The organism is Thioclava sp. JE_KL1 (assembly GCF_009296265.1).
GTDB lineage: Bacteria > Pseudomonadota > Alphaproteobacteria > Rhodobacterales > Rhodobacteraceae > Thioclava.
Genome location: NZ_WBJS01000005.1, coordinates 1 through 55,899, shown reverse-complemented (window position 1 = coordinate 55,899; position 55,899 = coordinate 1). Strand labels below are relative to the sequence as shown.

Annotated in this window: 54 protein-coding genes and 1 riboswitch (1 of these 55 only partly in view); of the genes, 29 read left to right on the top strand and 25 right to left on the bottom strand. The window is 64.5% G+C overall.

Annotated elements, in window-relative coordinates; translation table 11 throughout:
• On the top strand, window positions 1-3,544 hold the 3' portion of the coding sequence (locus F8R15_RS10250) for a translocation/assembly module TamB domain-containing protein (RefSeq protein WP_152844517.1). It extends 368 nt beyond the left edge of the window; 3,544 of the gene's 3,912 nt are visible here — the last part of the coding sequence; its start codon lies off the left edge, out of view; its stop codon occupies window positions 3,542-3,544.
• A 44-nt stretch (window positions 3,545-3,588) separates the two neighbouring features.
• Here the strand turns inward: F8R15_RS10250 and F8R15_RS10245 are convergent, their stop codons facing one another.
• Window positions 3,589-4,482 carry a YihY/virulence factor BrkB family protein gene (locus F8R15_RS10245; protein ID WP_078522738.1) on the bottom strand — a complete coding sequence of 298 codons (894 nt, stop codon included), beginning with the start codon at window positions 4,480-4,482 and terminating at the stop codon, window positions 3,589-3,591.
• Window positions 4,483-4,800: 318 nt separating this feature from the next.
• Here F8R15_RS10245 and F8R15_RS10240 point away from each other — a divergent pair, with 318 nt between their 5' ends.
• From F8R15_RS10240 to F8R15_RS10225, 4 genes are all read left to right on the top strand, one after another.
• On the top strand, window positions 4,801-6,609 hold the full coding sequence (locus F8R15_RS10240) for a PhoX family phosphatase (protein ID WP_152844516.1): 1,809 nt from the start codon (window positions 4,801-4,803) through the stop codon (window positions 6,607-6,609).
• Between the two features lie 80 nt (window positions 6,610-6,689).
• The gene (locus F8R15_RS10235; RefSeq protein ID WP_152844515.1) at window positions 6,690-8,324 is read left to right on the top strand and encodes a hypothetical protein; all 1,635 of its coding nucleotides are present in this window, start codon (window positions 6,690-6,692) and stop codon (window positions 8,322-8,324) included.
• A gap of 89 nt (window positions 8,325-8,413) precedes the next feature.
• Window positions 8,414-9,193 carry a MipA/OmpV family protein gene (locus tag F8R15_RS10230; RefSeq protein ID WP_078522741.1) on the top strand — a complete coding sequence of 260 codons (780 nt, stop codon included), beginning with the start codon at window positions 8,414-8,416 and terminating at the stop codon, window positions 9,191-9,193.
• 123 nt (window positions 9,194-9,316) lie between these two features.
• A complete protein-coding gene (locus F8R15_RS10225) occupies window positions 9,317-9,979 on the top strand; it encodes a CerR family C-terminal domain-containing protein (RefSeq protein WP_172976207.1) in 663 nt (220 codons plus the stop codon).
• Between the two features lie 51 nt (window positions 9,980-10,030).
• Here F8R15_RS10225 and F8R15_RS10220 read toward each other — a convergent pair whose 3' ends face one another.
• Entirely contained in the window at window positions 10,031-10,204 is a 174-nt protein-coding gene (locus tag F8R15_RS10220) for a DUF1328 domain-containing protein (protein WP_075776656.1), read from the bottom strand.
• A 177-nt stretch (window positions 10,205-10,381) separates the two neighbouring features.
• Between F8R15_RS10220 and F8R15_RS10215 the strand changes: the two genes are divergently transcribed.
• The 3 genes from F8R15_RS10215 (at window position 10,382) to F8R15_RS10205 (ending at window position 12,297) form a co-directional block, all read left to right on the top strand.
• Window positions 10,382-10,576, top strand: coding sequence for a PLD nuclease N-terminal domain-containing protein (locus F8R15_RS10215; RefSeq protein ID WP_088719999.1), 195 nt, complete (start codon window positions 10,382-10,384; stop codon window positions 10,574-10,576).
• A gap of 108 nt (window positions 10,577-10,684) precedes the next feature.
• A complete protein-coding gene (locus F8R15_RS10210; protein WP_078541429.1) occupies window positions 10,685-11,104 on the top strand; it encodes a phage holin family protein in 420 nt (139 codons plus the stop codon).
• Window positions 11,101-12,297 (top strand): hypothetical protein, encoded by a 1,197-nt coding sequence (locus F8R15_RS10205; protein WP_152844513.1) that lies wholly within the window; start codon window positions 11,101-11,103, stop codon window positions 12,295-12,297. Before F8R15_RS10210 ends, F8R15_RS10205 begins: the two co-directional genes overlap by 4 nt.
• A gap of 170 nt (window positions 12,298-12,467) precedes the next feature.
• Here the strand turns inward: F8R15_RS10205 and F8R15_RS10200 are convergent, their stop codons facing one another.
• Window positions 12,468-12,665: a CsbD family protein gene (locus F8R15_RS10200; protein ID WP_078522745.1), complete on the bottom strand. Its 198-nt coding sequence runs from the start codon at window positions 12,663-12,665 to the stop codon at window positions 12,468-12,470.
• Between the two features lie 158 nt (window positions 12,666-12,823).
• Between F8R15_RS10200 and F8R15_RS10195 the strand changes: the two genes are divergently transcribed.
• Window positions 12,824-13,885, top strand: coding sequence for an AI-2E family transporter (locus F8R15_RS10195; RefSeq protein ID WP_083079370.1), 1,062 nt, complete (start codon window positions 12,824-12,826; stop codon window positions 13,883-13,885).
• Between the two features lie 55 nt (window positions 13,886-13,940).
• Here the strand turns inward: F8R15_RS10195 and F8R15_RS10190 are convergent, their stop codons facing one another.
• From F8R15_RS10190 to F8R15_RS10175, 4 genes are all read right to left on the bottom strand, one after another.
• Entirely contained in the window at window positions 13,941-15,512 is a 1,572-nt protein-coding gene (locus F8R15_RS10190) for a phospholipase D-like domain-containing protein (RefSeq protein WP_152844512.1), read from the bottom strand.
• 62 nt (window positions 15,513-15,574) lie between these two features.
• Window positions 15,575-17,425: a histidine kinase dimerization/phosphoacceptor domain -containing protein gene (locus F8R15_RS10185; RefSeq protein ID WP_152844511.1), complete on the bottom strand. Its 1,851-nt coding sequence runs from the start codon at window positions 17,423-17,425 to the stop codon at window positions 15,575-15,577.
• Window positions 17,422-18,012, bottom strand: coding sequence for an RNA polymerase sigma factor (locus tag F8R15_RS10180; RefSeq protein WP_078522749.1), 591 nt, complete (start codon window positions 18,010-18,012; stop codon window positions 17,422-17,424). The genes F8R15_RS10185 and F8R15_RS10180 overlap by 4 nt, the downstream gene beginning before the upstream one ends.
• The gene (locus F8R15_RS10175) at window positions 18,009-18,155 is read right to left on the bottom strand and encodes a NepR family anti-sigma factor (protein ID WP_078522790.1); all 147 of its coding nucleotides are present in this window, start codon (window positions 18,153-18,155) and stop codon (window positions 18,009-18,011) included. The genes F8R15_RS10180 and F8R15_RS10175 overlap by 4 nt, the downstream gene beginning before the upstream one ends.
• A 97-nt stretch (window positions 18,156-18,252) precedes the next feature.
• On the opposite strand from F8R15_RS10175, the gene F8R15_RS10170 reads away from it, so the two are divergent.
• Both F8R15_RS10170 and F8R15_RS10165 read left to right on the top strand, forming a co-directional pair.
• A complete protein-coding gene (locus F8R15_RS10170; RefSeq protein WP_078522750.1) occupies window positions 18,253-19,050 on the top strand; it encodes a response regulator in 798 nt (265 codons plus the stop codon).
• Window positions 19,051-19,228: 178 nt separating this feature from the next.
• On the top strand, window positions 19,229-20,233 hold the full coding sequence (locus F8R15_RS10165) for an SDR family oxidoreductase (protein WP_152844510.1): 1,005 nt from the start codon (window positions 19,229-19,231) through the stop codon (window positions 20,231-20,233).
• Between the two features lie 64 nt (window positions 20,234-20,297).
• Here F8R15_RS10165 and F8R15_RS10160 read toward each other — a convergent pair whose 3' ends face one another.
• Together F8R15_RS10160 and F8R15_RS10155 are read right to left on the bottom strand one after the other, a co-directional pair.
• Window positions 20,298-22,196, bottom strand: coding sequence for a glycoside hydrolase family 15 protein (locus tag F8R15_RS10160; protein WP_172976206.1), 1,899 nt, complete (start codon window positions 22,194-22,196; stop codon window positions 20,298-20,300).
• A 172-nt stretch (window positions 22,197-22,368) separates the two neighbouring features.
• A complete protein-coding gene (locus F8R15_RS10155; protein WP_152844508.1) occupies window positions 22,369-23,073 on the bottom strand; it encodes a GntR family transcriptional regulator in 705 nt (234 codons plus the stop codon).
• A gap of 400 nt (window positions 23,074-23,473) precedes the next feature.
• Here F8R15_RS10155 and ehuB point away from each other — a divergent pair, with 400 nt between their 5' ends.
• The 7 genes from ehuB (at window position 23,474) to F8R15_RS10120 (ending at window position 29,578) form a co-directional block, all read left to right on the top strand.
• Window positions 23,474-24,316, top strand: coding sequence for an ectoine/hydroxyectoine ABC transporter substrate-binding protein EhuB (gene ehuB, locus F8R15_RS10150; RefSeq protein ID WP_152844507.1), 843 nt, complete (start codon window positions 23,474-23,476; stop codon window positions 24,314-24,316).
• A 76-nt stretch (window positions 24,317-24,392) separates the two neighbouring features.
• The gene (gene ehuC / locus F8R15_RS10145) at window positions 24,393-25,058 is read left to right on the top strand and encodes an ectoine/hydroxyectoine ABC transporter permease subunit EhuC (protein ID WP_078551092.1); all 666 of its coding nucleotides are present in this window, start codon (window positions 24,393-24,395) and stop codon (window positions 25,056-25,058) included.
• Window positions 25,059-25,061: 3 nt separating this feature from the next.
• The gene (gene ehuD, locus F8R15_RS10140) at window positions 25,062-25,733 is read left to right on the top strand and encodes an ectoine/hydroxyectoine ABC transporter permease subunit EhuD (RefSeq protein WP_078602475.1); all 672 of its coding nucleotides are present in this window, start codon (window positions 25,062-25,064) and stop codon (window positions 25,731-25,733) included.
• Window positions 25,733-26,548 carry an ectoine/hydroxyectoine ABC transporter ATP-binding protein EhuA gene (gene ehuA, locus F8R15_RS10135; RefSeq protein WP_078522757.1) on the top strand — a complete coding sequence of 272 codons (816 nt, stop codon included), beginning with the start codon at window positions 25,733-25,735 and terminating at the stop codon, window positions 26,546-26,548. The genes ehuD and ehuA overlap by 1 nt, the downstream gene beginning before the upstream one ends.
• Window positions 26,549-26,650: 102 nt before the next feature.
• Entirely contained in the window at window positions 26,651-27,697 is a 1,047-nt protein-coding gene (locus tag F8R15_RS10130; RefSeq protein ID WP_152844506.1) for a pyridoxal-phosphate dependent enzyme, read from the top strand.
• On the top strand, window positions 27,690-28,865 hold the full coding sequence (locus tag F8R15_RS10125) for a Xaa-Pro peptidase family protein (RefSeq protein ID WP_152844505.1): 1,176 nt from the start codon (window positions 27,690-27,692) through the stop codon (window positions 28,863-28,865). The genes F8R15_RS10130 and F8R15_RS10125 overlap by 8 nt, the downstream gene beginning before the upstream one ends.
• Window positions 28,865-29,578 (top strand): aspartate/glutamate racemase family protein, encoded by a 714-nt coding sequence (locus tag F8R15_RS10120; RefSeq protein WP_152844504.1) that lies wholly within the window; start codon window positions 28,865-28,867, stop codon window positions 29,576-29,578. The genes F8R15_RS10125 and F8R15_RS10120 overlap by 1 nt, the downstream gene beginning before the upstream one ends.
• A 43-nt stretch (window positions 29,579-29,621) precedes the next feature.
• On the opposite strand, the gene F8R15_RS10115 is transcribed toward F8R15_RS10120, so the two are convergent.
• The 15 genes from F8R15_RS10115 to F8R15_RS10045 all read right to left on the bottom strand — a co-directional run bounded on the left by F8R15_RS10115 (window position 29,622) and on the right by F8R15_RS10045 (window position 44,184).
• A complete protein-coding gene (locus F8R15_RS10115) occupies window positions 29,622-29,786 on the bottom strand; it encodes a peptidase M23 (RefSeq protein WP_146684121.1) in 165 nt (54 codons plus the stop codon).
• Entirely contained in the window at window positions 29,783-30,271 is a 489-nt protein-coding gene (locus F8R15_RS10110; protein WP_078551097.1) for a hypothetical protein, read from the bottom strand. Before F8R15_RS10110 ends, F8R15_RS10115 begins: the two co-directional genes overlap by 4 nt.
• A 3-nt stretch (window positions 30,272-30,274) precedes the next feature.
• Window positions 30,275-31,549, bottom strand: a complete 1,275-nt coding sequence (locus tag F8R15_RS10105) for an agmatinase family protein (protein WP_146673635.1) — start codon at window positions 31,547-31,549, stop codon at window positions 30,275-30,277.
• Window positions 31,550-31,652: 103 nt separating this feature from the next.
• Entirely contained in the window at window positions 31,653-32,444 is a 792-nt protein-coding gene (locus tag F8R15_RS10100; RefSeq protein WP_152844503.1) for an ABC transporter ATP-binding protein, read from the bottom strand.
• On the bottom strand, window positions 32,441-33,253 hold the full coding sequence (locus F8R15_RS10095; RefSeq protein WP_152844502.1) for an ABC transporter permease: 813 nt from the start codon (window positions 33,251-33,253) through the stop codon (window positions 32,441-32,443). The genes F8R15_RS10100 and F8R15_RS10095 overlap by 4 nt, the downstream gene beginning before the upstream one ends.
• A 57-nt stretch (window positions 33,254-33,310) precedes the next feature.
• Window positions 33,311-34,378: a putative urea ABC transporter substrate-binding protein gene (locus F8R15_RS10090; protein WP_152844501.1), complete on the bottom strand. Its 1,068-nt coding sequence runs from the start codon at window positions 34,376-34,378 to the stop codon at window positions 33,311-33,313.
• A 96-nt stretch (window positions 34,379-34,474) separates the two neighbouring features.
• A riboswitch (guanidine-I (ykkC/yxkD leader) is annotated at window positions 34,475-34,583 on the bottom strand.
• 209 nt (window positions 34,584-34,792) lie between these two features.
• A complete protein-coding gene (locus F8R15_RS10085; RefSeq protein ID WP_368731031.1) occupies window positions 34,793-36,010 on the bottom strand; it encodes an efflux RND transporter periplasmic adaptor subunit in 1,218 nt (405 codons plus the stop codon).
• Between the two features lie 3 nt (window positions 36,011-36,013).
• A complete protein-coding gene (locus F8R15_RS10080; protein ID WP_172976205.1) occupies window positions 36,014-38,377 on the bottom strand; it encodes an ABC transporter permease in 2,364 nt (787 codons plus the stop codon).
• 4 nt (window positions 38,378-38,381) lie between these two features.
• Window positions 38,382-39,086 (bottom strand): ABC transporter ATP-binding protein, encoded by a 705-nt coding sequence (locus F8R15_RS10075; protein WP_078551102.1) that lies wholly within the window; start codon window positions 39,084-39,086, stop codon window positions 38,382-38,384.
• Window positions 39,087-39,225: 139 nt separating this feature from the next.
• Window positions 39,226-39,720 carry a hypothetical protein gene (locus F8R15_RS10070; RefSeq protein ID WP_152844498.1) on the bottom strand — a complete coding sequence of 165 codons (495 nt, stop codon included), beginning with the start codon at window positions 39,718-39,720 and terminating at the stop codon, window positions 39,226-39,228.
• A gap of 146 nt (window positions 39,721-39,866) precedes the next feature.
• The gene (locus F8R15_RS10065; RefSeq protein ID WP_152844497.1) at window positions 39,867-40,253 is read right to left on the bottom strand and encodes a DUF302 domain-containing protein; all 387 of its coding nucleotides are present in this window, start codon (window positions 40,251-40,253) and stop codon (window positions 39,867-39,869) included.
• A gap of 28 nt (window positions 40,254-40,281) precedes the next feature.
• On the bottom strand, window positions 40,282-41,667 hold the full coding sequence (locus F8R15_RS10060) for a rhodanese-like domain-containing protein (protein WP_152844496.1): 1,386 nt from the start codon (window positions 41,665-41,667) through the stop codon (window positions 40,282-40,284).
• A gap of 137 nt (window positions 41,668-41,804) precedes the next feature.
• A complete protein-coding gene (locus tag F8R15_RS10055) occupies window positions 41,805-43,169 on the bottom strand; it encodes a HAMP domain-containing sensor histidine kinase (RefSeq protein ID WP_152844495.1) in 1,365 nt (454 codons plus the stop codon).
• Window positions 43,169-43,834, bottom strand: a complete 666-nt coding sequence (locus F8R15_RS10050) for a response regulator transcription factor (protein WP_083079319.1) — start codon at window positions 43,832-43,834, stop codon at window positions 43,169-43,171. Before F8R15_RS10050 ends, F8R15_RS10055 begins: the two co-directional genes overlap by 1 nt.
• Window positions 43,834-44,184, bottom strand: a complete 351-nt coding sequence (locus tag F8R15_RS10045) for a PepSY domain-containing protein (RefSeq protein WP_253732517.1) — start codon at window positions 44,182-44,184, stop codon at window positions 43,834-43,836. The genes F8R15_RS10050 and F8R15_RS10045 overlap by 1 nt, the downstream gene beginning before the upstream one ends.
• 125 nt (window positions 44,185-44,309) lie before the next feature.
• Between F8R15_RS10045 and F8R15_RS10040 the strand changes: the two genes are divergently transcribed.
• The 8 genes from F8R15_RS10040 (at window position 44,310) to F8R15_RS10010 (ending at window position 50,016) form a co-directional block, all read left to right on the top strand.
• On the top strand, window positions 44,310-44,780 hold the full coding sequence (locus F8R15_RS10040; protein ID WP_078522774.1) for a PepSY domain-containing protein: 471 nt from the start codon (window positions 44,310-44,312) through the stop codon (window positions 44,778-44,780).
• A gap of 459 nt (window positions 44,781-45,239) precedes the next feature.
• On the top strand, window positions 45,240-45,707 hold the full coding sequence (locus tag F8R15_RS10035; protein ID WP_152844494.1) for an N-acetyltransferase: 468 nt from the start codon (window positions 45,240-45,242) through the stop codon (window positions 45,705-45,707).
• Between the two features lie 168 nt (window positions 45,708-45,875).
• Window positions 45,876-46,763 carry a LysR family transcriptional regulator gene (locus F8R15_RS10030; protein WP_152844493.1) on the top strand — a complete coding sequence of 296 codons (888 nt, stop codon included), beginning with the start codon at window positions 45,876-45,878 and terminating at the stop codon, window positions 46,761-46,763.
• Between the two features lie 106 nt (window positions 46,764-46,869).
• Window positions 46,870-47,493, top strand: a complete 624-nt coding sequence (gene wrbA, locus F8R15_RS10025) for an NAD(P)H:quinone oxidoreductase (protein WP_152844492.1) — start codon at window positions 46,870-46,872, stop codon at window positions 47,491-47,493.
• A complete protein-coding gene (locus F8R15_RS10020; protein ID WP_152844491.1) occupies window positions 47,493-48,131 on the top strand; it encodes a DsbA family protein in 639 nt (212 codons plus the stop codon). The genes wrbA and F8R15_RS10020 overlap by 1 nt, the downstream gene beginning before the upstream one ends.
• Before the next feature lie 12 nt (window positions 48,132-48,143).
• A complete protein-coding gene (locus F8R15_RS21455) occupies window positions 48,144-48,293 on the top strand; it encodes a hypothetical protein (protein ID WP_168173842.1) in 150 nt (49 codons plus the stop codon).
• Between the two features lie 105 nt (window positions 48,294-48,398).
• Entirely contained in the window at window positions 48,399-49,298 is a 900-nt protein-coding gene (locus F8R15_RS10015; protein ID WP_152844490.1) for an EamA family transporter, read from the top strand.
• Window positions 49,299-49,323: 25 nt separating this feature from the next.
• On the top strand, window positions 49,324-50,016 hold the full coding sequence (locus tag F8R15_RS10010; RefSeq protein WP_368731030.1) for a DUF4386 domain-containing protein: 693 nt from the start codon (window positions 49,324-49,326) through the stop codon (window positions 50,014-50,016).
• Window positions 50,017-50,097: 81 nt separating this feature from the next.
• Here the strand turns inward: F8R15_RS10010 and F8R15_RS10005 are convergent, their stop codons facing one another.
• Window positions 50,098-51,210 (bottom strand): zinc-binding dehydrogenase, encoded by a 1,113-nt coding sequence (locus F8R15_RS10005; RefSeq protein WP_152844489.1) that lies wholly within the window; start codon window positions 51,208-51,210, stop codon window positions 50,098-50,100.
• Window positions 51,211-51,538: 328 nt separating this feature from the next.
• On the opposite strand from F8R15_RS10005, the gene F8R15_RS10000 reads away from it, so the two are divergent.
• The 3 genes from F8R15_RS10000 to F8R15_RS09990 all read left to right on the top strand — a co-directional run bounded on the left by F8R15_RS10000 (window position 51,539) and on the right by F8R15_RS09990 (window position 55,421).
• Window positions 51,539-52,915, top strand: a complete 1,377-nt coding sequence (locus F8R15_RS10000; protein WP_152844488.1) for an NAD-dependent succinate-semialdehyde dehydrogenase — start codon at window positions 51,539-51,541, stop codon at window positions 52,913-52,915.
• A complete protein-coding gene (locus F8R15_RS09995) occupies window positions 52,912-53,526 on the top strand; it encodes a glutathione S-transferase family protein (protein ID WP_152844487.1) in 615 nt (204 codons plus the stop codon). Before F8R15_RS10000 ends, F8R15_RS09995 begins: the two co-directional genes overlap by 4 nt.
• A 251-nt stretch (window positions 53,527-53,777) precedes the next feature.
• Window positions 53,778-55,421, top strand: coding sequence for an NAD(P)/FAD-dependent oxidoreductase (locus tag F8R15_RS09990; RefSeq protein WP_152844486.1), 1,644 nt, complete (start codon window positions 53,778-53,780; stop codon window positions 55,419-55,421).
• The last annotated feature ends 478 nt before the right edge of the window (window positions 55,422-55,899 follow it).

The window sequence follows — 55,899 nt, the reverse complement described above, 5'->3', positions numbered from 1 at the left end:
GACCTCCGAAGGCGGCTCGACCGCCCCCAGCCCGGAGGCCAAGCCGTTCCAGCTTCCCGACCTGCCCGTCTCGGTGCAGATCGGCAAGATCGACGCGAAGAAGGTGATCCTCGGCGAGCCGATCCTCGGGCAAGAGGCGACGGTCAAAGTCTCTGGCTCGATGTCGCTCGCAGGGGGCGAGGGCAACGCCAAGCTCGACATCGCCCGGATCGACACCAAGAAGGGCCAGTTCTCCCTCACCGCATCCTACGAAAACGCCACGCGCGAACTGGGCCTCGATCTGCTGGTGGACGAGGGCAAGAACGGGATCATCGTCCAGAAGGTCGGCCTGCCGGGCAATCCGGCGATGACGCTCGCCGTTTCGGGCAAGGGCCCGCTCGACGATTTCACCGCCGATATCGTGCTGAGCACCGAAGGTCAGCAGCGTCTGGCGGGGCAGGTCTCGGTGGGTAGCAAACTGCCCGAGGGCGCACCCGAAGGCAGCGACAAGGTGACGACCTTCTCCGTCGCGCTGGGCGGCGATATCCGTCCGCTCCTGCCGCCCGACTACCACGAATTCTTCGGCAACGAGGTCGCGCTGGTCGCGGATGGCACGCGCACAGCCTCGGGACAGACGACGCTGAATACGCTCGATCTGAAATCGCGCGCGCTGCAGCTGAACGGCTCGGCGCAGACCGGCGCCAACAACATGCCGGTGAAATTCGACCTCACCGCCAAGCTCGGCCTCGGCGATGGCCAAGAGGTGCTGCTGCCGATCTCGGGGCCGAAAACCTATGTGCAGTCGGGTACGCTCGATCTCTCTTATGACAAGGCCGAAGGCGATGGCTGGAAGCTGACGGGCCGTCTGAACCAGCTGCGCCGCGAGGACGGCACCAAGATGCTGACCGCGAACCTCTCGGGTTCGGGCCGCATCCGGCAGGCTTCGCCGCCCTCTGCGGGCGGTACCGTGCTCTTGGGTATCAACGGGTTGGAGCTGTCCGATCCGAAGCTGAGCGCCGCCGCGGGCAGCGCCGTCACCCTGCGCACCGTGTTCTCGTGGCAGCAGGACAAGCCGCTGCGCCTGTCGCAACTGGCGCTGAAAGGCACCGGCTACAGCCTGAATTCCAACCTCACGATCGACAATATCAGCGAGGGCGTCACCATCGAGGGCGCGGCGCAGGTCGACCATTCGAACCTCTCGATGCTGTCGGGTCTCGCGGGGCGTGATCTCGGCGGCGCGGCGCGGATGACGGTCGCGGGGAAATACACAGTTCTCAGCGGCGCCTTCGACGCCAATCTCAACCTCGTCGGTCAGGACATCTCGATCGACCAGCCGCAGGCGGATCGCGCCTTGGCGGGCCGGTCGGAAATCGCGATCTCGGCCAAGCGCGACGAGACCGGGCTGACGCTGGATTCGCTTAACGTGCAGACAAGCGCGGGCACGCTTCAGGCGCAGGGCGATCTGGCAAGCGAAAACGGCAAACTGACCGCCACGCTCAATACCAATGACCTGTCGCTACTGGGCGATAAATATGGCGGAACGCTGTCTGCCGATGCGACTGTGACGCTGAATGGCGGCACCTATGGCGTGACGCTCAAAGGCACCGGCAATTCCCTCGCGATCGGTATCCCCGAGGTGGACCGCGCGTTGGCCGGACGGTCGGAGATTTCGGTCTCGGGCTCGCGCAGCGATACCAGCATGACGCTGGACTCGCTCGATGTGAAAACCGCAGCGGGAGAGCTACAGGCGCAGGGCAATCTCGACGGCGATAAGGGCAAGGTGACTGCCCATCTCGACACCAAGGATCTGTCGGTGCTGGGCGCGAAATATGGCGGTACGCTCGTGGCCGACGCGACGGCGACGATGGATGGCGCGACCTATGGGCTGACGCTCGACGGCACCGGCAAATCCCTCGCAATTGGTCAGCCCGAGGCGGACAAGTTGCTGGCGGGCACGACGAACCTCTCGCTGCAGGCCAAATATGCGAACGGCGCGGTCGAAGTGCAGAACCTCGACCTGAAGAACCCGCAGCTCGACGTTTCCGCCAAGGGGGCCGCGGGCGAGACCTCGCGCAAGGTCGACCTGAACGCCCGCCTCGCCAATGCCGCGCTGCTCGCGCCGGGCTTCCCGGGACCGGTGACAGTGTCGGGCACGGTCACCGAGGATGGGTCTGGCTATAATCTGAACCTCTCGGGCACCGGACCCGGCGGCTTGGACGCGAAGGTGTCTGGCCGCATGGCGACGAATTTCGCCGATGCTGATCTCTCGATCACGGGGCAGGCGCAGACCGCGCTCGCCAACAGCTTCATCGAGCCGCGCTCGGTCCAGGGTCCGCTCAGCTTCGATCTGCGGATGAACGGCAAGCCGGGATTGGCGGCGCTGTCGGGTACTGTGACGTCGAATGGTGCGAAACTCGTCGCGCCCAATCTCGGCATGGTGCTGGAAAACGTCGACACGCGCGTGCAGCTGTCAAATGGCAGTGCGCAGCTTGGCGTGACCGGGCGGCTGGGTACGGGCGGGCAGATCACCGTCAACGGCCCGATCAACCTGTCCGCGCCCTATAACGGCAATCTGACGATCCGCTTCGACCGCGCACGGCTGAAGGACCCCGAGCTTTATGACACCCGCGCTTCGGGCACGATCACGATGGACGGGCCGCTGACCGGCGGTGCGAAAATCGCCGGGCGCATCACGCTCAGCGATACCGAATTGCGGGTGCCCTCCTCGGGCGTCGGCGGCGGGGCTTCGGTCCCCGACGGGATCGAGCATGTCGGCGAAAGCGCGGCGGTGCGCGAGACGCTGAAGCGTGCGAGCCTGCTGAACAATGGCCAAAGCGATGCGAGCGGTGGTGCAAAGGCCTCCGGTCCGTCCTTCCCGCTAGATGTCACCATCGCCTCCGAGCGCGGCATCTTCGTGCGCGGCCGGGGTCTGGATGCAGAGCTTGGCGGCTCGCTGCGGATCACCGGCACCACCGCGAACGTGATCCCGATCGGGCAGTTCCAGCTCGTGCGCGGGCGGCTCGACATTCTGGGCCAGCGCTTCACGCTCGATCAGGGCCGGATCGCGCTGCAAGGCGCACTGGTGCCTTACATCGACTTCACCGCGACCACGACGCAGGACGATTACACGATCTCGATCAACATTCAGGGGCAGGCGAATGCGCCACTGGTGACCTTCGCGTCCTCGCCCGACCTGCCACAGGACGAGGTTCTCGCGCGGCTGATCTTCGGGCGCTCCATCGACAATCTCTCGCCCTTGCAGGCGGCGCAATTGGCCTCGGCCGTCGCGACGCTCGCGGGCAAGGGCGGCGAAGGGATTATCGGCAAGCTGCGGAAGAATTTCGGGCTGGATGATTTCGATGTCTCGACCGATGCGCAGGGCAATACCCAGCTCAAGGTCGGGAAATACCTGTCGGACAATATCTATACCGATGTCACGGTGGGCGGCGACGGCACCTCGCAGATCAACCTCAATCTGGATGTGACCAAGAGCCTCACCGCGCGCGGCACCGTGGGCTCCGACGGTAAGAGCGGCATCGGCCTCTATTTCGAGAAGAACTACTGATCCATAAGTTTCACTTCATTTCCGCGCCCGGAAATAAGTGAAACTTATGACGAGGATGCTTCCTTGGCCTTAGCCTCGTCGTCGCCCTCAATCGCGTCGCGAAGTTTCTCTTGCGCGCGACGCTTGCGGAAGGCGGCGAGCTCGGCGTTCAGCGCGGCCCCCATCAGCACCGAAAAGGCGCTGAGATAAAGCCAGACGAGAAGCGCGATCACCGCCCCGATAGAGCCGTAGATCTTGTTGTAATTGCCGAAATTCGACAGGTAGAAGGTCAGCCCGATCGAGCTGAGCCCCCAGAGCGCCGTCGCCAGCACCGCGCCGAGCGTCAGGATCGGATCGCGCTTGCCCTCGGTGTTGGGCCCGTAGCGATAGAGAATGCCGAGCGCAGTCAGCATCAGCAAAAGCATCGCCGCCCAAGGCAGACCCGAGAGCAGGATCTTGGAATATTCGTGGAAGGGCAGGAAGTTGATGACGACGGGCACGACGACGACCGTCGCCATCGCGGCCAGCATCACACCGACGAGCGCGATCGTCATCAGGTAGCCCATGATGAAGCTCCAGATCGTAGCCCGGGGCCGGGTGCCGTGGATCACGTTGAGGCTGAGCACCAGCGCCGCGACGCCCGCGCGGGCCGAGAACAGGGTCACGGCGGCAGAGAACATCACGCCAAGCCCGATAGTCGCGCGCGGTCCGATCAGCCAGTTCTGGATCTGGTCGTTGATCAGCGCATAGGCTTCGGGCGGAATGAAATCATCGGCCACGTTGAGATAGGTGCGGATCACCGTCGGATCGGCAAACGCGCTCCAGAGCGCGATGGTCGCGGAGATGCCGGGGAAGATCGCGAGCATGGAATAGAAGGCGACCCCCGCCGACACGAGGGTGATATTCGATTGGAACAGCCGCCCGAACAGGCTGACCGCGAATTTCGCCGTTTCTCTCACGCGCTACTCCTCGTTTCATTCACCATTGCTCAAGCCCTGCGTGATCGCAACGCGGGCTGCGCGCTTTGCTGAAAGCTGTTGCGTCTCAGGCGCTTGGCGTCGCGCGGGCCGGATCGTGCCTGTACCAGACAGGGCCGAAAACACGAAAACATGCTGGAATAGGGTCTATTTTGGCCAACGCACATGTCAGTGCGGGCCGAGCCACGCGCGCCCTCCGCCGCCGGTCGAGGCCAGGATCACGAAAGCGCCAGATTGTCACAAAAGGGAATCACTTCGCCGTTAGGAGCGTCGTGAACGCAACTAGCCAAGGGATCAGCCATGTCGCTTCGTACGACCCTCCTCCAAGCCACCGCTATCGCTGTGCTGCCGCTTGCGGCGCATGCCGGTGACATCTCTTTCTCGCCCGTTCCTTTCGCCAAGGACGACGCCGCCAAACGCCAGGCCATCGCCTCCGATACGGTCACCATCGACGGCAAGGATTACAAGATCGGCTATCACGTGATGGCGCGCTCGGGCGACAAGATCGGTGACAACACCTTCGCCCTGCTGACCGACAAGGACGGCAACCCGGTCAAGTCGGCCGACGGCTCCGAGCATATCTCGGACTCCGCCGATTTCACCTCGCTCCTCCGTCAGGGCGACAAGCTTTATTCGGTGACGCATTTTGAATCGCGCCCCGGTGCGATGTATCTCAGCGAAGTCAGCCAGGATGCGGATGGCAACCTGAAGCTCGTCTCCACCAAGCCGATCGACTTCTCCGAATATCACGGTCTCTGGGTGCCCTGCGCGGGTTCGGTGACGCCATGGGAGACGCATCTGGGTTCGGAAGAATACCCGGCGGATGCGCGCGCGATCGAAGCGGCGACCTCGCTCGACGAGATCGACGACTACGATTTCCCGATGGTGCGCTATGCGGGCGTGAACCCCGAGGGCATGAGCCTCGAGCAGTTCCGCGACGCGTATAAGCCCTATCGCTATGGCTACCCGACCGAGATCACCGTCTCGGAAGACGGTTCGGCCAAGGCTGACAAGCATTTCGCGATGGGCCGCGTGGCCGTCGAGCTGGCCTATGTCATGCCCGATCAGAAAACCGCCTATATCTCGGATGACGGCACCAATGTCGGCCTGTTCCGCTTTGAAGCCGACACCGCAGGCGACCTGAGCGCCGGGACGCTTTACGCGGCCAAGTGGAACCAGACCTCGGCGGCAAATGGCGGCGCCGCCGATCTGGAATGGGTCGATCTGGGTCATGCCGACGACGCGACGATCCAGAAGGCGATCGAAGCCGGCACCCAGTTCTCGGATCTCTTCGAGACCGCCGAGATGGGCGAGGACGGTTCCTGCGCCGACGGGTTCTCGGCTTCGAACGCCGAAGGCAATCCCGAGTGTCTGAAGGTCAAGGACGGCATGGATGCGATCGCCTCGCGTCTGGAAACCCGTCGCTACGCCTCGATGAAGGGCGCCACGACCGAGTTCCGCAAGATGGAAGGCATCACCTACGACGCCGACAAGCATCAGATGTACCTGTCGATGTCGGCTGTCGAGAAGGGCATGGAAGACGGTGCCAAGCAGGATCTGGGCGGGATGAACGCGATCAAGCTGCCGAAGAACAAGTGCGGCACGGTCTACTCGCTCTCGCTGGACGACAAGTTCACCGCGACGAAGATGATGGGTCTGATCTCGGGCAAGCCGCTCACCGAAGAGCACAAGGTCAAGGCGCAGGACGCAAGCTGCGACCCGGCGCATGATATGTGCGGCGACACGGCCGAGCTGAACAGCTGCGATATCAACGGCATCGCGAACCCGGACAACATCACCTACATCCCGGGCTACAACACGCTGATCATCGGTGAAGACACCGGTTCGGGCCACCAGAACGACGCGATCTGGGCGATGAACACCGACACCAAAGAGCTGACCCGCATCCTGTCGACGCCCTACGGTTCGGAAACCACCTCGACCTACTGGTACCCGAACGTCAACGGCCACGGCTACCTGATGGCGGTCATCCAGCACCCCTATGGCGAGAGCGATGAGGACAAGCTGACCGACCCGGCGGAGGCGCGTGCCTATGTGGGTTACGTCGGTCCGTTCCCGCAGATGGATGCCACCGCGAAGACCCAGTAACGGGCGCTCGCGAGACATTTCTGGCGAGGCCCGGCGGAGACCCGGGCCTCGCCTTTTCTTTCAAGACTGAGGACTGACGGATGCTGCGGATTTCGATTTTGGCGCTGCTGAGCATGACCACGATGGCGGGGGCGGTCGATCTGAAGACCACGGTGCTGGGCAATCCGACGGCATATATTCCTCCGCAATGCTATACCAAGACGGAAGACAAGGCGGGCGAGGTGCATAACCCCTGCCAGACCTGTCACACCTATCCGCGCCACCCCAATTACGTGCGCGATGCCGATCTGCAGACCGAATATGCGTTTCCGAACCCGGCGCTCGAGAACCCGTGGCACAACCTCTTCGTGGATCGCCGTGCCGCGGTGGCCGCGACCGACAGCGCGGAAATCCGCGCCTATGTGCGCCAGGACAATTACCACGATTCCGAGGGCGGGATCGCCTTGGCCGCCAAGCTCGCCGATCCGCCTGCGGCTTGGGACGCGAACGGCAATGGGCAATGGGACGGCTATATCCCTGACGTGCAATTCGCCTTCGACGACGAAGGCTTCGACCGCAGGCCCGATGGCAGCCTGACCGGCTGGCGCGCCTTCGCCTATCAGCCGCTGCCCGGCACGTTCTGGCCGACGAATGGCTCGACCGATGACGTGATGATCCGTTTGCCCGAGGCGTTCCGTCAGAGTGCCGACGGGGTCGAGAACCTCAGCGTCTACAAGACCAACCTCGCGATCGTGCAGGCGCTGATCACCCGCGCGGATGTCGCGATCGAGCCGACCGACGAGGTCGCGATGGGCGTCGATCTGGACCGCGACGGGGTGATGGGGCAGGCGGAGGTGGTGAAATTCGCCTTCGCGCCGCTCGACGGGATTACGATGCATTGGGCCGGGCGCGCGGGCGTCGAAGGTGCTCAGCTTGCCGCCGGTCTCTATCCCAAGGGCACGGAATTCGTCCATTCCGTGCGCTATATCGACCCGACGCCAGAGGGCATCGAAATGGCGGCGCGGCTGAAAGAGCTGCGCTACATGGTCAAGACGGATTGGGAGAGCTATGCCGATCTGGAAGAAACCGCGCTGGCCGAGTTGAAGGAAGACAGCGCCTTTCCTGACCGCACCAAGCAGTTCTTCGGTAGTTCCGAGACCGGCGTGCCCAACACGTTCGGCTGGCGGCTGCAGGGGTTCATCGAGGATGCGACGGGCGATCTGCGCCCGCAGAGCTTTGAGGAAACCGTGTTCTGCGTTGGCTGTCACGGCACGCTGGGCGTGAACGACGATTCCACCTTCGCCTTCGCGCGCAAGCTGGGCAAGGAGGCCTATCGCGGCGGCTGGTATCACTGGACGCAGAAGGGGTTGGCGGGCACGCCCGACCGGGTCCGCGCCGATGGCAGCGGCGATTACGCCCATTACCTGCGCACCAACGGGGCCGGGGACGAGTTCCGCGCCAATGCCGAGCTCATCGAGGAGTGGCTCGAGGCGGGAAAGCTGCCGCCCGAGAAAGAGGCGGCTTTGGCCGAGGATATCGGCCCGCTGATCCTGCCCTCGCCGGAGCGTGCCGATGCGCTCAATGCGGCCTACCGGTTGATCGTGCGCGATCAGAGTTTCACCCAAGGACGCGATGCAACGGTGGCCCCGGTCGACGGCACGGTCTGGCGTGAAGTGGAGCAGGATCAGCCCACAGGGATCGAGGAAATCGCCCAGCCGTGGTATAAGCGCCGCTAATCCGAACCAATCTGCGCCAGCCGATTGCGTTTTTCGCCGTCAATTGGCAGTGTTTGCGCAAATCGGTACATTTTTTCGGGAGCGCCATCATGGCAAAAGTCATCCGCCAACTTTCCGCAAGCGCCGCCATTGCGGTCGCTGCTGTCTGCACCGCCGCGAGCGCGCAGGCAGAAAGTGGCGTGACCTTCACCATCGGCGCGGGCGCACGCTATGCCCCGTCCTATTTCGGCGCGGATCATTACGACACCAGCCCCACAGCGAAGGTGAAGCTCAACAGCTTCACGCTGCAGGGGATGCGGTTCGGCTCGGACGATCCGAATTACGAAAAGCTCGGCCCGAACGTGCATGGCTCCTTCCGTCTCGTCGGCGGTCGTAATTCGAGCGATTATTCCGAGATCGCGGGTCTCGATGACGTCACCACGTCGCTCGAACTGGGTCTCGGCCTTGGCTATCAGGCGCCGCAATGGGGCGCTTTTGCCGATATGCGCTATGGCGTGGTCGGGCATAACGCCGTGGTCGCCGAAATCGGCGCCGACTGGAAGCCGATCAAGACCGACAATTTCAAGCTGAGCATCGGGCCGCGCGTCTTCTATGGTTCGGGTCTCTACAACCGTACCTATTTCGGCATCAGCCCGTCGGAATCCACGGCGAGCGGTCTGGCGGCCTATTCGCCCGATGGCGGCCTCGTCTCGACCGGTCTGGAACTGTCGGCGACCTATCAGCTCGGGAATGACTGGGCGGTCGAGGGCAAGCTGAACTACGATCGCCTGCAGGGCGATGCGGCGGACAGCCCGATCGTGCAGCAAGGCTCGCGCGAGCAAAGCTCGGTCTCGCTGATGCTGACCCGCCGGGTGAGCTTCCCGTTCTGATCGGGCCAAACCTTCCTAAGAGACACGTAAAGCCAAGCCGCATGGGTCGCCCGTGCGGCTTGCTTTTTTCGGGCGTCGCCGCGCATGTTGGCGGCAGATTTCCTCTCCAGACGTGATGTGCCGATGACCCAGACACAGCCGCCCGCCCGTGATCGCACCGCGCGCGCCCTGATCGAAGCCGGGATGCGCCTGTTCGGGACGAAAGGGTTCGCGGCCACCTCGACGCGGGAACTGGCAGAGGCGGCGGGCGCGAATGTCGCCGCGATTTCCTACCATTTCCAAGGCAAGGAAGGGCTGCGCCGCGCCTGTGCGCTGGAATTCGTGCACCGCATGGAAGAGGTGATGCGGCCTCTTGGGCCCCCGGAGGCGCTTTCGCCCGAGGCGGCGGAGGCGGAGCTCAAGGCGCTGATGGAGGCGATGATCTCGCGCATTCTTACGCAGTCGGATGCGGCCTCGATGATCGGCTTCGTGATGCGCGAAGTGACCGAAGGGGGCGAGACGCTCGATATTCTCTATGACCGGCTGATCTCGATTGTGCATGGGCGGCTGATGGCGCTGTGGGCCCGGGCGAGCGGGACGTCGGAGGACGATCCGGAGAGCGCGCTGCGGGTTTTCGCGATGATCGGGCAGGTGCTCTATTTCCGGCTCGGCGCGGAGGTCGTGCGCCGGAAGATGGGCTGGTCTGAAATCGGCGCGGCGGAGGCTGCGAAGATTTCCCGGGTCGTCGCAGACAATCTGGATGCGATGCTGGCGCAGGCGCGCGCCAAGACCGCCCCCGACGCATGAAAAAGGCCGCCCCGGCGGGAGCGGCCTCGAATATTCCTAGCGTCTTCGCAGTTATACCGGCGGTTTGCCTTTTACCGCCCGGGCGACCATGGCCACCACGAACAGGATCAGGAAGACCACGAAGAGGATCTGTGCGATCCCGGCAGATGCGCCTGCGATGCCGCCAAAACCGAGCGCCGCGGCAATCAGCGCGATAACGAGAAAGGTCAGAGCCCAACCAAGCATGGGTATTCTCCTTCGGATGTTGCGTACATTAGCGCTGAGTGCTGCGCTTTCATGACATCCAAACGTGCCGTTTTCCCGAAAGTTCCATTACCCTGAGTCAGCAAATTCGCGGAACATCGTGCGCTTTCCGGCGTTTGGGCGGCGATTCACAACCTCACGAAAAAGGGAGATGGGGACATGGAAATGAATATGACGGGCCTCGGCGGCTTTTGGGGTATCGTATTGCTTGCACTCGATATCTGGGCGCTGGTTTCGATCATCGGGTCGAATTCCAGCACCGGCAAGAAAGTGCTCTGGGCGCTTCTCGTCTTTTTCCTGCCGCTGATCGGTTTCCTGATCTGGCTGGTGGCCGGGCCGCGCGCCTCGAAGTGACGAAATCAAGGGGGCGGCTGCGGAGAGCCTCAAGGAACCGCATTCCCCAACCCGCGTTGGAACCACAGAAATCGCGGCAAGAGGCCGTGACATGTTTGGGAGAGGTCGATGAGTTACCACGAGACCGAAGAACCTGACGGCCACGAGGGCCGGGGAACGGTGACCGATTTGCTGAACCGGGTGATCGAGCAGACGCGCGAGATCGCACGGACCGAGGCGGAATTGGTGCGCGCCGAAGCTGCCCATCGGGCGGGTCTTGCGCGCAATGCCGTCATTCTCGGCGCGGTCGCCTTGGTTTTCGCGCTCGGTGCGATCTTCCCCCTGACGCAATCCGCCATCTACGGGCTGGAATGGGCCGGCCTCGACCGGGGCCCCGCGACGCTGATCGTCGGCGTGGTGCTTCTGATCCTCGGCATCATCGCGGCGCTCATTGCCGCGTCGAAGCTGCGCAAAGTGTCGAGCCCACCCACCCGTCTCAAGGAAAACCTGTCTGCTGACGCGCAGGCGCTTAAGGAGAGCTTCAAATGACCGAGAAGAAAACCATTGAGGAAATCGAGAACCGTCTGCGCCAGGACCGTGCCGATCTCGCATCGACGCTCGGCGATCTGACCGGCCGCATCGCGCCGGACTATCTCTCCGATCAAGTGTCGCAAGTCGTGCGCGACTACGCGGCGCCGGCTGCGCGCAGTGCCGAACAGGCCGTGCGCAAGAACCCCGTGGCCTTCGCCCTCGCGGGTGCCGGTATCGCATGGTTCCTGCTGCGCCAGCGCAACTCCGCCACCGTCGAGGAAGAAAATCTGGTCGCCGATGCCGATCCGCTCGTGATGCCGAGCGAAGCGGGTGCGGATGGCTGGATCGACGAGATCGATACGCTGCGCCACGATGCTTCGGTGCGTCTCGAAGATCTCGAGGCCGAGCAGCGCAGCTCGACCGACAAGGCGCGCGACTTCGTCAAGGAGCGCTCCGAGGTGATGCAGAAATTCGCGAGCGACCTGCGCAACTCGCTGTCCTCGGGTCTGAGCGACCTCAATGAGGATGCGCGCGACCGCGTGGTGCGGGCCCGTGAAAGAGCCTATTCCGCCCGGATTCGCCTGCAGGACGGTGCGACCCATGCCGGTACGACCAGCAAGCAGATGGTCAAGGATCACCCGCTGATCGCCGCCGCTATCGGCTTCGCCATCGGTGCCGCGATCTTCAACGCGGTGCCCAAGCCGGACGTCAATGTCAGCCGCCGCAGCTTCGGCCCGCGGGCGAACCGTCTGTTCGACGAGGCCGAGCGCCTTTACCGCGACGAGAAGCGCCGCGCGGGCAAGGTGGCCGACCAGTTCACCGACGAACTGAAGCGTACCGCCCGCTCGGTGATGAGCTCGGCAGGTGACGAGGCACGCAGTGCTGCACGCGACTTCGGCGATCAGGCGATGGCCGCGGGAGAGCAGCTGATCGACCGCCTCTCGCGCCAGCTTGCGCAGGAAGCCAACCGCGCGCTGCGCGATGTCGGCCAGTCGCTGCAGAAAGGCGAAGAGGAAGTGCGCGCCGGGGCCGAAGAGGCCAAGGATACCGCGAAGTCCAAGGCCGAAGAGGTCGCGTCCAAGGCTGAGGCGAAGACCCATGAGGCGGCCGAGAAGGTGAAGGCGAACCATTCGTCGTCGTCCTCCTCGTCCACGTCGAGCGCGTCCTCGACCAACCCGACGTCCTCGTCGGCGCCGAAAACCACCCACTGATCCGATCGGTGGACCTGATTTGAAAAGGCCGGGCTTTGTGCCCGGCCTTTTTGCTTGGCGGTTCATCGCGCTCGATGCGCGTGACCGACCCGCAAAAGAAAACCGGCGCCGCAATCCCTGCGACGCCGGTTTATGCTGTTTTACGCTGGAATAGGGTCTAATTCCGAAGATCAGACCGAGCTCGACCAGGTGTCGACTTCGCGCTCGGCGTCCTCTTTCGTCTTGCCGTATTTCTTCTGGATCAGGCCGACCATCTGCTCGCGATGGCCTGCGGCCTCCTCAAGCTCGTCATCGGTCAACTCGCCCCAGTTCTCGCGGGCCTTGCCCTTCATTTCTTTCCAGCTGCCTTTAATCTGATCCCAATTCATGGCGTCGCTCCTTTCAAGATGAAGACGCGGGTCTCGGCGTCGTCCATCAACGTTTCGCCGGGGGCGATGTTCCTGTGGGTGAGGGCGCAAAAACTCGGGAACTGCGGGGGCTCCAGCGGCGTTAGCTCGCGAAACCCAAGAGGGAAGTAATTCTCGAAATGCATCGCCTGGAGACCCTGTCGCGCATCGCCATGATCGTGATCGCTGTAATCGCTGTCGTGGCTGCGCTTAGCCAGGTGGAAAGCTTGCTTGCCCCCGTCGTGCTCGCGCTCGTCGTTGGGATCGTGCTTTCACCGATTTCCGATGCATGGGAGAAAAGAGGTCTGTCGCCTGTCTGGGGGGCACTTACCTCGCTCGTTATCTCTCTGATGATCGCCGTGTTGCTGGTTCTCGTGATCCAGCCGGTGATCGCGGAGCTGATGCGTCAGGCGCCGAAGGTGATGGACGACATGCGGTCCACCATCATTCATATGCGTCACATGTTCCAAGGTATTCAGGACGCCTCGAAGGAGGTGAGCGATGCGATCACGCCGGCAAAGGATGCCGCGCAGGATGGCGGTGGCAATGGCGACAAGAGCGCCGTCCCGGATGCCAAGGATCTCGTCATGCTCGCCCCGGCCATCATTGCGCAGGGGCTGATCTATATCGGGGCGCTGTTCTTCTTCCAGCTCTCGCGGACCGAGATTTACAACTGGATCGCGAAGCATCTTGCGGAGCCGGCGAGCCGCGGCGCCACCGCTGCGCGGCTGCGCAAGGCGGAGACGCGGGTGTCGCGCTATTTCCTTACGATCACGGTGGTGAATGGCGGGCTGGGGCTGGCGGTGGGCGTCGCGATGCAGCTGATCGGGCTGCCGAATGCGCCGCTCTGGGGGCTGGTGGCCTTCCTGATCAACTACATCCTGTATCTTGGCCCCGCGGCGCTGATCATCGCGCTGGGCTTCGCAGGCGTGGCGACGTTCGACGGGATCCGGGTGATCCTGCCGCCGCTGATCTACGTGATGCTCAACGCGACCGAGGCGCAATTCGTGACCCCGGCCGCGATCGGGCGGCAGATGCGACTCAATCCGCTTCTGGTCTTCCTGTCGCTGACCTTCGGGATCTGGCTCTGGGGGCCGCTTGGCGGGATCGTGGCGATTCCGCTGCTGCTCTGGGCGCTGGTGCTGACCGACAGCCTGCCGGATCCGAAATCCGAGGCGGAGCAGAAGCTCGAAACCAACTGAGCCGGCGCGGCCCGCCCCAGACGAGGCGACGCGGCCCGCGATCAGCCAGTGCGGATCAGACCATCTCTTCCGGAATGAACGGCAGCTTGCGCGCAATTTTGCGCGCGGCTTCCATGTCGTAGGGGAGCACGAAGCCTTCCCGGTCCTCGGGGGCTTTGGTGCCGTTCTCGCGTGCGAGTTCCGTCCAGGCCGAGACCGCGCGCGTCGGGTCGAAGAACGCCTCTTCCGGCGCGGGCGGCAGCCAATGGCGCATCAGGCGACGGCGCATGGCCGGGATGCCGTCATTGCGGCGCAGATAGACGCCCGCCTCGCTGTCCCAGTGCAGCGATCGCCCGTTGAGGTTGGCGGAGGTGATAAGCGCCGCGTCCTCGTCGAAGATCGAGACTTTCGCATGGACGTAGATCAGCGGCGCGCCGCCGGTGCGCATCGCCCCGTCATCATCGGGATCGGCGATGCGCGGCTCGGCCGGGCAGCCGATGAACAGGCGACTGCCGAAGGCTTCCTTGATGATGTCCAGCGCGCGGACCTGAAGATACTCTCCATAGCGCACGTCGCTGGTCGGGCGGTCGGCCATCATCAGCGTCTCGGGCGCGGCGGGCAGTATCAGGATCAGGTTGAGATTTGGGTTCTCGCGCGCGGCGCGGGCAAGATGATTTGCGAGGTTGCGCGAGCGGAAGAACTGGCTCTCGAGATAGATCAGCTTCTGGGCGCGCGCGATCAGCATCTCGTGCGCGTTCTCGATCTCGGTCCGATAGAGCTTCGGCCCGATCCGGAAGGTCGCGAATTTGCGCCGCTGCGAGATCGTGCGGAGCAGGCGGCGCGGCGGCTTTGCCAGCTTTTCGCCGGCGCAGCTTTCGTGGAAGGTCTCCAGATGGGCCTTCGCCTCGGCGACCACGGGGCCGGTTATCATCAGCTGCACATCGTGCCAGGTCATCTCGCCGTCGCGCTCGTGGAGCGGCGTGTCGAAGCGACGGTTGTCGAGATCCAGCCCACCGATATAGAGCTTCTTGTCGTCGAACACGGCAAGCTTCTGGTGATGCGTTGCCGGGAATAGTTTCGGCGGCGCGCCGCGGAACTTGCGGTGGATTTTGTTGTCCGATCCGGCCTTGAGATATTCCCGCAGCCCCGGCATGTCGCGCATCGCCGTCAGCCGCTTGGCCTCGTCCATTCCGTTGAGCCAGCTCGCATGGTTGCCGAGCTTGTAATAGACATAGGGCCAGAAGAGCGTGCGCGGCAGGATGCCCGATTGCGCCGGATGCATCAGCGCGCGCAGCCGCAGATTGGCGTTCGGTCCGGCCAGTTCGCGCGCGGCGCAGAACATGCGGATCGACGACCACGTCATGCGGTGCAGCTCTGGCTTGGCGCAGGGGTCGAAGTCGGTCAGGTCGATCTGCATCGCCACGCCGCGTTTGAGCAGGTGGATGATCAGGTCGAACCAGGTCGCGCCGATGGCGCGCCCGCGATCCGATTTCAGCTTCGTGTTGAGGTCGAAGACGCGGAAGGAGGCGTGGATAGAGTGACGCGAGTCGAGGAAGGCATCCTCGAGCACGGGATAAGCCTCGGCTGCTGTCAAAAGCAGTCTGACGCGGCTCTCGGCGTGAACTCCGGCTTGTTTAAGACGTTCCATGCGGCTCGTTTTTTCTGAACGGCCGCGAAGGTGACCACAGGTCGCCGCGGCGGGTATCTCACTCAATTGCTCTCTTCAGAAACTGTTTCGTGTTTCCGAGATTTCAAGCGCTCTTCGTGACGCAATTCGCTCTCGACGAGGGGGCGCAATGTGAAGTCAGCATTGAGCAGGTATTCGTCGTTTGTGGTCTCGATCTCGATCGTGCCGGAGAGCTGCTGCACGAAGGCGTTGACCAGTTGCGACCCCAGCCCGGTGCCGTCCACAGCCTCCAGCGGCGGGGCGTCCGTATCGACGGTATTGCGCACGCTGAGACGCGCCTGCATCCCTTCGAGCTTGTTCAGCGAGATGTCGAGCTTCGGTTTGCCGTCACGGGCGGAGGCGTATTTCATCGCGTTGGTCATCGCTTCGGTCAGCAGAAGCGAGAGCGGCACGGCCTGATCGGGCGTCAGGTGAATGTCGTCGATATGGCAATCGACCGAGACATGGCGGCCCGGCCCGGTTGCAAGGCGGGTGATCTGGCGCACGATATCGGGCAGCAGCTCCTGCGCGCGGATATCGGTGAGCCCGGAGGTCTGGTAGAGGCCGCGGTGGATCGTCGCGAGCGAGATGACTCGCTCCTGCAGCGATTTCATCAGCCCCTTGGCCTCGGGCGTGCGCGCCTGTCGCATCTGCATGTTGATGATCGAGGCGATGAGCTGGAGGTTGTTCTTCACCCGGTGGTGGACCTCGCGGAGCAGCACTTCCTTGTGGTGCACCATGTCTTCGAGTTCGGCCTCGTCATGCAGGATGGTCTCGGTCATCCGGTCATAGGCTTCGGCAAGATCGCGGATTTCCGAAGGCGCGGTCGAGAGGTTGAGATTGCCCACGATCCGGCTGCCGGTGGCGAAGCTGGTGATCGCGCTCGACAGTTTGCGGACATGGCCGATGACCAGTTTCTGCATCGCGAAATAGGCGACGAGCAGGCTCGCCATCCACATCAGCGCGGGGAACAGCACCGGCGAGATATCGGCGAAGGGGCTCAGCGCGGAGGCCGCCTGTGCGGGCCAGCTGCCGAGTGCGTAGAGTTGGTCGGGGACGAGTTCGACGACGGAATAGACCCGCTCTATGCCGCGATTGGAATCCCCCGAGAAGGTCACCGCGCCATTGCCCGCCAGCAGTTTCAGCGAGCGGTCGACGGGCAGGTGCGACTGCGTGTTCGCCAATCCGTCCGAGGAGGTCAGGATCGTGCCCTCGCGGTCGAAGGTCATGATCACCAGCGGTCGGTCATCGGCGAGCTTCGGCCCGTCTTTCGCCAGCGAAAGCGAGGAGTGGCTCATCGAGATCGCGATGATCCCGATATGATCGCCCGCCGCGTTGTAGACGGGATGGGCCACGCCCAGAACCGATGTGCCCGACACCGGCGCATCGCGATTGACGTAGAAGCTGGTGCGATCCGCGGTCATCATCCTCTCGAAGATGTCCTGACCTTTGAAATCGTAACTCTTGCCGGAGTTCGAGCAGCTCATCTTGCCGCTGTCGGGAATGAAGGCGACCAGCGAGAACTCGGGGAAAGCGCCCGAGATCTGCCGCATCCAGTTCGAGCAGGCCTCATCACTACCCACGAGCGGCTGGACGGTGCTGGCAAGGACGCGGGCTGCGTCCTGCGCGTGCTGGATCACCCGCGTCTCGCCTGCGACGGCGCGCATCGTCTCGCCCATCAGGGCAGCCTCGGAGCGCGCCTGCGCTTCGCGAACGACCGAGGTCGATTGCAGCACGGCGATGATCAGCAGGGGAAAGAGCGCGACGGCCAGCATGAAGGCCAGACGCACGCCAAGCCCGTCAAAAAAGGGAATGACGCCCCGTTTCCGAGCTTGAAACGGGGCGTGGTCACTGTAGTGCTCGTCGTCTGCCGCTTTCGCGGCTTCCGAATTCATGCGGCGGCAACTCCGGATTTGCCCATCACGGCCAGCGAATTTCGATCCGAGCCGGACAGAATGTCTTCACCTTCTTCCAGCCCGAGCATCTCCGCAAGCCGGGCGCGGGCTCGGTTGGCACGACTTTTCACCGTCCCGACTGCGACGCCCATCATTCCGGCGGCTTCCTCGTAGGAGAAGCCCGAGGCGCCGACGAGGGTCAGAACCTCGCGATGTTCGGGGCTGAGCTGATCGAAGGCCACGACGAAATCGTTCATCGCGAGACGTCCGTCATGCGCAGGTTTCTCGTAGAGCGAAGCCGCGTGGATACCCTCGGGGTCTGCAACCTCGCGCTTACGCTTTCGGCGGTCCGAGTAGAAGGTATTGCGCAGGATCGTGAAGAGCCACGCACGCAGGTTCGTGCCGCGCTCGAATTTCTCGATATTCGACCACGCCTTGACGATCGTGTCCTGCACGAGGTCGTCGGCAGAGGCCGAATTCCGGGTCAGCGACAGGGCGAAGGCGCGCAGAGCCCCGAGATGATCGGGCAGTTCCTCACGCGGATCGCGGGCTTCGGTAGACGAGTTGGCTTTGGAAGACGAAGTCATTTTTCGCCCTCCTTCGCCTTGAGTTGCGCCAGCAAGTCTTTGAACCGATCTGGCACTTCTTCCTGAAGCGCCTCCTCATAAACCTTCTTCAGGTTTTGATTGATCTGGTCCCTGATACTGGACTTAGGCTTTTCGTCTGCCATATCACTATACATCCGGTTTCGATCCCACTCATTTTGCACGGAACCGAACGCGGGGCCAGAGAGTTTGGTTCCCGAAAAAACGCAAAAGGGGGTTTTCATGTCCGAAGACATCGCCGGCACCATCGGAGCCAACCTGCCGTATCTGCGGCGCTACGCCCGAGCCCTTACCGGCAGCCAGGACAGCGGCGACAGATACGCCGCGGCTACGCTCGAGGCCATACTCGAAGACACGACGCCTTTCGAGAATAACGATCCGAAGCTCGCATTGTTCCACGCCTTCCATCTGGTCTGGGCCTCCGCCGGTGCGCCGCTGGGCGAGCCGGACAACCGGCTGTCGGCACGCGCGCAGGATCACATGTCGACGCTGACGCCGAACACGCGCGAGGCGCTTCTGCTGCACTCGATCGAAGGGTTCCGCGTCGAGGAGATCGGCACGATCATGCAGGTCGACACCGACGAGGCGAAGGAACTGATCGACATCGCGATCCGCGAGATGGAAACGTCCGTCGCGGGCAAGGTGATGATCATCGAGGACGAGGCGATCATCGCGATGGATATTCGTGCCATCGTCGAGGATATGGGTCACCAGATCACCGGTATCGCCCGGACCCGGACCGAAGCGGTGGAGCTTGCTTCGACCGACAAGCCCGACCTGATCCTTGCCGACATTCAGTTGGCGGATAATTCCTCGGGCATCGACGCGGTGAACGACATTCTCGCGCAGTTCGGCAACGAGCTGCCCGTGGTCTTCATCACGGCCTTCCCGGAGCGTCTGCTGACCGGCGAGCGGCCGGAGCCCGCCTTCCTGATCACCAAGCCCTACACCGAAAGCCAGGTGCAGTCGGCGGTCAGCCAGGCGATGTTCTTCTCCTCCACGGAGACGCTTGCGGCCTAACGGCGGGATCACGCGAAACACATGAAAAAGGCGGCTCCGGGGATCGGGGCTGCCTTTTTTCACATGCGGGCCGCGCACCACAAATTGAAGCCGCGTCCCTGCAACTAGCGGCAGCCGCGCGTGGTTCTTCCTTCAGAGACGAATTGACGAAACCCATTCAGACCGAAGGAGCCGCCCCATGACCAATATCGTGATTACCGGCGCATCCGCAGGCGTGGGACGCGCCGTCGCGCGCCGCTTCGCCGCCAAAGGCAACCGCATCACCCTGATCGCGCGCAACAAGGCGCGGCTCGAGAAGGCGGCGGAGGAAATTCGCTCGAAGGGCGGCGAGGCCCTCGTGCAGCCGCTCGACGTGGCCGATGCCGATGCGGTCGAGGCCGCAGCAGTCGCCGCCGAGCGCGCCTTCGGTCCGATCGACATCTGGATCAATATCGCGATGGTCACGGTGCTGTCGCCCGTGGCCGAGATGACGCCCGAGGAATATTGCCGCGTGACCGAAGTGACCTATCTTGGCACGGTCAACGGCACGCTTTCCGCGCTGAAGCGGTTCCGCCAGCAGGGGTGGGGTACGATCGTGCAGACAGGCTCTGCGCTGGCCTATCGCGCGGTGCCGCTGCAATCGGCCTATTGCGCGGCGAAGGCGGCGATCGTGGGTTTCACCGACAGCCTGCGCTCCGAGCTGATCCACGAGAAGTCCGACGTGAAGATCACGGTCTGCCACCTGCCGGCGGTGAACACGCCGCAATTCGACTGGGCGCGCAACAAGCTGCCCAACCGGCCGCGCCCGGTCGCGCCGGTGTTCCAGCCGGAGCTGATCGCGGATGGCATCCATCACGCGGCCTTCCATCCCAAGCGCGAATACTGGCTGGGTTTCTCGGCGGTGAAGGCGATCCTGTCGGAGAAGATCTCGCCGGAGCTGGGCGACCTTTACCTCGCGCGCACGGCGATCTCCGGGCAGCAGACGGAGGAACCCGCCGATCCTACCCGGGCGGACAATCTCTATGACAGCGTCGATGGCGATTGGGAGGCGCGGGGGCGGTTTTCCGACGAGGCGAGCGGCAGCTCTCCGGCGATTGCGATCTCCGAGCATGGCGGCTCGCGGCTCGTCGCCAGCGGCGGTGCGGCGCTGGTCGCCGGGCTGATGCTGGGGGCAGTCTTCGCCGCGTCACGGCACCGGGGCTGAGCACTCGGAAAGAGATTTGAAGAGCGCGCGCCCCGTGGCGCGCGTTTCTTTTGCGAGCGGTCGATCAGCCCTTCGACGCGCCCCGATAGGCGGTGATCGCCGCGATCATCCCGGCATGGGACAGGCCTTGCGGGAAGTTGCCCAGCTGCACGCCGGTCTCCGGGTCGTGCTCTTCCGCAATCAGACCGAGATCGGTCGTCGCTTTCAGCATCCCCTCGATCTGGGTCTTCGCATCGTCGAGCCGCCCCGCCCGCACGAGGTAATCGGCGGCCCAGAAGCCGCAGGCGTTGAAATGCCCCTCGACGCCGGGGATCCCATCCTCCTGCAGGTCGTAGCGCCGCAGATGGACGCCCGTGCCGAGCCGCTCGCGGATCGCCGTATAGGTCGCGGCCATCTTCGGATCGTCGGCTGCGATCACCCCGATGCGCGGCATCAGCAGAACGCTCGCATCAAGCCAGTCCTCGCCAATCGCCCCGGTGAAGGCGCCGATCTCCTCGTTCCACGCCTCTTCCCGGATCAGCGCCTCGATCGCGGCGCGCTCGGCCTTCCAGAGCTTCGTGTCGGCATCGATCACGCCGCGTTCGACCAGCGCGATGACGGCATTCAGCGCGCCCCAGCACATCGCCTTGGAATAGGTATGATGGCGGCGGGGATCGGGCATTTCCCAGATTCCGTTATCGGGCCGGGTCCATTGCGAGACCACGACATCGGCGAAATTCGCAAGACGGATACCCTCGCCGGGATGCAATTCGCCGCCCGCTTCGACATAGGCGCGCGCGGCCATGATCATCGAGCCGTAAGCGTCGAGTTGCAGTTGCGTCGCAGCGCCGTTGCCCAATTGCACCGGGGCCGAGCGGCGATAGCCCTCGACCGTCTGCAGCTGGTGCAGCGAGACGTCACTGTCGCCCCGCACCGTGTAGAGCGTGCCCAGCTCCGGCGCGGTTTCGCGCGTGGCCGCCATCAGCCAGCGGAAGAACGCGTCGGCCTCGCCGGTCAGGCCCTGATCGAGAAAGGCATGCAGGACGAAATAGGCGTCGCGCAGCCAGCAATAGCGATAGTCGTAATTGCGGATGCCGCCGACCACCTCCGGCAGGCCCATCGTGGGCGCGGCGATCACGGCGCCGGTGGGGGCGTGGATCAGCAGCTGCAGCGCCATCAGCGAGCGTTTGAGCGCCCCGGAGAAAGGCCCGTCGCCGAAATCCGTCTTGGACTGCCGCTTGCGCCATGCCTCGCGGGTCGCGGCGAGCGCCTTGTGGGCCGCGTCCATTCCCCCGACATGGCCGTGGCCGCCTTGGGTGATGGTGAGGGTGACGTAGCCTTCTTCTCCGGCGGCGAGGGTGCCGCGCCCGTTCAGCCGCCCCGAGCCTTCGATTTCCAACTCGATGGAGCTGTCGATCAGGACGATGTCGCCGTCTTGCGTGAATTGCCAGCTGCCCGGGCCGCGCCGGATGAAATTAGGCGTGCTCAGCGCGTAATCGCAGCGCGGGGCGATGCAGATTTCGACCTCTGCGTCGGCGTCCTGCGCCTCGATCAGCCGCACGACGGAGCGCCCGAAGCTCGCCGCTTCTTCGAGCGAGTCCGGAAGGTTCATGAAGTCGGTGACCTTGAGTTGGCCGCCCTCGGTCGGGTGGGTCGTGGTCAGGATCGGGCCGTAGTTTTCATAGGCGCGTTTCACCGCGCTTGGACGGCCTGCCTCGGGCACCGGGCCAAGGTAGAACGTCCCGCCGCGAAACTGGTCGAGCAGCCGCCCGAAGACCGGATCGCCGTCGAAATCGGGGCCGCAGAGCCAATCGATCGCGCCGTCGCGGGCCACCAGCGCCGCCGTGCGCGTGTCCCCGATGACCGCGTAATCGCCGATGGGGAGATAGCCGCGCCGCCCTTCCAGAAAGCGCAGCGGCGGGCTGTCCGGATCGGGCGTGGTCTTCGCGGATCGGTCGGCGGAAGGGTGAGTGAGATCGGTCATGGAATGCATGTCCTTCGTCGCATCTCCGGGCGTCGCCCCCCCGGAGACAATCACATCCCTCTCAGTGATCGAACGGACCCGCCGCGCCGCAGTTCCTTGAACAAACCGTGTGCGTTCGAGAACCGCGCGTGGGGTAAACCCGGTCGCGGAGGCTGCGGCCTCCAGTCGTCCGCTAGGGCGCTTTGATCAGGACGGGCATCCGCGCGAAGCTCATGGAGATATGGCCGCGCCGCATATGGCCGAGCGCATCGAGATCGCCGAGGCGCAAGGCGCGCAGGATGTCGCGCAGCTCGTCATTGTAGATCTCGATCTCCTGCATCAGGTCAATCTGCGAGGCGGTGACCTGCTGCAGCCAGATCCGGGCCGTGCGGAAATACAGCGCCTCCGACATTTCCCTCAGCGGCGCATTCGCGGTCAGGTCCAGCAGACCGAGGAAGGTGTCGCGGTCCAGCTCGGCGAAGGCGCGGGCGGTGGGCGCATCGACAAGGGCGCGGCCGCGTTCCTGCAGCTTGACGAAAGACGCGATCAGCGCGGCGCTTGGCGGCACCGGGTCGAGCGTGGTCTGCAGCACCGTGAGTTCGCGCCGCAGCCGGAAGACCTGAGCCAGCTCGGTGTAATCGACATCGGTGACGAACGTGCCGACCCCATGCATCGAGCGCAGCAACCCGTCATCCTCGAGCCGCGCCAGCACCCGGCGCAGCGGTGTCCGCGAGATGCCGAATTCGGAAGCCAGCGCGGTTTCCGACAGGCGCATGCCGGGCGGGTAGTCGAGCAGGCAGATGCGGCTGCGAATTTCGGCATGGATGAGATCCAAGCGGTCGCGGCCACGCAGTCGTTCCGGTTCGGTTTGCCGAGGGATCAGGGGTATCTCGTTCATCGGGTTTTGCCGTCTCTTCGCGCGAGGGCCATGATCGGCGGCGGCGGCGCGCAGGTCAATCTGCTTCGTGGCGACGGCCCAAACGGCATTTTGATTTCACATATTGCGCCTGTGGGGGCGGAGCAATCGGCCCGATGTGGAGGTTGTTGCCCGCACAGGGCCTGCACTGCGTCCGCACGGGCGCGCGAGATATGCGCGTTCCGTGTTCAACGCTGCGATATTGGGCAATATTGGTGCACAACATCTGCGCAGGGAACTTCATAAGCCCACGATATCTGTCTGGCAACCCTGTATAATCAATGTGATCTGCTTGACACTCCCCGGAATCTCATAGGTGTTGTGTACATCAAGCGCGGAAGGCTGTCGGCTTTCCGTTAACAAGAGCCAACAGGAGAGACGCATGAAATCGATTTGGAAATCTGTCGCCGCTGCCGGTATGGGCCTCGCGATGAGCGCCACCGCCGCACTGGCCGGACCCCTGATGGACCGTATCAACTCGGGCGAGCCGATCCGCATCGGCTTTGCGAACGAAGTTCCGTGGGCCTATCCGGGCGAAGACAACAAGCCGCTGGGCTTCGTGAACGCCTATGTTCTGGGTGTGCTCCACGAGATGGGCTACGACAACATCACCCCCGTCGTGACCGATTGGGGCGGGCTGATCCCGGGCCTCAACGCGAACCGCTTCGACATGGTCACGGGCGGTCTCTACATCCTCAACTCGCGCTGCCAGAACGTCGCGTTCTCGGAGCCGATGGCGAAGGTGGGCGATGCGTTCATCGTGCCGAAGGGCAACCCGAAGGACCTGAACAACTACGAGCAGATCGCCAAGGCTGGCGCGACCTTCGTGACGGGTGCGGGCTATAACCAGGTGGAATCCGCAGCCAAGGGCGGCATCCCGGATAGCGACGTGATGACCGTGCCGGGCCCGACCGAAATCCTCGCTGCCGTGAAAGCGGGCCGCGCGGATGCTGGTGGCGTGACCTATTTCACCGCGCAGAACCTTGCCAAGCAATCGGACGGTTCGGTTGAAGTGTCCGACGTGAGCCAGCTTCCCGAATGGACCCAGAACTGGGTCGGCATCGGCTTCCGCAAGGCGGATCAGGACTTCGTCGACAAGTTCAACGAAGCCCAGAAGAAGTATCTCGGTTCGGACGCCATGATGAAGGCTGTCGAGGAATACGGTTATTCCAAGGACAACCTGCCGGGCGACAAGACTTCGGCTGAAGTCTGCAAGATGCGCTAAGCGCAACTGCTGAAGACATGGACGGGCCAGCGCATGGCCCGTCCATTTTGACATTCACCGCCGGGGCGGGACGGGAATGAGTTACATAGAATTTTTGAAAGAATACGGGCCGCGCTTCTGGGACGGCACGCTCGTGACGGCGGGGCAGTTCTTCCTGGCCTCCGCTCTGGCGATCGTCATCGCGCTTGTTGCCGGGCTTATGAAGCTTTCGCGCAACGGGCTGATCCGGGGCATCGCCGTCGTCTATATCGAAATTTTCCGCGGCACCTCGTTGCTGGTCCAGCTGTACTGGATCTTCTTCGTGCTGCCGCTGTTCGGGCTGACGCTGCCGAAATTCACCGCGGGTTTCGTCGCGGTGGGGATGAACCTCGGGGCCTACGGCGCCGAGCTGGTGCGCGGTGGTATCCAATCCGTGCCGAAAGGGCAGTGGGAGGCGGCCTATGCGCTGTCGATGAGCCCGATGAGGCGAATGTGGCGGATCATCCTGCCGCAGGCTTTCGTCAACATGCTGCCGCCGTGGGGCAACCTGCTGATCGAATTGCTGAAGAACACCGCGCTGGTCGCACTGATCTCCGTGTCGGACCTGATGTTCGAGGCCAAGCAGATCAACGGCTCCACCTTCCTGTCGGCGCAGACCTTCGGGACGGCATTGATCATCTACTACGTCTTCGCGCGCTTCATCGTGACGCCGTTCATGCGCTGGCTGGAGCTGGTCATGCGGCGCAAGCTGGGGAGGGCCTGATCCATGGGGTTCAACTGGAACTGGGAATTCACTTGGGAAATTCTGCCCAAGCTGATGCATGCGACGCTCAACACGCTGATGGCGGCGGGCTTCGGCTATGCCATCGCGGTGGTGCTGGGCATGGTCTTCGCGCTGGCCCAACGCACGCCCTACTGGGCGCTGACCAAGGTCGTGCGCGAATTCATCGAGTTCATCCGCTCGACGCCGCTGATCCTGCAGATCTTCTTCGTCTATTACGTCGGCCCGCAATTCGGTCTGAAGCTGGGGCCGTGGACGGCAGGCATGATCGCGATCGGTCTGCACTATTCGGCCTATCTGTCGGAGGTCTATCGCGGCGGTCTCGACGCGGTGCCGAAAGGCCAATGGGAGGCTTGCACCGCGCTCAACATGTCGACCCGCGACACCTATTGGCGCATCGTGATTCCGCAGGCCATTCCACCGGCGCTGGCGGGGATGGGCAATTACCTCGTGGGGATCTTCAAGGATACGCCGATGCTCTCGGTGATCGGGGTGGCCGAACTGATGCACACCGCGAATGCGATCGGCTCGTCGAGCTATCGCTATCTCGAACCCTATACGCTGGTGGGGATTATCTTCCTCGCCATCTCGCTTCCCACCGCTGCCCTGATCCGCGTCTTCGAGGATCGCGTGCGGCGTAAACTCGGATTGAAATGATGGAAGACCTTTCGAACTATCCGCTCGAACTGACGGGCGACAATGTGCCGATGGTGCGGTTCCTGAAAGTCACCAAGCGCTATGGCGATCTAGTGGTGCTCGACCAGCTCGATCTCGACGTGGCCGAGGGGGAAATGGTCACGATCATCGGCCCCTCCGGCTCGGGCAAGACGACCGTGCTGCGGATGCTGATGACGCTCGAGACGATCAACGAGGGCGTGATCTACGTGGACGGCAAGCCGCTGACCCATATGGAGAAGAACGGCAAGCTGGTGCCCGCGGACCGCAAATATCTGCGCAAGGCCCGCAGCCAGATCGGCATGTGTTTCCAGCATTTCAATCTCTTCCCGCATATGACCGCGCTGGAGAATTGCATGGAAGGCCCGGTGCAGGTGCTGGGCATGAAGAAGGCCGAGGCGCGCGAACGGGCCGAGGAACTGCTGGAGCTCGTGGGCATGTCCGACAAGCGCGACCAGCACCCCTCGCGGCTCTCGGGCGGTCAGCAGCAGCGCGTCGCAATCGCGCGGGCGCTGGCGATGCGCCCCAAGGTGATGCTGTTCGATGAAGTGACCTCGGCGCTCGACCCGGAGGTGATCGGCGAGGTGACCAACGTGATCCGGTCGCTCGTGGAGAAGCACAATCTGACGATGCTGATGGTGACGCACCAGATGGGCTTCGCGAAGGACATCTCGGATCGGGTCTGCTTCTTCTTCGACGGCAAGATCGAGGAGCAGGGCGCCCCCGAGGATCTCTTCGGCAACCCGCAGAAAGAGCGTACGCAGCAATTCCTCTCGGCGGTGAAAGAGGCCGACTGACGCGCCTCACGATGTCGCGCAATGGCCTGTCTGAAAAGGTCATTGCGTGCGCGGACATCTCGTTGCCTTATGGGCCTGCTTCCATCGCAGCGAGGGTCCGATATGCCGATCATCATAGACAATCCCTGGCGCGGTGACGGGCTCGACCCGGAGGGTGTTCAGCCCATCGCGGACGCCTCTGGCGTGGCCAGCCTGCTCGCCCAATGTCCGGCACATCGCGAGACCCCGCTGCGTGCGGCGCCCGAGATTGCGGAGCGCTCCGGGGTCGGCGAGGTCTGGATCAAGGACGAGCGCGAGCGCATGGGGCTCGGCAGCTTCAAGGCGCTGGGCGCGGTCCATGCGATTGCCCGGGAGGCGGCGGCGCGGGCCGAAGGCGACGACCTGCAGACGGCCCTCGCCGGTGAGACCTATGTCGCGGCCAGTGCGGGCAATCATGGACTGTCGGTCGCAGCAGGTGCGCGGATATTCGGGGCCCGCGCGATCATCTATCTCGCCGAGACCGTGCCCGCCGCCTTCGCCGCGCGGTTGGAGGCACGCGGGGCCGAGGTCGTGCGGGCTGGCGCGGAGTATCAAGCTAGCATGGAGGCCGCCGAGACGGTCGCTGCCGAGAATGGCTGGACGCTTTTGTCGGACAGCTCGTGGGAGGGCTATGTCGACCTGCCGCTGCGGGTGATGGAGGGCTACACCCAGCTTGCCGCCGAGGCCGTCGCGCAGATCGACGCGCCGCCGACGCATATTCTTTTGCAGGCCGGGGTGGGCGGTCTCGCGGCCGCCGTCGCGGCGCATGCGCGGCTCGCTTGGGGCGACGGGCCTGAGATCATCGTGGTCGAACCCGATGTGGCGCCTGCGCTGATCGAGAGTATTCGCGCAGGGCATCTGGTGAGCACGGAAGGGCCGGTCTCCGCGATGGGGCGGCTCGATTGCAAGACGCCCTCGATGGTGGCGCTGGCGGGTCTGTCGCGCGATGCGGATCGCTTCGCCACGATCACCGAAACCGAGGCGCAGTCTGGAGTCGACATCCTCGCAGCACACGGGCTGGCCACGACGCCTTCTGGCGGGGCCGGGCTGGCGGCTCTGCTTGCCGGGCTGTCGCTGGGCTCCGAGGCGCGCGTGTTAGCGATCCTCAGTGAAGGCCCGGAAGATGGCTGAGCGCTCGCTCATCTTCCCGGCCGAAGAGTTTCGCGCCCGCGTCGGCCGCCTACAGGCCGAGATGAGCAAAGGGGGGCTGGATGCGCTGTTTCTGACCGCGGCTGCGGATATTTTCTACGTCACGGGCTTCCTGACCCGGTTCTGGGAAAGCCCCGCGCGCCCGTGGTTCGTGATCGTTCCGGCCAGCGGCGCGCCGGTCGCGGTGATCCCCTCCATCGGGGCGGAACTGATGGGCCGCACATGGATGACGCAGGTCCGCACTTGGGATGCGCCCGATCCGACGGATGACGGTGTGAGCCTGCTTGCGGCGACGCTCTGCGATCTGCTGCCCGAGAGCGCGCGGATCGGGGTGCCGATGGGGTTGGAGACGCAGCTGCGGATGCCGCTCGCGGATTTCGCGCGGCTCGAGCAGCAGATCGCGCCGCGCCGCTTCATCGACGGCACCGCCGCGATCCAGCGGGTGCGCGAGATCAAGAGCGCGGCGGAGATCGAGAAGATCCGCACGGTCTGCGCCATCGCGGGCCGTGCCTTCGCGCGGGTGCCGGAATTCGCGGGGCTGGGGCGTCCGCACGATGGGATTTTCCGGGCCTTCCAATCGGCACTTTTGGAGGAGGGGGCCGACTGGGTCAGCTACGTCGCCGGGGCGGCGGGGCCGTCGGGCTATGACGATGTGATCTCGCCCGCCGGACCCGAGCCGCTGCAGACGGGCGACGTGCTGATGCTGGATACGGGCGCGGTGCGCGACGGGTATTTCTGCGACTTCGATCGTAATTTCTCGGTCGGCCCGGTGTCCGATCCGGTGCGGCGCACCCATGCCGCGCTGTGGGAGGTGACCGAGGCGGTGATGGCCGAGCTACGGCCCGGGATGCGGGCGCGTGATGCGCATCGTCTGCTGGTCGAAGGTCTGGCGGCGCGCGGTGTCGCGGCGGGTGGTGGGCGTCTGGGCCACGGGCTGGGGATCACGCTGACGGAATGGCCGTCCTTTACCCCGCGCGACGACACCGAACTGCGCGAGGGCATGGTGCTGACGTTCGAACCCGGCGCTTGGGTCGAGACCGCGCAGGGTCCGCGCCGCCTGTTGGTCCATGAGGAAAACATCGTCCTGCGCGCGACCGGGGCGGAGCTGCTGTCGCCGCGCGCCCCCGAAACCCTGCCGGAGCTGAGCTGATGGCCGATTTCCCCTATCGTCTTCGCGACGACGCCACACCCACGATGGGTCTGATCGTGCTGCGCGTGGACGAGACTATCGAGGACGAATTGCGTCGCTACATCCCGCCGGGCGACGCGCGGATGCATGTCACGCGCGTCCATTCCGGCGATGACCTGACACCGTCGAGCATCGCCGAGATGGAGCGCGCGCTGAGCGGCGCGGCGGCGCTGCTGCCGCCTGCGGCGAAGTTCGATGTGGTGGGCTATGGCTGCACCTCTGGCGCGGCGCTGATCGGGCCGGACGAGGTACGGGCGAATGTCATGGCGGGCGTCACGACGCGGCATGTGACCGATCCGCTGAGCGCCGCGCTGGCTGCGATTTCGGATCTCGGGCTGGAGCGCGTGGGCATCGTCTCGCCCTATGTCGCCTCGGTCGCGGAGCCTTTGCGGGCGGCCTTCGTCGCCGCAGGGATCACCGTTCCAGCGACCCTGTCATTCGGCGAGGAGGTCGAGGCGCGGGTGGCGCGGATCGACCCGGCCTCGATTGCCGAGGCGGCGCGAAACCTTGCGGGGCAGGCCAAGCTGGACGGGATTTTCCTGTCCTGCACCAACCTGCGCACGCGGGGGATTTTGCCGGAGCTGAAAGCGGAGCTCGGGATGCCGGTGCTCAGCTCGAACCAGGCGCTGGCCTGGCATATGCGCAAGCTGGCGGGGCTCGGGGAGCCGGAGTGAACAAGGCGCCCGTCGGGGCGCCTTGAAAGGTCGTTTCAAAAATTCAGCGGCGCGATCTGACGAACTCGACGATGCCATAGACCGCGAGGGCGGCGACGCCGACGATCAGCATCGGCTCGACGCCGTGGGTATGGAATTGCGTGCCGGAATGGGCGAGCGCGGGGCTGGCGAGCGTTGCGCCCAGAAGCGTTGCAAAGGTCGTCTTCATTGGTCGATCTCTTTCTTGCGTTGAGTCAGGAAGTCGCGGATGTCGAGGACGGATTTCTCGTCCATCGACACGTAGATCAGCGACATGTTGGTGCGTTCGCGGACCATCTCGCCCGGGAACGGAAGGTAGGACAGTTCGCGCGACCCGAAGGAGGGCGAGGCGGTGCCCACCTGCCATTCGGTCTTGAGCTCCACATCCACGAGTTTCAGCGATTTCGGCCCCGTGGACGAAGGACGCTCGAAGGGAACGCCCGCGAGCTTGAGATAGCTCGTCTTGTCGGAGGCCTGCATGAAGCCGTCGATGAACTGGGTGGCCAGAACCTGCAGGTCCGCCGCCTCGTCCTCATGATGCATGTGGCTGTGCAGATGCTCGCCATGGGCGTGGTTGTGACCATGCCCGTGATGCGCGTGGTCATGGGAATGCCCGTGGCTGTGCCCGTGATCGTGGTGGTGATGGTGCCCGTGGGGGGCGTGATCATGCGGCATGGCTCAGCCCACCTTATGCGGTTCGGAATTCGACCAGCGCTTGCCCTCGAATTCGCCATGCGGCAGCGAGACGGGCTTGTCGATATGCTTGCGATGCGCGCCGAGTTTGCCATTGGCCACCAGCGAGCCCAGCACATCCACGATCACCCGAGTGCCCATCAGCGCGGTGATGTCGGACACGTCATAGGGCGGCGCGACCTCGACCAGTTCCATCCCGCAGATGCCTTCGGCGGCGATGCCGGAGGCCAGGGCCAGCGCTTCGCGGGGCAGGAAGCCACCCGGTTCGGGCCAGCCGGTGCCGGGCACGAAGCCGCAATCGATGGAGTCGATATCGAAGGACATGTAGACCATGTCGACCCCGTCCCACGCCATCTCCAGCGCCATCTCGATCGTCTTGTCGATGCCCATCTTCTCCATGTCGCCCATGGTGATGATGTTGGTCTCACGCTCGCGCGCGACCTTCACCGCCTCGCGCGGGACCTGCCAGCCGCCGATGCCGATCTGAACGAGGTTCTTCGCGGGCACGTTTGGCAGGTTGGTCGAGTGGAACCACGGCGTGGTGTGCATCCGCTCGTCGAGGTCTTTCTCCTGAATGTCGGCATGGCGGTCGAAATGGACGATGCCGATCTTCTTCGAGGTGCATTCGGCGATTCCGCGCACACAAGGGAAGCCGATCGAGTGGTCGCCGCCGATCATGATCGGGAGAGAGCCCGAGGAGAAGACGTGGCTGACGGCGCGGCTAATCTGGTCGAAGCTCTTCTCGATATTCGCCGGGATGGTGAACACGTCGCCCGCATCGCAGAGCGTCATCTGCTCGCGCAGGTCGACGCCGATCTCGTAATTGTAAGGCGTGTAGAGCGCGGAGATCTTGCGCACGCCCTGCGGCCCGAAGCGGGTGCCCGCGCGGTAAGTGGTGCCGCCGTCGAAGGGGATGCCCAGGACGGTAGCGTCGTAATGCGAGACCTCCAGCACGTCCTCGGCATAGGGCGCTTTCAGGAAGGTGTTGATGCCCGCGTAATGGGGCAGCTCGCCGCGTGCGAAGGTCGGGATCGACTTGTCCTCGATGCTGTCGGCCCCGGTCAGACCCATGCGCAGCGCCCAGCGGCGTTCCTCGTCCCAGCGGCCCTCGGGGAGTTCCGCCTCTTTGCGCATCGCCTTCCAGCCGGCGAGCTTGGTCAGGTCCGGGTGGTGCTGGCGGCGCTCGCGCAGGGCATGCGCCGCGATGGCCGCTTGCGGGTGGTGCGGGCGCGATCGCCCGCCTGGCAGGTCATGGAACATCTCTGTCTCCAATCTATCGAAGCCCCGGATCGGGGCAGGCTGTCTGGACCTTGGCGGCGGCCCGCGCGCGGGGCCCAGCGGCGCGCGCGGTGAAACTTTGATCTCAGTCCGGCGCAGGCGCAGGGTCGCCTTGCGCGGCCAGCGAGGGGATCTTGTCGAGGATGTGCTGATACGGAATGCCGTGATCGCGGGCGTCGAAATCATAGGTGATCGTCGCGCCGTAGCGTTCGGGGTAATCCGGGTCCCAGCGGGTCTTGTCGAATACGAGAACGCGGTCGCCCAGCTTGAAGCCCTCGCCCAGATCATGGGTGACCATGAAGACGGTCATGCTGGTCTCGGCGCGCAGCTGCGTCAGGAATTCATGCATTGAGAGCCGCGTGCCCGGATCGAGCGCGCCGAAGGGCTCGTCGAGCAGCAGGATGCGCGGGCGGGCATGCAGCGCCTGCCCGATGGCGAGGCGTTGCTGCATCCCGCCCGAGAGGGTCGAGGGGTAGTTCTTCGCCACATGCGCGAGCCCGATCCGCTCGAGCACCTCATCGGCGCGCGCCCGGGCCTCGCGCAGTTTCGCGCCACGAAACCAGCCCCAGCCTTTCGGGAAACTCTCGGCGGCGACGATGTTGTCGCGCACGGTCATATGCGGGAAGACCGAGTATTTCTGGAACACCACGCCGCGCTCGCGCCCCGGTTCGCGCGCAGGCGTGCCGCCATCGACGGTGATGCGGCCCCGCGTGGGCGTCTCGTCGGCCAGCAGAAGACGCAAGAAGGTGGATTTGCCGCAGCCGGACGCGCCGACGATCGAGACGAACTCGCCCTCGGCCACGTCGAGATTGACGCGCTCGATGATCGGGCGGCCGTCGTATTCTTGAAACACATCGCGGACGGTGACGAAGCTCATAGCCCACCTCCCAGCCACGGGAAGGCTTTGCGCGACAGCGTCTTGAGCGCGAAGTCGATCAGGAAGGCGAGCAGCGTTATCCAGATGACGTAGGTCAGGATGATGTCCATCGCGAGGTAACGCCGGACGAGGAAGATGCGGTAGCCAAGGCCGACCTCGGCCGCGACGGCTTCGGCGGCGATCAGGAATAGCCAAGCCGCTCCGAGCGACAGCCGGATGGCCGCTATCAGCCGCGGCAGGATCTGCGGGAGCACCACACGCAGCGCGATGACCCATGTGGAGGCGCCCAGCGTCTGTGCCTTCACGATCTCTTCGTGCGGAATGTCGAGCACCCGCTGCGAGAGGTCGCGGATCAGGAAGGGTGTGATCCCTATGACGATCAGCACGATCTTCGAGGTCTCGCCCAGTCCGAAAACGATGAAGAGGATCGGCAGCAGTGCCAGCGGCGGCACCATCGAGAGCACCGCGACGAAGCTGGACAATCCGCGCCGGACGTAAGGCAGCAACCCGATCCCGACGCCGACCGTCAGGGAGATCAGCGCGCCGATGCCGACACCGAAGGCCAGACGCCGCAGGCTCGCGAAGGTATCGGCCCAGAGGAGGATCTCGCCGGTGCGCTTGTTCGGCTCGGTGAAGAGCCGCCCGGCAGTGATCATGATCGTCTCGGGCGCGGGCAGCAGCTTGTCCTGCGGGTTCGCCGCGAGCCGGATTTCCGAGCCGATCCAATAGGCGATCAGCACCGCCACGAAGGGCAGCGCGGCCAGCAGGATGCCGGTGGGCCGGGTCGGATGTCGGTTGAGCAGACGCATGGGCGCTTTCGGCAATTGGCGGAAAAAGGGCCCGGCCCGAAGGCCGGGCAAGTCAGATCAAAGCGCGCCGTCGGCCGCCATCTGCATGTAGGTGGTGTCAAAGCGCAGCTTCACGTTGGCTTCGTCGCCTGTCACCGAGCCGTCGGGATATTCGACGCCCACGAAATCGGCCGAAGGCGCATCGACGCCAAGGATGCCCTTGTCGAACAGGAAGTTCGCGACCGTCGTCATGGTCTCGGGCATCTCGGCGCTCGAAGCCTGCTCGACCGCCTTGGCCGGATCGTAGAACATCGCCGTCGCGGCGAGCTGGGCCTTGTAGCCTTCCAGATCGGTGCCGGCGGCCTCGGCCATCGCGGTCAGGGCCTCTTCGTCGCCTGCGGCCATCTTCGACATGACCTCATACCAGGCGCCGACCACGGCCTTGCCGAAATCGGGATTGTCCTTGAGCGTCTCGGTATTCACCACCATCAGATCGAGGATCTCACCCGGGATCTGCGAGCTGTCGAAGAGCTTGTTCGCATCCGGGTTTGAGTCGAGGATTTCCGACACCAGCGGGTTCCACGTCACGACGGTCTCGACCTCGGGGGTCGCGAAGGCGGCGATCATGTCGGCGTCGGAGGTGTTCACGACACCGGCCAGATCCTTCTCGGCCAGCCCGGCTTTGTCGAGCGCGCGCGCCAGCAGGTAATGCGAGACCGACAGCTCGACGAGGTTCACCTTGGTGTCCTTCAGCTCCTCGATCGAGGTCGCTTTCTTCGAGATGATCGCGTCATTACCGTCGGAATAGTCGCCGACGATCAGCGCGGTCGTGTCGACGCCGCCGCCCGACGGGATCGAGAGCGTGTCCATGTTCGTCGCGGAGACGCCATCGAAGCCGCCCGCGGTGTATTGGTTGATCGATTCCACGTAGTCGTTGATCTGAACGATATCGACGGTGATGCCGTATTTCTCGGCCCATTTGTCCATGATCCCCGAGCTCTCCAGATAGCCCCAGGGCATCCAGCCGGCATAGATCGACCATGCGAGTTTGAAATCGGTTTTCTGCTCGGCCATCGCGGGCGAGAGAGAGGCGGCGAGAACGCCCAAGCTGAGGGCCGTGGCGGACAGGAATTTCGTTCTGGTCATGGTCTTCCCCGTTGGCATGCGTCCCGCCTTTGTATGGCGTAGAGGCCGACCCGCTGGCGGAACAAGAGATGAGGCGCGGGTCAGACCTGCGCAGTAATCTCCCGGGATTTTGGCCCGCCGTGTGCCCGCACGGAATTTGCCGCGTGGGTGGCACTTCTCGGACCAGACCTGCCTTGTCGGCAACGGAACCCTAAGCGCCCTGCACCCTTATTCGGGCATGACCTTGGTGCGTTTCCAAAGGTGGAGAGAGGGCAAATACCGCCTCGATTGCGGCTCGCATGGCATTTGGGCGCAAAAAACTCTCAAGTGATGGCTTTTTAGGCGATGCCCCAAGCATATTTGATCGGTTGGTGCGCTTTTTGTGCGACTTCGTGATTCCTCGCGAGGTGGTTGGGGCGGGGCGTGAGGCGCACCTCACCCACCCGATCGGGCCTCCACCGGTGCGCCATCTTTCAGCGTTTCGACCGGATAGAGTACGACCTTGTCGCCCTCGCTCAGACCGTCCTGAAGCTCGGCATAGGTGCCATTGTCGGTCCCGATTTCCACGTTCACTTCCCGCGCGCGCCCGTCCTCGACCTTGAAGACGGCCCAGCCTGTGCCGCGCCGGAACAGGGCGCTCGACGGGACGCGCAGTGCGTCGGGGTTCTGCCAGACCACGATCCGGGCGGTCACCTGAAAGCCGTGGCCCAGACCGGCCCGCTGTGCGGCATCGCCGGTAAAGGCGATAACCACGCCCACCCGCTGCTCCTCGACCCCCAGGGCCGACACCTTCGTCGTGCCCGATGGATCGATGCGGACCACCTTGCCCTCCAGCACGTCCGGCCCGCCCCAATCGGTGATCTCCACCGGATCGCCCAGTCGCACGCGCACCGCGTCGCGCGACAGAAGGTCGGCCACCACCTCGAGCCCCTCCGAGATGTCGCCGATCTCCATGATCGGGGAGCCCGCAGAGAGCACGGTCTCGTTTTCCTGCAGGATTTGCAGCACCGTTCCGGTCGCGGGCGCATAAAGCGGGATCGTCTCGACGCCCTCACTATTGCTCGCGGCGGCATCGTTCTGCAGCACGGATTTCGCCGAGGCCAGCGCCGCCTCGCGCATCGCGATGGCGGCTTTCGCTGCGGCTTCCTGCGCGGCGGCGTAGTCGGCATTGATCTGATCGCGGTCCAGCTTGGACTGGCTGATCGTGCCGGAGAGCGCGAGCCGCCGCGACCGCGCGAGATCGCTATCGGCCTGTTCGCGCATCGCGACGGCGGCGCGGTAATCGCCCTCGGCGGCACTCAGCGCGGCTTGGGCCTCGGCCAGCGCGGCCTCTGCCTGCGCCCGGCTGCGCGCATCCAGAACGGCGGGCAGGGCGGGGCGCATCCGGGCGACGACGGTCTCGTTCGCGACGACATGATCGCCGACATGGATATCGAGCCGCTGCAGCCTGCCGCTGACCGGGGTCGAGACCGTGTAGCTTTCGCTGACGCGGGTCCGGCCATCATCCTCGATCACGAGCTTCATCGGGCCGCGCGTGACCTCGCCCATATCGACGGTCTGCGGCTGCGGCCAAAGCAGCGCGGCGATTGCGCCCGCCGCGATCAGGCCGATCAGGATGAGAATGAGCCATCTGGTCCGGGGTTTTGGTGTCACGGGTCAGTCCCTCGCCTTGAGCGCCGAAATCATGTTCAACCGATCCAGCGCGCGGCGCAACATCAGGATCGAGGCCAGTGTCGCCGAGACCACGACCAGAACCGCCATCGCGATGCTGGGCAGATCGAAGCTGACGCTGACCCGGTAGAGTTCATTGGAGAAAACGCGTGCGATCAACTTGGCAAGTGTCCAGCCGAACCAGATGCCGACCGGGAGCGCGCAGGCGACGAGCACCGTGATCTCGCCGGCCAGGATCAGTGTCACCTCTCCGCGGGTGAAGCCAAGGACGCGCAGGCTCGCCAATTCATGCGCGCGTTCGGCAAAGGCGTTGCGCGCGGCGTTGTAGACGATGCCGAAGCTCAGCACGAAAGCGATCGCGCCGAAGACAAAGCGCATCTGGCCCGCGCCCTCGTCGGCGATTTCCCGGAACGCCGCCAGACTGTCGGATTTGATCGAGACGCCCGCGACCTTGGGGCGCTCGCGCAGCTCGTGCAGCAGCTCCGGGGACGGGGCGCCTTCGGTGCGGATCGAGACCGAGGTGATCCGGTCCGCCTCGCCCACCGCCCGGGTCAGCGAGTCGAGGCGCATATAGGCCGGCGCGCCCAGCAGGGTGTCGGAGATCGCCGCGACCGGCAGCGAGAGGGTCCGCTTGCGGCCTTCGGTGACTTCGGCGGTGAGGTTTTCGCCCGGCTGAAGTTTCAGCACATCCGCGAGCCCCCGCGAGATCACGACGCCCTGCGCGGGCAGGGCGATCGGCTCCAGATCGGGCCGCAGCGCGCGGTTGAGCTGCGCATCCTCGGACAGGCCAGTCAGTTCGCCGCGATGGGTGATGACGCCGTTACGGAACAGGACCGGCACATAGCGCGTCGGCTCGGCCTCCAGCACGCCGGGCAGGTGCGCGATCTCATGTGTCACATCGCGCGAGACGGGATGGATGAAGCTAACCGTCGCATCCGAGCGGTCGGCAAAGCCGAAGGTGACATCCATCGTGTGATCGAAGCCCGAATAGATCATCAGCATCGCCATGTTCAGTGCGAGCCCCGCGGCCACGCCCGCGACGGTGCCGAGGCTGCGCACCGGCTGCCGCGTGATCTGGCGCAGGATCATCCGCCCCGGCTGGTCGAAGACTTTCGTGACGGTCGCGAGGAAGCCGACGCGGCCATGGGTGAAATCCGGCGGGGCTGGGGGGCGCATCGCCTCGGCGGGCGTCAGGCGGAACACCGTGCGCAGCGCAATCGCCGCACCGAGCGCGGCGGCGAGCAGCGAAAAGGCGAGGCCCCCGGCGAAGGGGCCGGGATGCATCGAGAAGACGAGATAGGGGAATTTGTAGAATTCCATGTAGAGCCCGGTGATCGAGCGCCCCAGCATCACGCCCAGTGCCGATCCGAGCAGCGCGCCCGCGAAGGCGATCATCAGCGCCATTTCGAGGTAATGCCCCGCGATCTCCGCCCCGCTATGGCCGAAGGCTTTCATCAACCCGATCTCGCGCCTCTCGGCCTGCACGATCCGGGTAATTGTGACGTTGAGCAGGAAGGCCGCAACGGCGAGGAAGATCGGCGGCAGAAACACCCGCGACTGGCGCAGACCTTTGAGTTCTTCCTCGATGAAGCGCGCCGAGGTCTGCTGGTCCTGCACATAGCCTGCGCCGCCGCCATAGGGCGCCATCAGCCGGTCGAGATCGGCCAGCACCGCCTTGCGCGGTCGCTCGCGCGTGGTGAGCGCCAGCACCTCGTTGAACGCGCCGTCGAGATCGAGCACGGCGGCGGCTGCCTTGCGCTCCATCCAGATCACGGCGAAGCGGCCATCGGTCGGGAAGAATTCACCCGGTGCGGGCATGAACAGAAACTCCGGCGCGCGGGCGAAACCGACGACCTGCAGTTTTTGGTGGCGGCCTTCGACCGTGACGCCGAGCGTATCGCCAAGCGCGATCCCGCGGGCGGCTGCGAATGTGTCGAGCAGCACGACCTCGTCGCTGCGCCCGGCGATGGGTTTGCGTCCCGCCGTCATCAGGATGCCATTGAGCCCCGCCGGGCCGGGCAGCGACAGGATGCGCGCCTGCACCGGCTCGCCGCCATCCGCATCGATCCGACCGAAGCCGCTGATCCGGCCCTCGGCGGCCAGCACGCCGGGAACGGCGTTGACCTGTTCCATCATCGAGCTGGGCGCGCGGGTGAGCGGCTCGAAGACCTGCGCCAGCCGGTGCCGTTCGAAATAGGCGTCGCGAGTGACGGTGAGCGTGTCGGTCAGCCCCGCCATCATCACCTGCACCATCACGCCCAGAGCCACGACCGCCGAGATCGCCAACGCCTGCGCCCGGATGCGCCAGAGGTCGCGGAACAGCTTGCGATGGAGGACGGTCAGGGCCATCGGCTCACCATTCGATCTCGGCAGGATCGGCGCGGGTCTCGTTGACGATCGTCTCGCGCAGCTGGCCATCGGTGAAATGCAGCACGCGATGCGCCATCGCCGCCGTCGCCGCCGCATGGGTGACGATCAGAACGGTGGTGCCCAGCTCGCGGTTCACATCGTTGAGTACCTGCAGCACGCGCCGCCCCGTCGTGCTGTCGAGCGCCCCGGTCGGCTCGTCGCAAAACAGCACCGCCGGGCGCTTCGCGATGGCGCGCGCGATGGCGACGCGCTGCTGCTCGCCGCCTGACATCTGCGCCGGGAAATGGTCGAGTCGTTCCTCCAGCCCCACCAATCGCAGCGCCTCGCCCGCATCCATCGGGTCATGCGAAATCTCGGTCACCAGATCGACATTCTCGCGCGCGGTGAGGCTGGGCATCAGGTTGTAGAACTGGAAGACGAAGCCGACATGGCTGCGCCGATATTGCGTCAGCGCCCGGTCGGACATTTCGGTCAGGTTCTGATCGCCGAACCACGCTTGACCCGAGCTTGGCCTGTCGAGCCCGCCGATGATGTTGAGAAAGGTGGATTTGCCGCTGCCCGAGGGGCCCAGCAGCACCACGACCTCGCTGCGCGGAATTTCCAGCGTCACCTCTCGGAGCGCGTGAACCGCGGCAGGACCCTCGCCATAGGTCTTCGACAATGCTTCGGTGCGAAAGGCAGGCTGCACGCTCGGCCTCTTGAGATAGATCGGGCAAAGTGCCCGACCCAGATCAGATCACAGCTTCTTCAGGCAGTCAAAATTTGTCGGCTCTGGCGGGGAGTTGAGCGCTTCAGCGTGACCCCGACGCATCGAGTCGCAGGCGTCGTCAGGTGCTGAGGCTGTGGAAGAAGAGGTCGATTTCCAGCGCCAGTCCGAACTCGAATTCAGCCAGTTCGGGGTGGGTCCATTCGTGCTGTTCGAGACGGTCGAGAAAATCGCGCCGTTTGCGCTCGTCGCTCGCATCCAGCGACAGGGTCTCGGCGGCGCGCAGCAGGTCGATCCGCTTGTGGACCTCGCGCATGGCGGAGAAGGCTTCCATCATAACCGGCATCAGGCGCGGCTCGCTCTGCCAGGTTTGCCCGCCAAAGACCTCCTGGACGACACGGTTGCCCGAGCCGAGGCAATCATAGGCGACGCAGCCCGCCATGCCTTCCTGCGTCAGCTTGTCGTGGATCGAGCAATCGTGCCCACAGAGGTGCCGACAGGGCTCGCCGGGGTTCTTGCTGAAGGCGAAATCTTTGCCCTTGTCGAAGGCCAGCACCAGACAGCACAGGGCTGCGCATTGGGAACAGTCGGTCTTGAGACGATCGGTCTGGGACATTCTGGCCTTCGCTTAACGGGACTTCGCACGGAAAGTCGTCGGGCCGTGATATCCCGCAAAACGGCTCTTGAATGCAAGTGCTGCGCGGGACGCGCGCGCCGATGCCCCGGCAGCGGAGGAGGCCTCGCTGCCGGGGTCATTCCAGCTCAAAGGGCTTCAATCGCCTTTGCCAGCATGTCGCGCACTTCGCCCGCGACCGACTTGAGCTGGGGATTGTCGATCGCCGTCATCGAGGCTTCCGGATCGATTGCGCAGACGAGGATATCCGCGCCGTCCTGCCGCAGAATGACGTTGCAGGGCAGCATCGCGCCGACGTTCGGCTCCAGCTGGATCGCCTGATGCGCCATCTTCGGATTGCAGGCGCCGAGGATCAGGTAGCCGGGCATGTCTGCGTCCAGCTTCTTCTTCATCGTGCCCTGCACGTCGATCTCGGTGAGCACGCCGAAGCCTTGCTCCTTCAGGGCCTCGCGGGTCCGGGTGTCGGCCTCTTCCAGCGTGGTGTTGGTGAGGCGTTTGTCGATGGTGTAGCTCATGGTGTTGGCTCCTTGAGTTGAAAGCGGTTCAGGTTTCGACCGGGTAGTCCTGCGCGGACCATGCGCCGAAGCTGCCCGGCACAGCGGAGACGTTCTTGAATCCGGCGCGGTGCAGCAGGCTCGCAGCGACGCTGGCGCGGTAGCCGCCCTGACAATACACCGCATAGTCGGCGGAACGGTCGAGTTGGTCCATCTCGTCTTCCAGCGTGCCGAGGAAATGGTGGATCGCGCCGGGGATATGGCCGCCGTCCCACTCCTTGTCCTTGCGCACGTCGAGCGGGGTCAGATCGCTGCCCTTCAGCTCCTGCACGGTGACCTGCGGGATATGCGCAAGCGGTCGCCCGGAGGTGCGCCACGCGGCGATGCCGCCGTTTAGGTAGCCCGCGAATTTCGTGAAGCCCACGCGCCAGAGACGCAGCACGGCCTCGTCGATGTCGGCAGTTTTTTCGCTCACAAGCGCGATGGGCTTGTCGGGATCGAGCATCCAGCCCGCCCAGACCGACAGGATCGGCTGCAGCCCGATGTTAATCGAGCCCTCGATAAAGCCGCCGCCGAAGGCGAGCATGTCGCGGAGATCGACGAGCTGCACGTCCTTGTCGGCGATCAGCGCCTCGAACTCCTCTGGCGTTTTGCCGATGCAGCGCGGTAATCCGTGCATCACCTCGGGGCCCGCCGCATTGACCTTCTTGAGGCGCGGGTAATGCGTCGGCACCGGCGGCGCGTCCTTCGTCATCTCGTCCTTGAAGGCCTCCAGATCGGTGATCTGGACGTATTTGTTATGGGCCTTCTCATAAGCGATGCTGGTGGACATCCGGTCGCCGATATTCGGCCCGCAAGCCGAGCCCGCGCCGTGACAGGGATAGACGAGCACGCCCTCGGGCAGCTGCATGTAGAATTCCTGCGTGGTGCGGAACAGCGCCTCTGTCAGTTCCTCGGTCTTGTCGTCGCCCAGCAGGTCGGGCCGGCCGACCGAATCCACGAAGAAAGAATCGCCGCTGAGCACGCCCCACGGCTCGTCATTGTCCTTCTCGTAAAGCAGGAAGGAGACGTGTTCGGGCGTGTGCCCCGGCGTGTGCCGCGTCTCAAGCGTGAGTTGGCCGAAGGTGAATTTGTCGCCATCGCGGATGCCCTCATGCGCGAAGTCATATTCGGCGCCGCCTTCGACGCTGACGCAAAGCTTGGGCGTGCCATCCAGCCGCGCCACCAATTCGCGCGCGCCCGACAGGAAGTCGGCGTGAATATGGGTCTCGAACACATGGGTGATCGTCAGGCCGAGCGCCTTCGCGCGCTCGATGTAGATATCGCAATCCGGGCGGGGATCGACGACGGCGGCGGTACCGCTGCCGGTGTCGCCCAAGAGGTAGGAGCACTGGGCGATCCCTTCCGCAAGGATCTGTTCAAAACGCATGGTCATGTCATTTGCCTCCGAATTTCCGTCAGCTCGGGATTGCCGGAGAAATGCGCCGTGATCGATTCATGTTCCAAAACTTGAATATGTAGGCAGGACATCGCTCATAAACGATGCGTGAGGATGATACCCGTTTCAGGTGTTCAGGAGCGGCGCGTGCCGGGAACGCCAGCGCGGGCGTCCGGAAGGATTAGCGTCACACGCAGCCCGGTCTCCGCATTCGCGATGCTCAGCGTACCGCCGACGGCCTGCGCGATCTCGGCGCTGATCGACAGGCCCAAACCATGGCCGCTTTCATCGGCGCGCGCGCCGCGTTTCTGAAGATGCTCGATGCGGTCCGCCGAGATGCCCGGGCCGTCGTCCTGCACGTCGATGGCGATCATTTCCGCGCGTCGGCTGGCGCGGATCGTGACCTGCGATGTGGCGTGGCGGCTGGCATTCTCGATCAGCGTCCCGAGCGCTTCGGCAAGATCACTGGCGTCGAGCGTCACCTGCAAATCCTCGGGCACCGCGATGTCCCAGTTCACAGCGCTGCCCGTGGGCGTGCGCCGGATCACCGAGACAATCTGCTGCACGACAGGCGCCACCGTGGCCTTGTCTTTCACGACGCGTCCCGCGAGGCGCGAGCGGGTCAATTCGCGGTCGACATGGCGGCGCATCGCTTCGGCAATTTCCTCGATGGCGGCGGCAGGCTCGGTCTGGCCGTTCTGGCGCAGCCGGTCGGCCTCGCCCATCAGCGCCTGCAGCGGCGTCTTGAACCCGTGCGCGAGATCGGCGGCGCGGTGGCGCGCGCGATCGAGCTCGGCCTCGCGGGCGTCGATCAGCGCGTCGACCTCATTCGCGAGGGGCTGCACCTCTTTCGGAAAATCGCTGCCCAGCCGCCGCTGTTCGCCCGAGCGCACGGCGAGCACGCGCCGCCCGACTTCCGACAAGGGGCGCAGGCCGAAGAAGAGCTGAACCCATCCGGCCACGATCAGAGCGGCTGCGAGGATCGCGTTATAGGGCAGCAGTTCCTTGAGAAAATCGCTGCGCGCCTGATCCAGATCGGCCGTCGTCAGCGCGACCGCCGCGCGCACTCGGCCCTCGCCCAGCGAAGGCGGCAGGGTCACGCTGCGCTCCAGCGTCAGCAGTGTGCCGCCGGTCTGATCGGGCAGGCGATGCACGTGGATATGTCCGTCGGGCAGCTCATCGGGCGGCAGGGGCAGCGCGTAATCCCAAAGCGAGCGCGACCGCAGCAGCGTGTCGCCGAGGTCGATCTGCCAGTATAGGCCGCTGAGAGGTTGGTCGAAGCGCGGATCGGCGGGCGGCGTTTGCAGCGCCAGCCTCCCGTCGGCATCGCGTCCGAGCGCCGCCACGACCTGATCGAGCTGCACCGACAGTTCGGCCTCGGCCCGGCGCTGAACATGGGCGGCGAACAGCGCCGTCAGCGCGGCGGAGGCAATCGCTAGCGCCAGCACCACCGCCAGCGCGCCGCCAAGCGCGAGCCGGAGGCGCAGCGACAACCGCATCACGCGTCGCCGCCTTCGAGGAAATAGCCAAAGCCGCGCCGCGTGCCGATCACGCCGGGGCCGAGTTTGCGGCGCAGCCGCGCGACGAGCGCCTCGAGCGCATTGGCCTCGCGCGAGTCGTCGTCGCCATAGAGATGTTCGAGCAGTTCGGTCGGCGGCACGACGCGGTCGCGATGCAGCATCAGGTAGGAGAGCAGCCGGAACTCCAGCGCCGTCGCCGCGATCGGCACGCCGCGGATCGATACGCTCATCCGGTTCGCGTCGAGCGTCAACTCGCCCACGCTCTGGTTCGCCGAGGCCCGCCCGGCGGAGCGCCGGATCAGGGCCCGCGCCCGCGCCACCAGCTCTTCCATGCGGAACGGTTTGGGCAGGTAGTCGTCGGCGCCTGCGTCGATGCCTTCGACCCGCTCGGTCCAGGCGCCGCGCGCGGTCAGCACCAGCACCGGCATCTCGCGATCATTGGCGCGCCATTTCTTGAGGATGCTCAGCCCGTCCATCTTCGGCAGGCCGAGATCGAGAATGACGAGGTCGTAATCTTCGGTATCGCCCAGAAACCACGCATCAAGCCCGTCCGCGCAGGTCTCGACGAGAAATCCCGCCGCCTCGAGCGCAGCCTTGAGATCCGCCGCGATCCTCTGGTCGTCCTCGACCGCCAATACGCGCATTACTTGTCCCCGTCGCGCTCGCTGTCTTCGGGACCACCAATCGGCAAACCGGTCGCCGCGTCAACCTCAAGCTCGATGATCCGGCCTTCCGGGGTGATCAGCTTGAGCTCGTAGACATAGTGACCGTCATCCGATTCGAGATCCAGCTTGATGACGCGGCCGCCGAAACGGTTGCGCACGCCGCCTAGGATCTTCGACAGCGGCAGAATCTCCTCGCGCTCGACCGCGCTGCGCGCCCGGTCGTGATCCGAGCCGCCTCGGCCCGAGCCGCCGCCGCCGCCCGCACGATCGGCGAGGGCGGGCGTGGCCATGGCCAGCGAAAGAAGGAGGAGGGTCGTGAGCGTTTTCATACGACTTTCTTAGCGCAAATAAGCTGACAGAACGCTGACAAAGCCCGTCAGTACGGCGTCAGAGTGATTCTGCCAATGTCGTCTCATCCGGGCAACTCGCCCCTATCCGATCACAGGAGTTAAAGATGAAACGCACTCTTCTCTTCACCGCCGCCCTCGGTGCCGCTGTCGGCGCATTCAGCCTCGGTGCCGCACAGGCGCAGGGTCCTGGTGGCAATGGGAATGGCGGCGGCGGGCAGTCGGGCGGTCAGGTCATGCTGCCTCAGAAGAATGCCACGCAGACCAAGTCCCAGAACCGCGAGACCTACGAATACCGGAACGAATATCGCAACTCGTATCGCAATGGCGAGTCCGAGGGCGAATACGGCATGCCGTCGAACTACCGTGAGGAAGTTCGCAACATGAATCAGGCGCGCGAGCAGTGGAAGAAGATGGACGAGGTCGCCAGCGACCTGCGTGCCGAGGGCTACCAGATCAGCAAGATGGAGATGGAGCGCTACAGCTACGAAGCCAAGGTCCGCGATCGCGACGGTCGTCGGCTTGAGCTGAAGCTCGACCCGGTGTCGGGCGAGATCATCGGCTCCGAGCTGGACTGATGAGCGAAGGAGCGGCCAGTCGGGTCTGAGGCCCTTTCGTCCGCTTCGGATACTGAGGGCTGGTGGCGAGATTCGCCACCGCCCACCTGACACTCGATTTGAGTGTCCTACATTTGGGAGGCGTGCACCTCGCGGGCCACTCCCATCCCGAACACCTCGCGAGAGCCATGGTCACCGGTCGCAGACACGCCTGACCTGAGCCGCGGGGTATCGAGCGAGCTTTGTTGTGCCGTCCCCACACCCCTCACAAAGCTCGCTCGATTATTCTCCAAAGCTCCGAACTAGTGAATATCCGAGCGCCGCTATCTGCTGGTCGGTCGCTCGGGCCTGCCGGTACCGTGGACATGGACGCAGTTGCGGGGCCCCTCCGGTTGACCCGGACTGGACTTTTGTGTCAGGCACGCGACCTTTCATGAGGACCCTCGGCGCACGTGCCGGGCCCAGCCGAAGGAAGGACATATGGCACTTACCCTGCGCCGCAACCGCGACCGCGATCTGGCACCCTTGGCAGCAATGCTGTCGGACACCGAAATCCCGTTGCTCAATCCCAATGCGAAAGTCCCGTTCGACGAGATGGAATGGCATCAGAAGTGGCTTGGAGACCGCGAAGATGTCTCTTTCTACCTGCAGGATGCAACGGGGCGAGATGTGGGTTTCTTCGCATTGCGTGAGGGTGTCGGGCCAGAGGTGCGGCATCTCACCTATGTCTATCTCGTTGAAGAGGCACGCGGCGGGGCCGCTGCGGAGCTGACGGGCCATGTGGAGCAGGCAGCACGCGACCTCGGGGCGCTGACCCTGACCTTGAAGGTGGAAGTCGACAACGCGCCAGCCCACAACGCCTATCTCTCGGCTGGTTATGAGGAGCTGTCGCGGCGGCAGGGCATGGCCACGATGCGGCTGGATCTGGAGGAGCGGCCCACCGAGTGAGCGGGTTCTCTGGTCGTAGTTTTGGGCCGTGGTCGTGAAAGTCGCTTTCGTCTCCCGCGATGCACCCTGCGGCTTCGGCGCTTGCGACCGCTCTCTGCGAAGGCGTTCGCGTGTCGCGAAATTCGTGCTATTCGGAGCGCTACCTGACCGCTCCGAGTGTCTTCCGAAATGGACAAGCTTTCCGTCATGCAAGCCTTCCGCCGCATTGTCGATCGCGGCAGTTTCGCGCGCGCGGCGGAGGATCTCGGGGTGTCGCCCGCGCTTCTGAGCCGCGAGATCAAGCTGCTGGAAGAGAGCCTCGGGAGCTCGCTGCTGACACGCACGACGCGCTCGATGTCTCTGACCGATGCCGGGCGTCTCTACTATGACGAGGCGAGCGGTATCCTCGACGCGGTGACCTCGGTCGAGACACGTATCCGCGACGGGGCCGGGGCGGTGCGCGGGCATCTGAAAGTGAATGCTTCGAGCTCCTTCGGACAGACGGTGATTTCCCCGATCCTGCCGGAGTTTCTGGCCGCGCATCCCGATCTGCGGCTGTCGCTCTCGCTCGATGACCGAGTTGTCGACATGGTGGAGGGCGGCTTCGATGTCTCGATCCGCATCCGACCGGCGATGCCGGATTCGGCTCTGGTCGCGCGCAAGATCGGCACGATGCGGCAGCGCATCTTCGCCGCGCCCGCCTATCTTGCCCGGGCTGGGACGCCCGAAGGGCCGGAGGATATCGCAGGGCATAGGGTCATCGGCTTCCTGCTGGCCGACCATCTGACGAAATGGGCGCTGCACGGGCCGGAGGGTGCGATCAGCCTCGATCTCGATCCCGCCATTCGCGTGGGCAACAGTCTCGTGCTGCGCGACCTGCTGATCGCGGGGCAAGGCATCGGCACCTTGCCGGATTTCGTCTCGGATGAGCCAGAGAGGCGCGGCGATCTGGTGCGCGTCCTGCCCGAGTGGGAACTGCCCGCGCCGGAGATTTTCGCCGTGACCGCCTCGCGGTTGGGCATGGATGCGAAAGTGACGGCGTTTCTCGATCACCTGCGGGCGGCGATGGCGCCCTGACATTCTTCAACCGGCGTAAAGAGTGATTTGCGCCTCGGCCGCTTATTCCGACGCGGGCGATCCGCGATCTTGTCAGGCAATGAACCCCATGCCCTGAGAGGATCCAATGACCCGCGTTCTCGTTCTCTATTATTCCAGCTACGGCCATGTCCGTGCGCTCGCCCAAGCCGAGGCGGAGGGCGCACGCAGCGTGCCCGGCACGCATGTCGATCTGCGCCGCGTTCCCGAAACCCTGCCTGACGATATCCGGCAGAAGGCTGGCTTCGCCGCCGACGACACGCCCGTCGCCAGCCCCGCCGATCTCGAAGCCTATGATGCGATCATCTTCGGCACGCCCACGCTGTTCGGGATGATGGCCGGGCAGGTGAAGTCCTTCCTCGATCAGGCGGGCGGGCTCTGGGCGCGCAATGCGCTGGTCGGCAAGGTTGCCGCCGTGTTCACCTCGACCGGCTCGCAGCATGGCGGGCACGAGGCGACGCTGCTTTCGACGCAGATTCCGCTGCAGCATTTCGGGATGCTCATCGCCGGGATGCCCTACACTTTCGCCGATCAGACGCGGGCGGACGAGATCGTCGGCGGTGCGCCCTACGGCGCCGGCACGATCGCCGGGGCGGACGGATCCCGGGCACCGACCGAGACCGATCTCGCGGGCGCCCGCTTCCAGGGCGCTCATGTCGCGCGCATCGCGGCGCGGCTCGCAGGGGCCGCTCTGAACGAGGAGGCCGCGTGATGCCCAAGCTCACCGTCGATTTCTTTCACGACGTGGTCTGCTGCTGGTGTTTCAACATCTCGTCGCGGATGCACAGCCTCGCCTCCGAATTCGATCTCGACATCCGGCATCGTACCTTCGTTCTGCAGGCAGACCGCGCCGAGATGGCCGCGCGCTGGGGCTCCCCTGAAGCCGCCCGCGAGACCATTCTCGGGCATTGGACGGTCTGTAGAGAGGTCAGCGATCGGCCAGAGCTTGTCGATATCGAGGCCATGCGGGCCGCTGATTTCGACTATCCCCACGGGATGACCGCCGCGCTCGGATGCAAGGCCGCAGAGGCGCTGGGCGGGCAGGACGGCCATTGGGAGATGTTCGACCGGTTGCAGCGCGCGCATCTCTCCGAGGCCCGGAACATCGCCGATCCGGTCATCGTGCGCGATGTCGCGCGAAGCCTCGGGTTCGAGGCGGCGGCCTTCGCAGAGGCGTTCGACGATCCGGCCACGGCGGAGGCTGTCGAAGCCGATCGTCAACGCGCCCGTGCCCTTCAGGTGCGCTCCATTCCGGCGCTGATCGTTCGGGAAACCGGCGCGCGGCTCGTGAACGGGACGCGTGAAGACCTCGCGGCACAGCTGCGCAGCTCGCTGAAACTCGTCGCCTGAGGAGTGCCCCTGATGACGATCCGTTTTGTCTTCCGTGGTCTCCGGCATCGGCGCTTCCATCCGCGACGCGTGCCGCGCGATCTCTCGCCCCATCTGATGCGCGATATCGGGCTCGAGCCTTGGCCTGAGCGCCCCTGTCTCTCGCCGCGCCACTTCCGCTGAGCGACCCGACCGAAGGCGCCAAAGGCACCTTCACGCGGTCCGCCGATACCGCCCGCGAGAGCCCCGTCTTCTCACTCTCGCTTTTCCCTCAATACGAGTCACCCAATGTCACGTACCACCGATATTTTCCTCACGGCGCTCGCCCCGGCTATCTGGGGGAGCACCTATCTCGTCACCACCGAGGCGTTGCCCGCTGGCTACCCCATCACGCTTGCGGCCCTGCGCGCCTTGCCTGCGGGGCTGTTGCTGGTCGCGTTCACGCGGTCGCTGCCGCCGCGTGCATGGCTTGGCCGCACCTTCCTCCTTGGGAGCCTGAACTTCGCCCTGTTCTGGAGCCTTCTCTTCGTGGCGGCCTATCGCCTGCCCGGTGGGGTCGCGGCGACGCTCGGCTCGCTTCAGGCGATGATGGTCATCCTCATGGCGCGCGGCTGGCTTGGCACGCCGGTGCGCGCCGGGGCGGTTGCCGCTGCGGCGACAGGCGTTCTGGGCGTCGCGCTTCTTCTGCTGGGGCCGGAGGCCGCGTTGGATCCTGTCGGTGTCATCGCCGGTATTGGCGGGGCCGCGTCGATGGCGGCGGGCACCGTGCTGAGCCGAAAATGGCAGCCGCCTGTCTCGGCGCTGAGTTTCACCGGCTGGCAACTGACGGCGGGTGGGCTGGTCCTGCTGCCACTGGCTTTGATCGTCGAGCCGTCCCTGCCGCCGCTGACCGCGCTTAACCAGTCGGGTCTGATCTGGCTTGGCCTGATCGGGGCGGGCGCGACCTATGCGATCTGGTTCCGGGGCATCGCCCGTCTCGAGCCCGGCGCGGTCTCAATGCTGGGGATGATGAGCCCGGTCACGGCGGTCTCCCTTGGCTGGCTCTGGCTGGGGCAGGGCCTGTCGTTGCTCCAGATGAGCGGCGCAGCTATCGTTCTGATCTCGGTCTGGGCCGGGCAGCGCGCGAACCGTCCGCGCGGGCCGGGCACCTTCCGACCCACGGTCGTGGCGCAATCGAGAGCGGCGTGAGCGTCAATCAACGGAGGACTTCCGCGTGGCCCAACTTTCCCTGACGGACGACCTGATCCGAAAGTCGCGCCTCGCCGGGCTGCTATATCTCATCATCATTGTCATGGGGCTCGGCGCCGAACTTGGCCTGCGCGCTCCTCTGATCGACCTTTCAGATGCCGCGGGCACGGCCGCAGCGATACTGGCGGCGCCGGGCCAGTTCCGGCTGGCGATCATCGCCGATCTGGTTATGGCGCTGAGCGATGCGGGGCTTGCCGTCTTGCTTTACCTGATTTTCCGCGGGGTTGCTCCGGGTCTTGCCCTGTCGGCGATGGTGTTTCGGCTGATTCAGGCGGTCCTCATCGCGGCAAATCTGATGGCTTTGCAGACGGCCTGGCTGCTTCTGTCAAATGCCCATGATGTGGCCGACGCTCAGTCGCTGGCGCTGATCTTTCTCGAGCTGCATGGCCATGGCTACGATCTCGGGCTGGTCTTCTTCGGCGTGAACAGTCTGATGATGGGCGTTCTGGTCTGGCGCTCGGGCCTCTTTGCGAAAGCCTTCGGGGCGGGGCTCGCGCTGGCCGGTCTGGTCTATCTGATCGGCAGCGGGATCCGGTTTCTCGCCGCCGACCTCTCATCGGCTTTCGCCCCGGCATATGGGCTGACGATCCTCGCAGAGACTGCGTTCTGCCTCAGGCTGCTGTTTCGGCCGCGCCGACACGGGCGGAGCGCGAGCTGACCATGGTTCGACTCTGCGACTGTCGGTTGTCCGAAGCCAAAGCGGCCCGGATCGGATCCGGGCCACTTCGGCGATGCATCATCAGGACCAGGGGGTCACGAGGTATTTCTCCCCGGTCTTCATCTTCCGGTAATCGGTCACGGCTTCCTTCGTCAGCATCTCGTCGAGATTGACGCGCGTCTTGTAATGGCTGGCGAAGGTGGTCGTAAGATTGTCGCGAACGCGCTTGCGCATGCGGCCAACGGTCTCTTGCCCCGCCGACTGCAGGAACGGGAACAGCAGCCAGCCCGAGAGCGTCCAGCCGAAACCGTAGCTCGGGGAAAGCGTCGTCGGGCCGGTGTCGAGCCGACCGTAGATGAACATCCGCTTGGGCTGGTTCGAGCCGTAGCGCGAGTATTCCGTCATCCGGCTCACCGCGACCTGCTCCATTGCCTTGAAGGCGTTGTCGACCGCGTGGCCGCCGCCGATCGGATCGAAGCCGTAGAACGCGCCGGTGTCGTCGATCGCGGCGCTGAGTTGCTGCATGAAGTCATCCTGCGAGGAGTTCACGACATGGGTCGATCCGATCTTCTGGAGCAGAGCGACCTGATCGTCCTTGCGCACGATATTGACGAGGCCGAGCCCGTCCTCCTGACAGATGCGGGTCAGCATCTGGCCGAGGTTCGACGCCCCGACCGTGTGCAGGATCGCGTCCTGCCCGTCCATCTTGGCGTTCTCGGCGAACCCCAGCGCGGTCATCGGATTGACGAAGGCGCTCGCGCCGTCCTCGGAGGAGTGATCGCCCAGCGGCAGGCACATCTGCGCATCGGCGATGCAATATTGGCTGTAAGCGTTGCCCGGCACGCAGGACACCCGTTGCCCCATCAGCGCCTTGGCTGCGTCGCTGTCACCGGTCGCGACAACGGTGCCCGCGCCCTCGTTCCCGGCGGGCAGCTTGAGACCGTGCCGCGCTTTCGAACCCGCGTTGAACGGCTCGGGCATCTTGGCCACGAATTTGCCGGGGGAATATTCCGCGTTCTCCATATCCGCCGCGCCGACGAGGATGGCGAGGTCCGACGGATTGATCGGAGCCGCTTCCATCTTCACGAGGACTTGGTTGCCGGTCGGATCGGGGAAGTCCACGTCCTCGATCGCGACGGTGAGCGTACCGTCTGCCTCCAGCGTCGTGAACAGTTGCTTGCCAGTGGTCGCCATGTCGATCTCCAGATTTGAATGTCGTCGGGAAGAGGTTGGGTCACGCCCAGAGTTTCCGAGGGCGGGCTTGCTTTGCCAGATAGAGCGCCCTGCGTTCGAGGCGACCGCAAAGCGTGCAGCGAAAAGGCGCGCGGCTACGTTCCGCTGCGTCTTTTCCAGAGGCGTCGGGGGCGTGGCACTGCACGGGAGGGGTAGGGGCGGTTTGGGGACAAGTTTTCGTGGTCAGCAGTGACCGTTTTGCGGGCCGAAAGACGCCGCGTTACCGTCGGGGGCGCCGGAACTCCTCGACTGCGGTGCAAGTTTCCCTGGTGAAATCGAAGGAGTTCTCATGTCCACGATCACCACCACCAACCCTGCGACGGGCGAGACGATCCAGACCTATCCGCTGATGTCCGAGCAGGAGGCCGTCGAGAAACTCGAGGCCGCGCAGTCCGCTTTTCTGGAGTGGCGCAAGCTGTTCCATTCCGAGCGCGCGCCCTACCTGACCAAGATCGCCGCGAAGCTCCGCGAGAATGCGGAGGAGCTGGCCGCGCTGATGACGCGCGAGACCGGCAAGCTTCTGAAGGACGGCAAGGCCGAGGTCGAAATCTGCGCCGCGATCTTCGAATATACCGCGAAGAACGGGCCAGATGCGCTGGCCGACGAGGAACGCACCCATGGCGCGAAGGGATCGCGTGGTGTGGTCACTTATCAGCCGATCGGCGTGATCTACTCGATCCAGCCGTGGAACTTCCCGCTCTATCAGCCGGTCCGTGTTCTGGCGGCGAACCTGATGGCGGGCAATGCCTGCGTGCTCAAACATGCGAGCATCTGCACCGGCTCCGGGCTGCGCCTGCGCGAGCTGTGCATCGAGGCCGGGCTGCCCGAGGACCTCTTCCAGGTCATCCTGATCGACCACGAGACCAGCGACAATCTGATCGAGCATCCGCTCGTGCGCGGTGTGACCCTGACCGGCAGCGACGGCGCGGGTCGGCATGTGGGCAGCGTCGCGTCGAAGGCGCTGAAGAAGACCGTGCTCGAGCTGGGCTCCAACGACGCCTATCTCGTGCTGGAAGATGCCGATATCGAAACGGCGGTGAAATTCTCGCTGATGGGGCGGCTGTATAACAACGGCGAGACCTGTGTGTCGGCGAAGCGCTTTGTCGTGGCGGACAAGGTCTATGACGCCTTCGTCGAGGCCTTTGTGGAGCAGATGAAGGGCGTGAAGATGGGCGATCCTACGCAAGAGGATACCCAGCTTGGTCCGCTTTCCAGCGAAGATCAGTTCGAGACGGTGAAGGAGCAGGTCGAGCAGAGCCTCGCCAAGGGCGCGACCGCGCTTTGCGGCGGAGAAGCCCCGGACGGGGTCGGCGCCTATTACCCCGCGACGGTGCTGGTGGACGTGGCCCCCGGCATGCCCGCTTATGACGACGAAATCTTCGGCCCCGTGGCTGCGGTGATCCGCGCCAAGGATGACGAGGATGCGATGCGCATCGCCAATGATAGCCGCTATGGCCTTGGCGGCGGGATTTTCAGCAAGGATGAAGATCGCGCCCTCAAACTCGCCCGCGATCACTTCGACACCGGGATGGTCCGGATCAACTCCTTCGGGACCGCCGATCCGAACATGCCCTTCGGCGGGGTCAAGGATTCCGGTTACGGGCGCGAGCACGGCGGCTTCAGCATGAAAGAATTCGTCAACGCAAAAGCGGTGTTCCTGCCATGATCACGCTCCACGCTTTGCACTATTCCCGCGCGACCCGTGTGCTCTGGCTGCTCGCCGATCTTGGCGAGCCCTGCCACCGGGTGGATTATCAGCGCACCGAGAATTTTCGCGCGCCGGAGGCCCTGTCCCGGGTTCACCCCTTGGGCAAGTCCCCGGTGATCGAGGACGGCAATCGGATACTCGCGGAGTCCGCAACGATCCTTCGCTACCTCGTCGCGAAATACGGCGACGAGACCCACACACCGCCGCGGGGCACTCCGGAATTCTGGCAGCACGAGGAGCTCCTCGATTACGTCGAGAGCTCCTTCGCCGAGGTCGTGCTGCAGGCGATTTTGCCAGCCTTCCGCGACAAGCCGGTCCCCGCTCAGGCGCAGGCGGCGCTTGATGCCCATCTCAATTTCATCGCGCGGGCGATCGGTACCGGGCCTCTGCTGTTCGGCGACAAGGCGATGCTCGCCGATATCCAGATGTCCTATATCATCGCCTTGTTGGCGCGGTTCGATCTGCTCGCGGATCATCCGAAGGTCGCGGCCTATTGGGCGGCGCTGCGAGCGCAGCCGGGATACATCGCCGCGACGGAGGCCGCCGGCCCGATGGCGCCTCCCGGCTGAGCGCCGGGCCTGTCCGCCGGGGAACGGCGTTCCCTGTGGTCACCCGGCGGACCGATTGCACTACCGTTCGCTTGAAGGGCATTGCGGATTTCGACGCGATGTAAGCGGCTGCGAGCTGCCGAAGCGTCCCTGCCAACCGCCCGGCCTGCGCAGCGGTGGAAAGCTGGCTTGCAGACCCTGACATTCTCGTAGAGGTCTTCTTTACCGCATCCATCGGGTTGCGGTGACGACTGGCGGAGCAGGAGACAGCCATGCAGCAATTGACAGCCTTTGGACCGGACTTTCCCTTTTCCTACGAGGACTGGATCAGTCATCCCGCAGGTCTCGGCACGGTTCCGAAGGATGTACTCGGCGCGCCGGTCGCCATCATCGGTGCCGGAGCGGCCGGGGTGATCGCGGCCTACGAATTGATGAAGCTGGGACTGCGACCCGTTGTCTACGAGTCCTCTCAGTTCGGCGGGCGGCTACGTTCGCAGAGTTTCGAAGGAACGGATGGCGTCGTGGCGGAGCTTGGCGGGATGCGCTTCCCCGTCTCCTCGCGTGGGTTCTACCACTATGTCGATCTCGTCGGATGCGAGAGCCGACCCTTTCCCAACCCGCTGACGCCTGCCGCCGGGTCGACCGTCATCGAACTCGAAGGTCAACGGCATTTCGCCCGCAGCCTAGAAGACCTGCCCGAGCAATACCATCAGATCGCAGAGGCCTATGACGAAGCGTTGCGCAGTCAGGCCGCTTTCCCCGATCTGCAAGCCGCGGTGCGCGCCAAGGACATTGAGGCCATCAAGGCGATCTGGGATCCGCTCGTCCAGGACTGGGATGAGCGCACCTTCTACGATTTCGTGGCCCATTCCGACGCGTTCCAGAAGCTCGATTTCTCGCACCGGGAGATTTTCGGTCAGGTCGGCTTCGGCACTGGCGGTTGGGACTCGGACTTCCCGAACTCGATGCTGGAAATCCTGCGGGTGAACCTGCTCGGGCTCGACGACGATCAGCGCTATATCGTGGGCGGGGTGGAGACTGTCCTGCATCGCCTCTGGAACGCAGCGCCTGCCTGCGCGCATTGGCCGGAGGGCACGACGCTTGCGAGCCTGCATGGCGGTGCGACGCGCAGCCGGGCGACCGCCCTGAGCCGCGCGGGCGAGATGATCCGGCTTCGCGATCAGTGGGGCAACGAGGACGACTATGCGGCGGTGCTGGCGACGTGCCAGACGCACCTGCTGACGACGGCGATCGAGACCGAAGAGGATCTGTTCGATCAGAAGATGTGGATGGCGCTCGACCGGACCCGCTACATGCAGGCCGCGAAAACCTTCGTCATGACCGACCGGCCGTTTTGGAACGACATCGACCCGGAAACCGGCGAGCCGCTGATGTCGATGACGCTGACCGACCGGCTGACGCGGGGCACCTATTTCTTCGATAACGGACCCGACCGGCCCGGCGTGATCTGCCTCAGCTACGCCTGGATGAGCGACGCGCTTAAGGTGCTGCCGCTCAGTGCGGAGCGCCGGGTCGAGCTCTCGCTGCAGGCGCTGGGCAAAATCTACCCCGGCGTCGACATTGCCGCGCATATCCGCGGCCAGCCGATCTGCGTGAGCTGGGAGGCGGACGAAAACTTCCTCGGGGCCTTCAAGGGCGCGCTGCCGGGTCACTATCGCTACAACCACCGCATCTATGGCCACTTCATGCAGCAAGGTATGGCCGCGAGTCAGAAAGGCGTTTTCCTCGCCGGTGATGGTGTCAGCTGGACCCCCGCCTGGGTCGAAGGCGCGGTGCAGACGTCGCTCAATGCGGTGTGGGGGATCATGACGCATCTCGGGGGACGCAGCCCCGAGGCAAACCCCGGCCCCGGCGATCTCTATCCCGAGCGCGGGCCGATCAGGCTGGCCGATTGATCCAAAGGGCCCACGTGGCGTGAGTGTCATGTGCCGTTTGGCAGGTGTTCTGTTCTCAGGAAGAGGCGGCCACTGGGGATGCAGGCCGACCAATAGACCCTGAGCCTAGGCTTGGCGTCTTCATGGCTTTGATGGCTGTTCGATTCCGTACGTTTCGCTGGTGACTCGGGGTGTTTGGCGTGCTGCCCTTGGGGCATGGCGCTCAGGAGGTTTCGCGGGGGTGGGTGATTTGCGCAAGATTCTTCCCTGCGCTGGTTTGGGGTGAATTGGGTGCATTTGCGGTGGTGTTGAAAGTATAGCGATTTCAGTGTGTTGCGTTGTTCTTTCGAGAAAAGTGACAGTTTTTCGAAAAAGGCACTTGCGACTCCGCGGAGTGATCCGTAAATACCGCCTCACCGAAGCGGCACACACCGCAACGGGGCGCCGGAAGGGATCGCAAGAGACTGAAGGCGAAGGAAATTTTGGAGATACGGTTGGC

Coding starts and splice junctions, on each gene's coding strand:
- F8R15_RS10190 (WP_152844512.1), bottom strand. CDS start 15,512: ATGGAACGTCTTAAACAAGCCGGAGTTCACGCCGAGAGCCGCGTCAGA.
- F8R15_RS21455 (WP_168173842.1), top strand. CDS start 48,144: ATGACGATCCGTTTTGTCTTCCGTGGTCTCCGGCATCGGCGCTTCCAT.
- F8R15_RS10005 (WP_152844489.1), bottom strand. CDS start 51,210: ATGGCGACCACTGGCAAGCAACTGTTCACGACGCTGGAGGCAGACGGT.
- ehuB (WP_152844507.1), top strand. CDS start 23,474: ATGAAATCGATTTGGAAATCTGTCGCCGCTGCCGGTATGGGCCTCGCG.
- wrbA (WP_152844492.1), top strand. CDS start 46,870: ATGACCCGCGTTCTCGTTCTCTATTATTCCAGCTACGGCCATGTCCGT.
- F8R15_RS10230 (WP_078522741.1), top strand. CDS start 8,414: ATGGCAAAAGTCATCCGCCAACTTTCCGCAAGCGCCGCCATTGCGGTC.
- F8R15_RS10120 (WP_152844504.1), top strand. CDS start 28,865: ATGGCCGATTTCCCCTATCGTCTTCGCGACGACGCCACACCCACGATG.
- F8R15_RS09995 (WP_152844487.1), top strand. CDS start 52,912: ATGATCACGCTCCACGCTTTGCACTATTCCCGCGCGACCCGTGTGCTC.
- F8R15_RS10210 (WP_078541429.1), top strand. CDS start 10,685: ATGAGTTACCACGAGACCGAAGAACCTGACGGCCACGAGGGCCGGGGA.
- F8R15_RS10055 (WP_152844495.1), bottom strand. CDS start 43,169: ATGCGGTTGTCGCTGCGCCTCCGGCTCGCGCTTGGCGGCGCGCTGGCG.
- F8R15_RS10160 (WP_172976206.1), bottom strand. CDS start 22,196: ATGACCGATCTCACTCACCCTTCCGCCGACCGATCCGCGAAGACCACG.
- F8R15_RS10065 (WP_152844497.1), bottom strand. CDS start 40,253: ATGAGCTACACCATCGACAAACGCCTCACCAACACCACGCTGGAAGAG.
- F8R15_RS10015 (WP_152844490.1), top strand. CDS start 48,399: ATGTCACGTACCACCGATATTTTCCTCACGGCGCTCGCCCCGGCTATC.
- F8R15_RS09990 (WP_152844486.1), top strand. CDS start 53,778: ATGCAGCAATTGACAGCCTTTGGACCGGACTTTCCCTTTTCCTACGAG.
- F8R15_RS10130 (WP_152844506.1), top strand. CDS start 26,651: ATGCCGATCATCATAGACAATCCCTGGCGCGGTGACGGGCTCGACCCG.
- F8R15_RS10045 (WP_253732517.1), bottom strand. CDS start 44,184: ATGAAAACGCTCACGACCCTCCTCCTTCTTTCGCTGGCCATGGCCACG.
- F8R15_RS10180 (WP_078522749.1), bottom strand. CDS start 18,012: ATGACTTCGTCTTCCAAAGCCAACTCGTCTACCGAAGCCCGCGATCCG.
- F8R15_RS10105 (WP_146673635.1), bottom strand. CDS start 31,549: ATGTTCCATGACCTGCCAGGCGGGCGATCGCGCCCGCACCACCCGCAA.
- F8R15_RS10080 (WP_172976205.1), bottom strand. CDS start 38,377: ATGGCCCTGACCGTCCTCCATCGCAAGCTGTTCCGCGACCTCTGGCGC.
- F8R15_RS10110 (WP_078551097.1), bottom strand. CDS start 30,271: ATGCCGCATGATCACGCCCCCCACGGGCACCATCACCACCACGATCAC.
- F8R15_RS10195 (WP_083079370.1), top strand. CDS start 12,824: ATGCATCGCCTGGAGACCCTGTCGCGCATCGCCATGATCGTGATCGCT.
- F8R15_RS10090 (WP_152844501.1), bottom strand. CDS start 34,378: ATGACCAGAACGAAATTCCTGTCCGCCACGGCCCTCAGCTTGGGCGTT.
- ehuC (WP_078551092.1), top strand. CDS start 24,393: ATGAGTTACATAGAATTTTTGAAAGAATACGGGCCGCGCTTCTGGGAC.
- F8R15_RS10170 (WP_078522750.1), top strand. CDS start 18,253: ATGTCCGAAGACATCGCCGGCACCATCGGAGCCAACCTGCCGTATCTG.
- F8R15_RS10215 (WP_088719999.1), top strand. CDS start 10,382: ATGGAAATGAATATGACGGGCCTCGGCGGCTTTTGGGGTATCGTATTG.
- F8R15_RS10000 (WP_152844488.1), top strand. CDS start 51,539: ATGTCCACGATCACCACCACCAACCCTGCGACGGGCGAGACGATCCAG.
- F8R15_RS10070 (WP_152844498.1), bottom strand. CDS start 39,720: ATGTCCCAGACCGATCGTCTCAAGACCGACTGTTCCCAATGCGCAGCC.
- F8R15_RS10235 (WP_152844515.1), top strand. CDS start 6,690: ATGCTGCGGATTTCGATTTTGGCGCTGCTGAGCATGACCACGATGGCG.
- F8R15_RS10175 (WP_078522790.1), bottom strand. CDS start 18,155: ATGGCAGACGAAAAGCCTAAGTCCAGTATCAGGGACCAGATCAATCAA.
- F8R15_RS10030 (WP_152844493.1), top strand. CDS start 45,876: ATGGACAAGCTTTCCGTCATGCAAGCCTTCCGCCGCATTGTCGATCGC.
- F8R15_RS10240 (WP_152844516.1), top strand. CDS start 4,801: ATGTCGCTTCGTACGACCCTCCTCCAAGCCACCGCTATCGCTGTGCTG.
- F8R15_RS10225 (WP_172976207.1), top strand. CDS start 9,317: ATGACCCAGACACAGCCGCCCGCCCGTGATCGCACCGCGCGCGCCCTG.
- F8R15_RS10165 (WP_152844510.1), top strand. CDS start 19,229: ATGACCAATATCGTGATTACCGGCGCATCCGCAGGCGTGGGACGCGCC.
- F8R15_RS10060 (WP_152844496.1), bottom strand. CDS start 41,667: ATGACCATGCGTTTTGAACAGATCCTTGCGGAAGGGATCGCCCAGTGC.
- F8R15_RS10125 (WP_152844505.1), top strand. CDS start 27,690: ATGGCTGAGCGCTCGCTCATCTTCCCGGCCGAAGAGTTTCGCGCCCGC.
- F8R15_RS10205 (WP_152844513.1), top strand. CDS start 11,101: ATGACCGAGAAGAAAACCATTGAGGAAATCGAGAACCGTCTGCGCCAG.
- F8R15_RS10035 (WP_152844494.1), top strand. CDS start 45,240: ATGGCACTTACCCTGCGCCGCAACCGCGACCGCGATCTGGCACCCTTG.
- F8R15_RS10200 (WP_078522745.1), bottom strand. CDS start 12,665: ATGAATTGGGATCAGATTAAAGGCAGCTGGAAAGAAATGAAGGGCAAG.
- F8R15_RS10095 (WP_152844502.1), bottom strand. CDS start 33,253: ATGCGTCTGCTCAACCGACATCCGACCCGGCCCACCGGCATCCTGCTG.
- ehuA (WP_078522757.1), top strand. CDS start 25,733: ATGGAAGACCTTTCGAACTATCCGCTCGAACTGACGGGCGACAATGTG.
- F8R15_RS10115 (WP_146684121.1), bottom strand. CDS start 29,786: ATGAAGACGACCTTTGCAACGCTTCTGGGCGCAACGCTCGCCAGCCCC.
- ehuD (WP_078602475.1), top strand. CDS start 25,062: ATGGGGTTCAACTGGAACTGGGAATTCACTTGGGAAATTCTGCCCAAG.
- F8R15_RS10185 (WP_152844511.1), bottom strand. CDS start 17,425: ATGAATTCGGAAGCCGCGAAAGCGGCAGACGACGAGCACTACAGTGAC.
- F8R15_RS10100 (WP_152844503.1), bottom strand. CDS start 32,444: ATGAGCTTCGTCACCGTCCGCGATGTGTTTCAAGAATACGACGGCCGC.
- F8R15_RS10050 (WP_083079319.1), bottom strand. CDS start 43,834: ATGCGCGTATTGGCGGTCGAGGACGACCAGAGGATCGCGGCGGATCTC.
- F8R15_RS10220 (WP_075776656.1), bottom strand. CDS start 10,204: ATGCTTGGTTGGGCTCTGACCTTTCTCGTTATCGCGCTGATTGCCGCG.
- F8R15_RS10020 (WP_152844491.1), top strand. CDS start 47,493: ATGCCCAAGCTCACCGTCGATTTCTTTCACGACGTGGTCTGCTGCTGG.
- F8R15_RS10155 (WP_152844508.1), bottom strand. CDS start 23,073: ATGAACGAGATACCCCTGATCCCTCGGCAAACCGAACCGGAACGACTG.
- F8R15_RS10040 (WP_078522774.1), top strand. CDS start 44,310: ATGAAACGCACTCTTCTCTTCACCGCCGCCCTCGGTGCCGCTGTCGGC.